This is a genomic window from Escherichia sp. WS3227_2 (assembly GCF_046486495.1).
GTDB lineage: Bacteria > Pseudomonadota > Gammaproteobacteria > Enterobacterales > Enterobacteriaceae > Escherichia > Escherichia coli.
The window spans coordinates 172,719-230,389 of record NZ_JBJQLG010000002.1; the positions used below are offsets into that span (position 1 = coordinate 172,719).

48 protein-coding genes and 2 pseudogenes (2 of these 50 cut by a window edge) are annotated in these 57,671 nt (G+C 50.6%); 27 read left to right on the forward strand and 23 right to left on the reverse strand.

Translation table 11 applies throughout. From position 1 onward, the window contains the following. Positions 1–1,838, forward strand: partial view of a molecular chaperone DnaK gene (gene dnaK, locus ACJHXB_RS04285; protein ID WP_000516135.1) — the 3' portion only. It extends 79 nt beyond the left edge of the window; 1,838 of the gene's 1,917 nt are visible here — the last part of the coding sequence; the start codon falls outside the window, past its left edge; the stop codon is at positions 1,836–1,838. Between the two features lie 88 nt (positions 1,839–1,926). Next, positions 1,927–3,057: a molecular chaperone DnaJ gene (dnaJ, locus tag ACJHXB_RS04290; protein ID WP_001118464.1), complete on the forward strand. Its 1,131-nt coding sequence runs from the start codon at positions 1,927–1,929 to the stop codon at positions 3,055–3,057. A 103-nt stretch (positions 3,058–3,160) separates the two neighbouring features. Here the strand turns inward: dnaJ and mokC are convergent, their stop codons facing one another. After that, positions 3,161–3,313 (reverse strand): type I toxin-antitoxin system toxin MokC, encoded by a 153-nt coding sequence (gene mokC / locus ACJHXB_RS04295; protein ID WP_000809168.1) that lies wholly within the window; start codon positions 3,311–3,313, stop codon positions 3,161–3,163. Between the two features lie 585 nt (positions 3,314–3,898). Between mokC and nhaA the strand changes: the two genes are divergently transcribed. Together nhaA and nhaR are read left to right on the forward strand one after the other, a co-directional pair. Then, positions 3,899–5,065 (forward strand): Na+/H+ antiporter NhaA, encoded by a 1,167-nt coding sequence (nhaA, locus tag ACJHXB_RS04300; RefSeq protein WP_000681360.1) that lies wholly within the window; start codon positions 3,899–3,901, stop codon positions 5,063–5,065. A 65-nt stretch (positions 5,066–5,130) separates the two neighbouring features. After that, complete coding sequence (gene nhaR / locus ACJHXB_RS04305; RefSeq protein ID WP_001300855.1) at positions 5,131–6,030, forward strand: transcriptional activator NhaR; 900 nt, start codon at positions 5,131–5,133, stop codon at positions 6,028–6,030. Between the two features lie 37 nt (positions 6,031–6,067). Here nhaR and ACJHXB_RS04310 read toward each other — a convergent pair whose 3' ends face one another. The 6 genes from ACJHXB_RS04310 to rpsT all read right to left on the reverse strand — a co-directional run bounded on the left by ACJHXB_RS04310 (position 6,068) and on the right by rpsT (position 13,239). Continuing rightward, positions 6,068–7,027 (reverse strand): hypothetical protein, encoded by a 960-nt coding sequence (locus tag ACJHXB_RS04310; protein ID WP_000871682.1) that lies wholly within the window; start codon positions 7,025–7,027, stop codon positions 6,068–6,070. A gap of 12 nt (positions 7,028–7,039) precedes the next feature. Further along, positions 7,040–9,490 (reverse strand): fimbrial biogenesis outer membrane usher protein, encoded by a 2,451-nt coding sequence (locus ACJHXB_RS04315; RefSeq protein ID WP_000946607.1) that lies wholly within the window; start codon positions 9,488–9,490, stop codon positions 7,040–7,042. 12 nt (positions 9,491–9,502) lie between these two features. Then, positions 9,503–10,186 carry a fimbria/pilus periplasmic chaperone gene (locus ACJHXB_RS04320; protein WP_001220310.1) on the reverse strand — a complete coding sequence of 228 codons (684 nt, stop codon included), beginning with the start codon at positions 10,184–10,186 and terminating at the stop codon, positions 9,503–9,505. A 49-nt stretch (positions 10,187–10,235) separates the two neighbouring features. Then, positions 10,236–10,769 (reverse strand): fimbrial protein, encoded by a 534-nt coding sequence (locus ACJHXB_RS04325; protein WP_000759930.1) that lies wholly within the window; start codon positions 10,767–10,769, stop codon positions 10,236–10,238. Between the two features lie 301 nt (positions 10,770–11,070). Continuing rightward, positions 11,071–12,492 carry a type III secretion system effector EspX1 gene (gene espX1 / locus ACJHXB_RS04330; protein WP_000129327.1) on the reverse strand — a complete coding sequence of 474 codons (1,422 nt, stop codon included), beginning with the start codon at positions 12,490–12,492 and terminating at the stop codon, positions 11,071–11,073. A 483-nt stretch (positions 12,493–12,975) separates the two neighbouring features. Continuing rightward, positions 12,976–13,239: a 30S ribosomal protein S20 gene (gene rpsT, locus ACJHXB_RS04335; protein WP_001274021.1), complete on the reverse strand. Its 264-nt coding sequence runs from the start codon at positions 13,237–13,239 to the stop codon at positions 12,976–12,978. Between the two features lie 102 nt (positions 13,240–13,341). Here rpsT and ACJHXB_RS04340 point away from each other — a divergent pair, with 102 nt between their 5' ends. The 11 genes from ACJHXB_RS04340 to caiF all read left to right on the forward strand — a co-directional run bounded on the left by ACJHXB_RS04340 (position 13,342) and on the right by caiF (position 26,815). Beyond that, the gene (locus ACJHXB_RS04340; protein WP_001300728.1) at positions 13,342–13,560 is read left to right on the forward strand and encodes a DUF2575 family protein; all 219 of its coding nucleotides are present in this window, start codon (positions 13,342–13,344) and stop codon (positions 13,558–13,560) included. A 7-nt stretch (positions 13,561–13,567) separates the two neighbouring features. Next, positions 13,568–14,509, forward strand: a complete 942-nt coding sequence (gene ribF / locus ACJHXB_RS04345) for a bifunctional riboflavin kinase/FAD synthetase (protein ID WP_000767329.1) — start codon at positions 13,568–13,570, stop codon at positions 14,507–14,509. A 42-nt stretch (positions 14,510–14,551) separates the two neighbouring features. Then, on the forward strand, positions 14,552–17,368 hold the full coding sequence (gene ileS / locus ACJHXB_RS04350) for an isoleucine--tRNA ligase (protein WP_001286856.1): 2,817 nt from the start codon (positions 14,552–14,554) through the stop codon (positions 17,366–17,368). Continuing rightward, on the forward strand, positions 17,368–17,862 hold the full coding sequence (gene lspA / locus ACJHXB_RS04355; RefSeq protein WP_000083369.1) for a signal peptidase II: 495 nt from the start codon (positions 17,368–17,370) through the stop codon (positions 17,860–17,862). The genes ileS and lspA overlap by 1 nt, the downstream gene beginning before the upstream one ends. Before the next feature lie 87 nt (positions 17,863–17,949). After that, positions 17,950–18,399, forward strand: coding sequence for an FKBP-type peptidyl-prolyl cis-trans isomerase (fkpB, locus tag ACJHXB_RS04360; protein ID WP_000004655.1), 450 nt, complete (start codon positions 17,950–17,952; stop codon positions 18,397–18,399). Between the two features lies 1 nt (position 18,400). Further along, positions 18,401–19,351 carry a 4-hydroxy-3-methylbut-2-enyl diphosphate reductase gene (ispH, locus tag ACJHXB_RS04365; RefSeq protein WP_001166395.1) on the forward strand — a complete coding sequence of 317 codons (951 nt, stop codon included), beginning with the start codon at positions 18,401–18,403 and terminating at the stop codon, positions 19,349–19,351. Between the two features lie 65 nt (positions 19,352–19,416). Next, positions 19,417–20,331, forward strand: coding sequence for a ribonucleoside hydrolase RihC (gene rihC, locus ACJHXB_RS04370; protein WP_410233465.1), 915 nt, complete (start codon positions 19,417–19,419; stop codon positions 20,329–20,331). 166 nt (positions 20,332–20,497) lie between these two features. Further along, complete coding sequence (dapB, locus tag ACJHXB_RS04375; RefSeq protein ID WP_000543579.1) at positions 20,498–21,319, forward strand: 4-hydroxy-tetrahydrodipicolinate reductase; 822 nt, start codon at positions 20,498–20,500, stop codon at positions 21,317–21,319. Between the two features lie 455 nt (positions 21,320–21,774). Next, positions 21,775–22,923: a glutamine-hydrolyzing carbamoyl-phosphate synthase small subunit gene (gene carA / locus ACJHXB_RS04380; RefSeq protein WP_000597260.1), complete on the forward strand. Its 1,149-nt coding sequence runs from the start codon at positions 21,775–21,777 to the stop codon at positions 22,921–22,923. A 17-nt stretch (positions 22,924–22,940) separates the two neighbouring features. Further along, positions 22,941–26,159 carry a carbamoyl-phosphate synthase large subunit gene (gene carB, locus ACJHXB_RS04385; RefSeq protein WP_001126360.1) on the forward strand — a complete coding sequence of 1,073 codons (3,219 nt, stop codon included), beginning with the start codon at positions 22,941–22,943 and terminating at the stop codon, positions 26,157–26,159. A gap of 260 nt (positions 26,160–26,419) precedes the next feature. Next, entirely contained in the window at positions 26,420–26,815 is a 396-nt protein-coding gene (caiF, locus tag ACJHXB_RS04390) for a carnitine metabolism transcriptional regulator CaiF (RefSeq protein WP_000333125.1), read from the forward strand. Between the two features lie 118 nt (positions 26,816–26,933). Here the strand turns inward: caiF and caiE are convergent, their stop codons facing one another. The 6 genes from caiE to caiT form a co-directional block, all read right to left on the reverse strand. Next, positions 26,934–27,524, reverse strand: a complete 591-nt coding sequence (gene caiE, locus ACJHXB_RS04395) for a carnitine operon protein CaiE (protein WP_001407186.1) — start codon at positions 27,522–27,524, stop codon at positions 26,934–26,936. Between the two features lie 5 nt (positions 27,525–27,529). Then, the gene (caiD, locus tag ACJHXB_RS04400; protein ID WP_000004399.1) at positions 27,530–28,315 is read right to left on the reverse strand and encodes a crotonobetainyl-CoA hydratase; all 786 of its coding nucleotides are present in this window, start codon (positions 28,313–28,315) and stop codon (positions 27,530–27,532) included. 108 nt (positions 28,316–28,423) lie between these two features. Next, positions 28,424–29,977: a crotonobetaine/carnitine-CoA ligase gene (gene caiC / locus ACJHXB_RS04405; protein WP_001309938.1), complete on the reverse strand. Its 1,554-nt coding sequence runs from the start codon at positions 29,975–29,977 to the stop codon at positions 28,424–28,426. Positions 29,978–30,050: 73 nt separating this feature from the next. Then, positions 30,051–31,268 (reverse strand): L-carnitine CoA-transferase, encoded by a 1,218-nt coding sequence (gene caiB, locus ACJHXB_RS04410; protein ID WP_000349954.1) that lies wholly within the window; start codon positions 31,266–31,268, stop codon positions 30,051–30,053. Between the two features lie 118 nt (positions 31,269–31,386). Beyond that, the gene (gene caiA / locus ACJHXB_RS04415) at positions 31,387–32,529 is read right to left on the reverse strand and encodes a crotonobetainyl-CoA dehydrogenase (protein WP_000347117.1); all 1,143 of its coding nucleotides are present in this window, start codon (positions 32,527–32,529) and stop codon (positions 31,387–31,389) included. Between the two features lie 30 nt (positions 32,530–32,559). Beyond that, a complete protein-coding gene (caiT, locus tag ACJHXB_RS04420) occupies positions 32,560–34,074 on the reverse strand; it encodes an L-carnitine/gamma-butyrobetaine antiporter (protein ID WP_000787111.1) in 1,515 nt (504 codons plus the stop codon). Between the two features lie 472 nt (positions 34,075–34,546). Here caiT and ACJHXB_RS04425 point away from each other — a divergent pair, with 472 nt between their 5' ends. From ACJHXB_RS04425 to ACJHXB_RS04470, 10 genes and pseudogenes are all read left to right on the forward strand, one after another. Further along, positions 34,547–35,317, forward strand: a complete 771-nt coding sequence (locus tag ACJHXB_RS04425) for an electron transfer flavoprotein FixA (protein WP_000692217.1) — start codon at positions 34,547–34,549, stop codon at positions 35,315–35,317. Between the two features lie 14 nt (positions 35,318–35,331). Next, positions 35,332–36,273 carry an electron transfer flavoprotein subunit alpha/FixB family protein gene (locus ACJHXB_RS04430; RefSeq protein ID WP_001091521.1) on the forward strand — a complete coding sequence of 314 codons (942 nt, stop codon included), beginning with the start codon at positions 35,332–35,334 and terminating at the stop codon, positions 36,271–36,273. A gap of 50 nt (positions 36,274–36,323) precedes the next feature. Next, positions 36,324–37,610 carry an FAD-dependent oxidoreductase gene (locus ACJHXB_RS04435; protein WP_001287745.1) on the forward strand — a complete coding sequence of 429 codons (1,287 nt, stop codon included), beginning with the start codon at positions 36,324–36,326 and terminating at the stop codon, positions 37,608–37,610. Next, positions 37,607–37,894 (forward strand): ferredoxin-like protein FixX, encoded by a 288-nt coding sequence (gene fixX, locus ACJHXB_RS04440; protein ID WP_000203741.1) that lies wholly within the window; start codon positions 37,607–37,609, stop codon positions 37,892–37,894. The genes ACJHXB_RS04435 and fixX overlap by 4 nt, the downstream gene beginning before the upstream one ends. A 58-nt stretch (positions 37,895–37,952) precedes the next feature. Further along, positions 37,953–39,284, forward strand: a complete 1,332-nt coding sequence (locus ACJHXB_RS04445) for an MFS transporter (RefSeq protein ID WP_001183198.1) — start codon at positions 37,953–37,955, stop codon at positions 39,282–39,284. Positions 39,285–39,391: 107 nt separating this feature from the next. Beyond that, on the forward strand, positions 39,392–39,922 hold the full coding sequence (gene kefF, locus ACJHXB_RS04450; protein ID WP_000600725.1) for a glutathione-regulated potassium-efflux system oxidoreductase KefF: 531 nt from the start codon (positions 39,392–39,394) through the stop codon (positions 39,920–39,922). Next, a complete protein-coding gene (kefC, locus tag ACJHXB_RS04455; protein ID WP_000377114.1) occupies positions 39,915–41,777 on the forward strand; it encodes a glutathione-regulated potassium-efflux system protein KefC in 1,863 nt (620 codons plus the stop codon). Before kefF ends, kefC begins: the two co-directional genes overlap by 8 nt. Positions 41,778–41,968: 191 nt before the next feature. Next, positions 41,969–42,448 (forward strand): type 3 dihydrofolate reductase, encoded by a 480-nt coding sequence (folA, locus tag ACJHXB_RS04460; RefSeq protein WP_000624375.1) that lies wholly within the window; start codon positions 41,969–41,971, stop codon positions 42,446–42,448. 85 nt (positions 42,449–42,533) lie between these two features. Continuing rightward, positions 42,534–42,767 carry a type II toxin-antitoxin system CcdA family antitoxin gene (locus ACJHXB_RS04465; RefSeq protein WP_000125566.1) on the forward strand — a complete coding sequence of 78 codons (234 nt, stop codon included), beginning with the start codon at positions 42,534–42,536 and terminating at the stop codon, positions 42,765–42,767. 2 nt (positions 42,768–42,769) lie between these two features. Next, positions 42,770–43,084 (forward strand): annotated as a pseudogene (locus ACJHXB_RS04470) (CcdB family protein). Here ACJHXB_RS04470 and apaH read toward each other — a convergent pair. Genes apaH through lptD form a run of 6 tightly spaced genes read right to left on the reverse strand, consistent with a single transcriptional unit; the run spans position 43,081 to position 49,831 of the window. After that, positions 43,081–43,929, reverse strand: a complete 849-nt coding sequence (gene apaH / locus ACJHXB_RS04475) for a bis(5'-nucleosyl)-tetraphosphatase (symmetrical) ApaH (protein ID WP_000257196.1) — start codon at positions 43,927–43,929, stop codon at positions 43,081–43,083. The pseudogene ACJHXB_RS04470 and the gene apaH overlap by 4 nt on opposite strands. Before the next feature lie 6 nt (positions 43,930–43,935). Then, positions 43,936–44,313 (reverse strand): Co2+/Mg2+ efflux protein ApaG, encoded by a 378-nt coding sequence (gene apaG, locus ACJHXB_RS04480; RefSeq protein ID WP_000610901.1) that lies wholly within the window; start codon positions 44,311–44,313, stop codon positions 43,936–43,938. A 2-nt stretch (positions 44,314–44,315) separates the two neighbouring features. Further along, complete coding sequence (gene rsmA / locus ACJHXB_RS04485) at positions 44,316–45,137, reverse strand: 16S rRNA (adenine(1518)-N(6)/adenine(1519)-N(6))-dimethyltransferase RsmA (RefSeq protein ID WP_001065381.1); 822 nt, start codon at positions 45,135–45,137, stop codon at positions 44,316–44,318. Then, positions 45,134–46,123 carry a 4-hydroxythreonine-4-phosphate dehydrogenase PdxA gene (pdxA, locus tag ACJHXB_RS04490; protein ID WP_000241249.1) on the reverse strand — a complete coding sequence of 330 codons (990 nt, stop codon included), beginning with the start codon at positions 46,121–46,123 and terminating at the stop codon, positions 45,134–45,136. The genes rsmA and pdxA overlap by 4 nt, the downstream gene beginning before the upstream one ends. Beyond that, positions 46,123–47,409 carry a peptidylprolyl isomerase SurA gene (surA, locus tag ACJHXB_RS04495; RefSeq protein ID WP_000800457.1) on the reverse strand — a complete coding sequence of 429 codons (1,287 nt, stop codon included), beginning with the start codon at positions 47,407–47,409 and terminating at the stop codon, positions 46,123–46,125. The genes pdxA and surA overlap by 1 nt, the downstream gene beginning before the upstream one ends. A 52-nt stretch (positions 47,410–47,461) precedes the next feature. Then, positions 47,462–49,831 carry an LPS assembly protein LptD gene (lptD, locus tag ACJHXB_RS04500; protein ID WP_000746146.1) on the reverse strand — a complete coding sequence of 790 codons (2,370 nt, stop codon included), beginning with the start codon at positions 49,829–49,831 and terminating at the stop codon, positions 47,462–47,464. 254 nt (positions 49,832–50,085) lie between these two features. On the opposite strand from lptD, the gene djlA reads away from it, so the two are divergent. Together djlA and ACJHXB_RS04510 are read left to right on the forward strand one after the other, a co-directional pair. Beyond that, positions 50,086–50,901, forward strand: a complete 816-nt coding sequence (gene djlA / locus ACJHXB_RS04505; protein WP_001200573.1) for a co-chaperone DjlA — start codon at positions 50,086–50,088, stop codon at positions 50,899–50,901. 295 nt (positions 50,902–51,196) lie between these two features. Next, positions 51,197–51,916, forward strand: coding sequence for a pentapeptide repeat-containing protein (locus tag ACJHXB_RS04510; protein ID WP_001605051.1), 720 nt, complete (start codon positions 51,197–51,199; stop codon positions 51,914–51,916). Between the two features lie 26 nt (positions 51,917–51,942). Here ACJHXB_RS04510 and ACJHXB_RS04515 read toward each other — a convergent pair. The 4 genes and pseudogenes from ACJHXB_RS04515 to polB form a co-directional block, all read right to left on the reverse strand. Further along, positions 51,943–52,121 (reverse strand): annotated as a pseudogene (locus tag ACJHXB_RS04515) (transposase DNA-binding-containing protein); the annotation flags it as partial. A 212-nt stretch (positions 52,122–52,333) separates the two neighbouring features. After that, a complete protein-coding gene (gene rluA, locus ACJHXB_RS04520; RefSeq protein ID WP_000525176.1) occupies positions 52,334–52,993 on the reverse strand; it encodes a bifunctional tRNA pseudouridine(32) synthase/23S rRNA pseudouridine(746) synthase RluA in 660 nt (219 codons plus the stop codon). A gap of 11 nt (positions 52,994–53,004) precedes the next feature. Next, positions 53,005–55,911 (reverse strand): RNA polymerase-associated protein RapA, encoded by a 2,907-nt coding sequence (gene rapA, locus ACJHXB_RS04525; RefSeq protein WP_001117001.1) that lies wholly within the window; start codon positions 55,909–55,911, stop codon positions 53,005–53,007. 163 nt (positions 55,912–56,074) lie between these two features. Beyond that, positions 56,075–57,671, reverse strand: the 3' portion of a protein-coding gene (gene polB, locus ACJHXB_RS04530) for a DNA polymerase II (protein WP_000035626.1). Its footprint extends 755 nt past the window's final position; only the last 1,597 of its 2,352 coding nucleotides appear in the window; the start codon falls outside the window, past its right edge; it ends in the stop codon at positions 56,075–56,077.

Below are 57,671 nucleotides of genomic sequence, written 5' to 3' on the forward strand. Positions count from 1 at the left end.
TGGAGAACGCCGAAGGCGATCGCACCACGCCTTCTATCATTGCCTATACCCAGGATGGTGAAACTCTGGTTGGTCAGCCGGCTAAACGTCAGGCAGTGACGAACCCGCAAAACACCCTGTTTGCGATTAAACGCCTGATTGGCCGCCGCTTCCAGGACGAAGAAGTACAGCGTGATGTTTCCATCATGCCGTTCAAAATTATTGCTGCTGATAACGGCGACGCATGGGTCGAAGTTAAAGGCCAGAAAATGGCACCGCCGCAGATCTCTGCTGAAGTGCTGAAAAAAATGAAGAAAACCGCTGAAGATTACCTGGGTGAACCGGTAACTGAAGCTGTTATTACCGTACCGGCATACTTTAACGATGCTCAGCGTCAGGCAACCAAAGACGCAGGCCGTATCGCTGGTCTGGAAGTAAAACGTATCATCAACGAACCGACCGCAGCTGCGCTGGCTTACGGTCTGGACAAAGGTACTGGCAACCGTACTATCGCGGTTTATGACCTGGGTGGTGGTACTTTCGATATTTCTATTATCGAAATCGACGAAGTTGACGGCGAAAAAACCTTCGAAGTTCTGGCTACCAACGGTGATACCCACCTGGGTGGTGAAGACTTCGACAGCCGTCTGATCAACTACCTGGTTGAAGAATTCAAGAAAGATCAGGGCATTGACCTGCGCAACGATCCGCTGGCAATGCAGCGCCTGAAAGAAGCGGCAGAAAAAGCGAAAATCGAACTGTCTTCCGCTCAGCAGACCGACGTTAACCTGCCGTACATCACTGCAGACGCGACCGGTCCGAAACACATGAACATCAAAGTGACTCGTGCGAAACTGGAAAGCCTGGTTGAAGATCTGGTAAACCGTTCCATTGAGCCGCTGAAAGTTGCACTGCAGGACGCTGGCCTGTCCGTATCTGATATCGACGACGTTATCCTCGTTGGTGGTCAGACTCGTATGCCAATGGTTCAGAAGAAAGTTGCTGAGTTCTTTGGTAAAGAGCCGCGTAAAGACGTTAACCCGGACGAAGCTGTAGCAATCGGTGCTGCTGTTCAGGGTGGTGTTCTGACTGGTGACGTAAAAGACGTACTGCTGCTGGACGTTACCCCGCTGTCTCTGGGTATCGAAACCATGGGCGGTGTGATGACGACGCTGATCGCGAAAAATACCACTATCCCGACCAAGCACAGCCAGGTGTTCTCTACCGCTGAAGACAACCAGTCTGCGGTAACCATCCATGTGCTGCAGGGTGAACGTAAACGTGCGGCTGATAACAAATCTCTGGGTCAGTTCAACCTGGATGGTATCAACCCGGCACCGCGCGGCATGCCGCAGATCGAAGTTACCTTCGATATCGATGCTGACGGTATCCTGCACGTTTCCGCGAAAGATAAAAACAGCGGTAAAGAGCAGAAGATCACCATCAAGGCTTCTTCTGGTCTGAACGAAGATGAAATCCAGAAAATGGTACGCGACGCAGAAGCTAACGCCGAAGCTGACCGTAAGTTTGAAGAGCTGGTTCAGACTCGCAACCAGGGCGATCATCTGCTGCACAGCACCCGTAAGCAGGTTGAAGAAGCAGGCGACAAACTGCCGGCTGACGACAAAACTGCTATCGAGTCTGCGCTGACTGCACTGGAAACTGCTCTGAAAGGTGAAGACAAAGCCGCTATCGAAGCGAAAATGCAGGAACTGGCACAGGTTTCCCAGAAACTGATGGAAATCGCCCAGCAGCAACATGCCCAGCAGCAGACTGCCGGTGCTGATGCTTCTGCAAACAACGCGAAAGATGACGATGTTGTCGACGCTGAATTTGAAGAAGTCAAAGACAAAAAATAATCGCCCTATAAACGGGTAATTATACTGACACGGGCGAAGGGGTATTTCCTCTCCGCCCGTGCATTCATCTAGGGGCAATTTAAAAAAGATGGCTAAGCAAGATTATTACGAGATTTTAGGCGTTTCCAAAACAGCGGAAGAGCGTGAAATCAAAAAGGCCTACAAACGCCTGGCCATGAAATACCACCCGGACCGTAACCAGGGTGACAAAGAGGCCGAGGCGAAATTTAAAGAGATCAAGGAAGCTTATGAAGTTCTGACCGACTCGCAAAAACGTGCGGCATACGATCAGTATGGTCATGCTGCGTTTGAGCAAGGTGGCATGGGCGGCGGCGGTTTTGGCGGCGGCGCAGACTTCAGCGATATTTTTGGTGACGTTTTCGGCGATATTTTTGGCGGCGGACGTGGTCGTCAACGTGCGGCGCGCGGTGCTGATTTACGCTATAACATGGAGCTCACCCTCGAAGAAGCTGTACGTGGCGTGACCAAAGAGATCCGCATTCCGACTCTGGAAGAGTGTGACGTTTGCCACGGTAGCGGTGCAAAACCAGGTACACAGCCGCAGACCTGTCCGACCTGTCATGGTTCTGGTCAGGTGCAGATGCGCCAGGGCTTCTTCGCTGTACAGCAGACCTGTCCACACTGTCAGGGCCGCGGTACGCTGATCAAAGATCCGTGCAACAAATGTCATGGTCATGGTCGTGTTGAGCGCAGCAAAACGCTGTCCGTTAAAATCCCGGCAGGAGTGGACACTGGAGACCGCATCCGTCTTGCGGGCGAAGGTGAAGCGGGCGAGCATGGCGCACCGGCAGGCGATCTGTACGTTCAGGTTCAGGTTAAACAGCACCCGATTTTCGAGCGTGAAGGTAACAACCTGTATTGCGAAGTCCCGATCAACTTCGCTATGGCAGCGCTGGGTGGCGAAATCGAAGTACCGACCCTTGATGGTCGCGTCAAACTGAAAGTGCCTGGCGAAACCCAGACCGGTAAGCTGTTCCGTATGCGCGGTAAAGGCGTCAAGTCTGTCCGCGGTGGCGCACAGGGTGATTTGCTGTGCCGCGTTGTCGTCGAAACACCGGTAGGTCTGAACGAGAAGCAGAAACAGCTGCTGCAAGAGCTGCAGGAAAGCTTCGGTGGCCCAACCGGCGAGCACAACAGCCCGCGTTCAAAGAGCTTCTTTGATGGTGTGAAGAAGTTTTTCGACGACCTGACTCGCTAACCTCCCCAAAAGCCTGCCCGTGGGCAGGCTTGGGTAAAAATAGGGTGCGTTGAAGATATGCGAGCACCTGTAAAGTGGCGGGGATCACTCCCCGCCGTTGCTCTTACTCGGATTCGTAAGCCGTGAAAACAGCAACCTCCGTCTGGCCAGTTCGGATGTGAACCTCACAGAGGTCTTTTCTCGTTACCAGCGCCGCCACTACGGCGGTGATACAGATGACGATCAGGGCGACAATCATCGCCTTATGCTGCTTCATTGCTCTCTTCTCCTTGACCTTACGGTCAGTAAGAGGCACTCTACATGTGTTCAGCATATAGGGGGCCTCGGGTTGATGGTAAAATATCACTCGGGGCTTTTCTCTATCTGCCGTTCAGCTAATGCCTGAGACAGACAGCCTCAAGCACCCGCCGCTATTATATCGCTCTCTTTAACCCATTCTGTTTTATCGATTCTAATCCTGAAGACGCCTCGCATTTTAATGGCGTAATTTTTTAATGATTTAATTATTTAACTTTAATTTATCTCTTTATCGCAATTATTGACGACAAGCTGGATTATTTTTGAAATATTGGCCTAACAAACATTGCCGACTGACAACAAATTAATTATTACTTTTCCTAATTAATCCCTCAGAAATCCTCACCTTAAGCTATGATTATCAGGGCTTAGGGTCACTCGTGAGCGCTTACAGCCGTCAAAAACTCATCTCATCGCTGATGGCACAAATCCTTCAATGGTTCGTAAAAAACGAATTATTCCTACACTATAATCTGATTTTAACGATGATTCGTGCGGGGTAAGATAGTAAAAACGATCTATTCACCTGAAAGAGAAATAAAAAGTGAAACATCTGCATCGATTCTTTAGCAGTGATGCCTCGGGAGGCATTATTCTTATCATTGCCGCTATCCTGGCGATGATTATGGCCAACAGCGGCGCAACCAGTGGATGGTATCACGACTTTCTGGAGACGCCGGTTCAGCTCCGGGTTGGTTCACTCGAAATCAACAAAAACATGCTGTTATGGATAAATGACGCGCTGATGGCGGTATTTTTCCTGTTAGTCGGTCTGGAAGTTAAACGTGAACTGATGCAAGGATCGCTAGCCAGCTTACGCCAGGCTGCATTTCCAGTTATCGCCGCTATTGGTGGGATGATTGTGCCGGCATTGCTCTATCTGGCCTTTAACTATGCCGATCCGATTACCCGCGAAGGGTGGGCGATCCCGGCGGCTACTGATATTGCCTTTGCACTTGGTGTGCTGGCGCTGTTGGGAAGTCGTGTTCCGTTAGCGCTGAAGATCTTTTTGATGGCTCTGGCTATTATCGACGATCTTGGGGCCATCATTATCATCGCATTGTTCTACACTAATGACTTATCGATGGCCTCTCTTGGTGTCGCGGCTGTAGCAATTGCGGTACTCGCGGTATTGAATCTGTGTGGTGTACGCCGCACGGGCGTCTATATTCTGGTTGGCGTGGTGTTGTGGACTGCGGTGTTGAAATCGGGGGTTCACGCAACCCTGGCGGGGGTAATTGTCGGCTTCTTTATTCCTTTGAAAGAGAAGCATGGGCGTTCTCCAGCGAAGCGACTGGAGCATGTGTTGCACCCGTGGGTGGCGTATCTGATTTTGCCGCTGTTTGCATTTGCTAATGCTGGCGTTTCACTGCAAGGTGTCACGCTGGATGGCTTGACCTCCATTCTGCCATTGGGGATCATCGCTGGTTTACTGATTGGCAAACCGCTGGGGATTAGTCTGTTCTGCTGGTTGGCGCTGCGTTTGAAACTGGCGCATCTGCCTGAGGGAACGACTTATCAGCAAATTATGGCGGTGGGGATCCTGTGCGGTATCGGTTTTACTATGTCTATCTTTATTGCCAGCCTGGCCTTTGGTAGCGTAGATCCAGAACTGATTAACTGGGCGAAACTCGGTATCCTGGTCGGTTCTATCTCTTCGGCGGTAATTGGATACAGCTGGTTACGCGTTCGTTTGCGTCCATCAGTTTGACAGGACGGTTTACCGGGGAGCCATAAACGGCTCCCTTTTCATTGTTATCAGGGAGAGAAATGAGCATGTCTCATATCAATTACAACCACTTGTATTACTTCTGGCATGTCTATAAAGAAGGTTCCGTGGTTGGCGCAGCGGAGGCGCTTTATTTGACACCACAAACCATTACCGGACAGATTCGGGCGCTGGAAGAGCGCCTGCAAGGCAAATTATTTAAGCGCAAGGGACGTGGTCTCGAACCCAGCGAGCTGGGAGAGCTGGTCTATCGCTATGCCGATAAAATGTTCACCTTAAGCCAGGAAATGCTGGATATCGTGAACTATCGCAAAGAATCCAATTTATTGTTTGACGTTGGCGTGGCTGATGCACTTTCCAAACGCCTGGTCAGTAGCGTACTTAACGCCGCAGTGGTAGAAGGCGAGCCCATTCATCTTCGCTGCTTCGAATCCACCCACGAAATGCTGCTGGAGCAATTAAGTCAGCATAAACTGGATATGATCATTTCTGACTGTCCGATAGATTCTACGCAGCAGGAAGGCCTGTTCTCCGTGAGAATTGGCGAATGTGGCGTGAGTTTCTGGTGTACAAATCCACCACCGGAAAAACCGTTCCCGGCTTGTCTGGAAGAACGGCGGCTTTTGATTCCTGGGCGACGTTCAATGTTAGGGCGCAAATTGCTTAACTGGTTTAACTCCCAGGGATTAAACGTAGAAATCCTCGGCGAGTTTGATGATGCCGCGTTGATGAAAGCTTTTGGTGCGATGCACAATGCAATCTTCGTTGCCCCAACGCTTTATGCATATGACTTTTATGCCGATAAAACTGTCGTAGAAATTGGTCGCGTCGAAAATGTGATGGAAGAGTACCATGCTATTTTTGCTGAGCGGATGATTCAGCACCCGGCGGTACAGCGAATCTGCAATACGGATTATTCTGCGCTTTTTAGCCCAGCGGCACGTTAATCGGCAGCTCCCCCAAAGTTAAGGTGGGGGAGATAGATTAGTTGTACATTACCACGATTTTGACTCGGCTCATTATTTGCCCGCTTGAGACATTATTTCCATATGTACGCGGGCGAATAAATAGAGGAATCTGATTACTTCCTTCATGGGGATGCTGAAAAGAGTAGTAATTGCTTTTACCATACTGGATTTCATGCGTACCATCATTGGAGAGTTGAAAGCCTATTTGACCCGCACCGTCCTCACTGTTTTCTAACTCATTTTTTAATATGCTGGTTCCTGAATCCTGTATCGTCACTGGCTCAAAGTAATATTCAACATCACTGGGTTCAAAAACTAATTCACCTTGCTCACCTTGGATACAGTCAAATCTTATATGATGAAACTGATAATTTTCATTATTGATACGAGACAGTACAAATCGTCCAGTGTCGATGGATTGATCTTCAAAACCACAGGTCATTAAATTTACCTGTAAAATAGTATTTAAATTAAAATTAAAGCGGACGCTATTACAATTAGTATTATTCCCTGTGCATGAACTCACTTCAATTTCGAACAACAAAGGAAAAGGAGTTCCTGGAAAAATGTCTGCGGTGTTAGAACTATCTGATACAGATGCGATAGAATATGGAATGGTGAAATTTATCGCAGATAGCATTTCTTCTAAATTATAAGATAACTTCCCTGGAAGCTCTATTTTTTTACCGTCAGATTCAAAGGGGAAATTAATAATGTAATGACGGCTTCCGACTTTAAACCTTAAAGCGTTCTGTGTTAAAAAATGAACTTTAATGGCGTTGGTCGTCTCTTGCAAGTCTGCACACTCAATGATATTCCCGGTGTTTTCAATTTTTTCGGTGGTTAGATTACCTTTCATACTCAGTGGCTTGAGTATATATGTTCCACGTTGTTCACCGACATTGGTCACTGCACAGGGAGCACTTTGCACAATAAAAGAATATAGACTCAAGGTGATTAATAAAAGCCACTTCATAGTAAACTCCTTTTACTGGCATATATATGTTTTGTTTTCATCGATAACGTGTTGAAAAGTAATAGTACAGAATAAGTTCTGTTCATCATTGAGAGCAACTTTTATGCCAGTGGGAATTTCATCTACGCGAATAAAAAGGCGACTACCCTGGCCAACGACTCCAATATTGTTTTCCTGGAGATCCAGTACGTCATAGCCAAAGGTTAATGGCGAACCATCGGGACGCAGTGCCTGTATATACCAGGGCTTACGTTGGTCAGTTGTAAACTGCACATAAGAAACTGCTCCACGGTAAGGCGCAATAATTTGACGATTGCCCTGCAATTCTGTTTCACTTTCACTGTTTGCTATATCAAGCACCAGATGGTTTTCACGATGAGGTATAATCAGGTCGTAAACAACCTGGCCTTTGCTGTTTGTTCGGTTGTATTTTTGTCCATTAATATGCGCGCCTTCTAACCCAGGCGCATCCAGAATTGCAAATGTATCGGATAACTGGTTAGTTATATTAAAACCACCGGGCCAGACAACTAATCCACTACTAATACTTCCACCACTTTGCCAGGCGTTTTTAGAATGGCTATAGCTGCCATCTATTGTGGCGATGGGAGTTCTCCAGCTTAAATTCGTACCAAGCGAGGTATCATTATTTTGTTGTTGCTGATTAACATATATACCATAATTTAACTGATCATGTTCACCGGCTATGCCAGTAATTCCAGTATTGTTGGAGGAATAGCCATCTTTGGAAAATGAGGTCGAATTCGATAAGTTAATTTGGTGACGTGTTTTGGCAATATCATCCCCCCAGTAGAAAGGAATGGAGATAAACAGATTAAAACGCTCCTCTTCTTTGTCGTTTTCATCATAGGATTGGCTGGCAGAGAAAGTATAACTAATGCGTTGCCAGCTATTGGAATAACTGAATTGGTAATCTTTAGCATTTCCACTTCGCCCCCAGTAATTCCGCCAAAGCGCACTTAATGATACATTTCCCAGATTATTGGATAAAGGTTGCATAATATTGGCAGAAAGGCTATTTTTTCTGCCAATATCATAAAAATCATCATATTCACTCTGATGATTGTGTTTATCATTTTCGTAAAGATGGTCGCTGAATGTCCTGTAATCCTGCGAAGCATAACGCCAGGCGGCCACGCTAAAGCGAGTAGCCGTTTGCACTAGATATTTATTATAGGCGACCTGATAGCTCGTACCTTCGTGTGTTATATCATTATTTAACTTACTACTCGATCGGGTAGCGTCAAAAGAGATGGCACCCAGCGGTGTATTCCAACCATTTCCCAGAGTTATAGCATTATAGTTATCGGATAAAATCGTACCGCCATAAAGTGTCAAAAGATTGTTGAGGCCATATATATAATTTGCCTCGAGAAAGTCCTCCTGATTCTTTACACCATATATCTTACTGCGTCCGGCGATAAAATCGAAATTTGAAACACCAGGTTGCAGCATATTGGGCACGGAAGAGTAGGGCACCAAAAAGGAACGAACACTACCATCTGCTTCCTTAATGCTGACATCGAGATCAGAGCCGCTGCCCGAAAGTTGCAAATCTGCGATAGTAAATGGTCCTGGGGGAACCTCTTTTTGGTAAATGGTATAGCCATTTTGCGAAACCGTTATCAAGGCAATACTTTGCGCAACACCTTGTACTAAAGGTGTAAAGCTCTGCATAGAATCAGGTAGCATTTGCATATCGCGAAATAAGCGTATTCCGCTAAATCGCAGAGAGTCGAATATGAGTGAGGATGTGTAATTTTCTCCTATCTGAACTGTGCTTAATATTTGCGACCAGCCACGTTCCAGGTAAAGAGTATTACTTTGCCATGTGCCTTTCATATCATCAGGCTTGCTATAGCTGGCATCAGAGTGTAATTGCCAACTAAATAAATTTAATCCGCTGTTAAAACGACCATAACTGGCTGTATTACTGTTATTATTGCTGTCATAAGAGCGATACTGACTTAAATTATAGGAGGTATAAAAAGCATCAATGCCGCGATCCCAACTTTCCGGGGGAACGTAACCTCTTTCAAGTTCATTGATATACGCCTGTGGGATCGTTAAATTTAGTCGGTGTTCACTGATATCCCACTGATATTGTCCACCATGAACCGCTTCATCCAGTAAAATACAATTATCTTCTGTATTGAGATTATCGGTCTTTACCCCCAGTGTGGTTAGTAGCACCTTAGGCAGACATGGTTTGGCTGGTGACTCTGGGATCGTGATATCTTGTTTCCCACGCCACTGGTGGTTTACATAAACATCAAGTTCGTAGTTTCCCGGAAGAGGTTGTTTATTATCGAAGCGATATTCGGAAACTTTTTCTCCTCTCATGCCGCCGATCATAAAGTGTGTATCAAAAGTTTCTTCAGCATAACCCGGAAAAGAATACAAAAAAATAATAGCAGCGACCCATCGTGTCGTCCTTAACATGACTTTTTCCTGTTATCGTGCGGCGATTTTACTATGGATGTTATTCCCGTAATCATCAACTACCGTTAGTTCATATTCTGAGGCGTTGTTATTTTTTAATGTAATGTCGTTATTCGAAAATGGAGGCAGTAGGATACTTTCATTATTAACTTTCACGTTTTGTGCTTTGATAGTTGTAACTGTTATCCAGTTGGCTGTTTCATTGTTTATTGAGATGGCGTTGTTTTTCTTTTTGATATTTAATTGAGAAAGGCTTTTTTTATCTACCGGAGCTATTCCGCTTGGACGCCAAAGTAACTTTATACGGTTTTGCAATGCAAGTTTAATTTTGTTCTTTCCTGCATTTTGTGGGTTGTTTGGAGGGATATCCAAAACATTTAGATAAAATAAACTTTCTTTATTGTGAGGCAAATTATTTGGCATTTTTCTTATTTTAAGTTGTTGGCCAGAACCGCCTGCTACACGACTTACTGGTGGTGTGAGAATAAATGGGACCTGAATTTTTTCTGGCGCGATAGTTGTGTTCCCATCATCGATCCATGCCTGAATTAAAGAGGCATTTTTACTTTGATTCATTAACTGTACGAGAACTTCTCTGTTTTTTTCCGGATAAATAATGCGCGTACCATAGATGACCACACCGGCATGAACAGGTAAAATAAAAAATGACATCAGTAATGCTGTTATTATTCTCACGTAACCACTCCGTAAATAATACCGGTAGCAGAGCTACCGGCAAAAAACGTTAATCTGCACTGATTTTAATCGTTACGGTTGACTCTACAGAGCCTTTTGTAACAGGATTGCCACTTGTGCGGGCATATTGTGCACTTAAATTAAGAACATATTGACCAGAGCCATTATCTTTCAGCGGTGTTTTTAACCCCGGTCTCATTCTGGTCAAAGTCCCATCATCGAGGAAAATGGCAAAGCCAATGTTCTCAGCAGTTCCTTTATTCAGCGTAAAGTTATTAGCATCAAACTCTGATGCTAGCACTTCGATACTTGGGGCTGTATTGCCGTCACACTGAATTTCTAAGTCATGAGAGGTTGAACCGGTTTTTAAAGTGTAGATTTCATTATTGATAAGTTGATTCATTGCACTGGTTACAACATCTTCGACAACGATATCTGTTGTCGAATCACCATTAACAAAGTAACACGTTGTATCAACAACTTCTCCTCTAATGGTTAGTGTTCCTTGATCGACATCCTTGGCGAAGGTTGTTGCGCTAAACATCAACGTTGTCGCAACGAAGGGAATAATATACTTTTTCATAAATCATCCTTAATTAACTGGTATGGAAGGTCACTCGTTGTCAAACCCGATTATGTGATCAGGTTGTTATTATTTAGATTAATGTTTAAGTTTTTTAATTTCTTGATGTGAAGTTGATGAAAGTTTGAAAATTTAATATTCTTAATTGTTCCCTTCTTTATAATAAGAGCAAGTTTCCATCATTAGAATGACAGAGTAGGATGTTTCAGAGCATGCTTCAGATTATTTTTTATTTCTCTGCAGTGAATTAATAATCATCACAGATAATTTCATTCTGAAATTACTTCTTTTTTGGGGTGTTTTAATTGTGATGAGCTATGTTTTTCATAAGGAACATACACTCGTTGATGCTTTTAAGGTATTTTCTCATTTCTGGGGATGTTTTGTCGTAATCGTGCATAAACTTTTTCAGTTCTTTATACACATCATTATTTAGCTTTACATTGTCGCGAACTAAAGTTTGTATCAATGGTATCAAAATTTCGAAACGGGACGGTTTGTCATCAATACTTGCCAGGGTTTTGAATACTCCTGTGTATCTGTAACCCAGGTGCTTATTGACAAGTTGAGTGGTCCATCGACCAGGCATAATATCTTCACAGAGCAAATTTTTTATTCTGGTATTAGTGAATGATGCTCCAAATATGTTGCTTTTTTTAATGAATAGATTATTAATTTCTCCATTTGAAAAGATGGTATTTGATAAGTCGCTTTCAAAACATGATATATTGGATAATATACAACCAAAATAATACCCATATGAAAGGTTGCTCTTTTCTATTGTTATATTTGATAGCGACATTTTATGTATATTGATATTAGGGGCAGTCAAATACTGGATCTTTTTATCGTTAAGTTCATACATCTCCAGTGATTTATTATAGGGTAATAAAAGTATAAATTCCTTTACGTTATCTCCGCAGTAAGAAAAGACAACATCAAATTTATTGGTCATCGTGTTTTCAGTTGAGCAGTAAGCTGATTTTTCTATTAATCGACTGGATGTGCTTTTAAATAAAGCTGATTTTTCACATAGTTGTGAATATGCCGCATTGCTAGTTTTAAAATTCCGCCATGTTATTTCCTGGTTATCATCTGTCGATGAGGCGGGGATTTTCAAGCATTGTTCATTGTATAGCTCAGGATAAATATTCTTTTTAATTAGATTTTTGATTTCCTTATTAAAATAACTTTTTTTCTTGTCTATTGCACTGTATTTAGCGTTTTGTGACTTCTCCTGATGATAAAAAAATGACTGGAGATTTTTGCAGGCGTCATAAAATATCTCAGGAATATATAGCTGCGGGTATGTTTCCTGGTTGAAATTTGCTTTTAAAAACTTAATGAATTTTTCATAGCATTCTTGATATGTTTTAATTTCTTCAGAAAGACATTCGCTTGTTCTGTCATCAAAAACATCCAATCTAAGTAATGTGATTTCTTTGTGTTTAAAAAAAGAAAATTGAACTGTATGTTCTATGAGTTTACATCTATAAAAATGCGCATCTCTTAGATGAGTGTATTGAAAAAAATGATGAAGGACTGGAGATGGTTTAGGCAAATCCTGGCTTCTAAAAAAGTCATCAAACAAAATTAAGAACTCTGTTTTATACTCGCAAAACACTTTTACTAACTCATTTTGTCTTGTTTTATTTATTATTACATCATCTGCTATATTTGATTTATAAAGACAATGTGGCGAAGTTGAGATACCATCTGTCATTATCAGTCCTTGAAGTTGATGAATTTTTATTAATTTAACTTATGAGTGAATGTGACTACTATCAAAAATCGCTCATTAATTTTAAGAAGTACTATATAAATAGGTAGATAACCTGTGTTGATTGCTGTTAATAATTTACAAGGTCTAATAAGGAGATATTTATGAATGGTTAAAGTGTATAGGAATTTAATTCAAAAATAGAGTGATCTTAAGTTTAATACCTCAATGTGTATCACAATCTCCACATTCTGTGTAGGGGGAGTCTGAAGATTGAGTAGATATTCTTATTCAGAATGTATCAACCGATGATTCTACGATTTTTAAGTCACGAAGAGTTCAGAGAGTGTAACTGCATGTCTGCAAGAACCAGCATCTTTTGACTATCTGGCAACCGGCAGTGTGTTTTCTCACACATCACAAAGCAGCAGGCATAAAAAAACCCGCTTGCGCGGGCTTTTTCACAAAGCTTCAGCAAATTGGCGATTAAGCCAGCTTGTTGATCTGTGCAGTCAGGTTAGCCTTATGACGTGCAGCTTTGTTTTTGTGGATCAGACCTTTAGCAGCCTGACGGTCCACGATCGGTTGCATTTCGTTAAATGCTTTCTGTGCAGCAGCTTTGTCGCCAGCTTCGATAGCTGCGTATACTTTCTTGATGAAAGTACGCATCATAGAGCGACGGCTTGCGTTGTGCTTACGAGCCTTTTCAGACTGAATGGCGCGCTTCTTAGCTGATTTGATATTAGCCAAGGTCCAACTCCCAAATGTGTTCTATATGGACAATTCAAAGGCCGAGGAATATGCCCTTTTAGCCTTCTTTTGTCAATGGATTTGTGCAAATAAGCGCCGTTAATGTGCCGGCACTCGTTACGTAGTGATGGCGCAGGATTCTACCAGCTTGCGGGGTGTGAATACAGCTTTTCCGCGATAAAAATTGCAGCAGGTGGTCAGTTTCTTCCCGTGATTTGCGCCATGGCAATGAAAAGCCACTTCTTTCTGATTTCGGTACTCAATCGCCGGTTAACCTTGACCGCTGTACAAGGTATACTCGGACGATTTTCACTGTTTTGAGCCAGACATGAAGCTGATACGCGGCATACATAATCTCAGCCAGGCCCCGCAAGAAGGGTGTGTGCTGACTATTGGTAATTTCGACGGCGTGCATCGCGGTCATCGCGCGCTGTTACAGGGCTTGCAGGAAGAAGGGCGCAAGCGCAACTTACCGGTGATGGTGATGCTTTTTGAACCTCAACCACTGGAACTGTTTGCAACCGATAAAGCCCCGGCACGACTGACCCGGCTGCGGGAAAAACTACGTTACCTTGCAGAGTGTGGCGTTGATTACGTGCTGTGCGTACGTTTCGACAGGCGTTTCGCGGCGTTAACCGCGCAAAATTTCATCAGCGATCTTCTGGTGAAGCATTTGCGCGTAAAATTTCTTGCTGTAGGGGATGATTTCCGCTTTGGCGCTGGTCGTGAAGGCGATTTCTTGTTATTACAGAAAGCTGGCATGGAATACGGCTTCGATATCACCAGTACGCAAACTTTTTGCGAAGGTGGCGTGCGTATCAGCAGCACCGCCGTGCGTCAGGCCCTTGCGGATGACAATCTGGCTCTGGCAGAAAGTTTACTGGGGCACCCGTTTGCCATCTCCGGGCGTGTAGTCCACGGTGATGAATTAGGGCGCACTATAGGTTTCCCGACGGCGAATGTACCGCTACGCCGTCAGGTTTCCCCGGTGAAAGGGGTTTATGCGGTAGAAGTGCTGGGCCTCGGTGAAAAGCCGTTACCCGGCGTGGCAAACATCGGAACACGCCCAACGGTTGCCGGTATTCGCCAGCAGCTGGAAGTGCATTTGTTAGATGTTGCAATGGACCTTTATGGTCGCCATATACAAGTAGTGCTGCGTAAAAAAATACGCAATGAGCAGCGATTTGCGTCGCTGGACGAACTGAAAGCGCAGATTGCGCGTGATGAATTAACCGCCCGCGAATTTTTTGGGCTAACAAAACCGGCTTAAGCCTGTTATGTAATCAAACCGAAATACGGAACCGAGAATCTGATGAGTGACTATAAATCAACCCTGAATTTGCCGGAAACAGGGTTCCCGATGCGTGGCGATCTCGCCAAGCGCGAACCGGGAATGCTGGCGCGTTGGACTGATGATGATCTGTACGGCATCATCCGTGCGGCTAAAAAAGGCAAAAAAACCTTCATTCTGCATGATGGCCCTCCTTATGCGAATGGCAGCATTCATATTGGTCACTCGGTTAACAAGATTCTGAAAGACATTATCGTGAAGTCCAAAGGGCTTTCCGGTTATGACTCGCCGTATGTGCCTGGCTGGGACTGTCATGGTCTGCCAATCGAACTGAAAGTAGAGCAAGAATACGGTAAGCCGGGGGAGAAATTCACCGCCGCTGAGTTCCGCGCCAAGTGCCGCGAATACGCGGCGACCCAGGTTGACGGTCAGCGTAAAGACTTTATCCGTCTGGGCGTGCTGGGCGACTGGTCGCACCCGTACCTGACCATGGACTTCAAAACTGAAGCTAATATCATCCGCGCGCTGGGCAAAATCATCGGCAACGGTCACCTGCACAAAGGCGCGAAGCCGGTACACTGGTGCGTTGACTGCCGTTCTGCGCTGGCGGAAGCGGAAGTTGAGTATTACGACAAAACTTCTCCGTCCATTGACGTTGCTTTCCAGGCGGTCGATCAGGATGCACTGAAAGCAAAATTTGCCGTAAGCAACGTTAACGGCCCAATCTCGCTGGTGATCTGGACCACCACGCCGTGGACTCTGCCTGCGAACCGCGCAATCTCTATTGCACCTGATTTCGACTATGCGCTGGTGCAGATCGACGGTCAGGCCGTGATTCTGGCGAAAGATCTGGTTGAAAGCGTAATGCAGCGTATCGGCGTGACCGATTACACCATTCTCGGCACGGTAAAAGGTGCGGAGCTTGAGCTGCTGCGCTTTACCCATCCGTTTATGGGCTTCGACGTTCCGGCAATCCTCGGCGATCACGTTACCCTGGATGCCGGTACCGGTGCCGTTCACACCGCGCCTGGCCACGGCCCGGACGACTATGTGATCGGTCAGAAATACGGCCTGGAAACCGCTAACCCGGTTGGCCCGGACGGTACTTATCTGCCGGGCACTTACCCGACGCTGGATGGCGTGAACGTCTTCAAAGCGAACGACATTGTCGTTGCGCTGCTGCAGGAAAAAGGCGCGCTGCTGCACGTTGAGAAAATGCAGCACAGCTATCCGTGCTGCTGGCGTCACAAAACGCCGATCATCTTCCGCGCGACGCCGCAGTGGTTCGTCAGCATGGATCAGAAAGGTCTGCGTGCGCAGTCACTGAAAGAGATCAAAGGCGTGCAGTGGATCCCGGACTGGGGCCAGGCGCGTATCGAGTCGATGGTTGCTAACCGTCCTGACTGGTGTATCTCCCGTCAGCGCACCTGGGGCGTACCGATGTCACTGTTCGTGCATAAAGACACGGAAGAGCTGCATCCGCGTACCCTCGAACTGATGGAAGAAGTGGCTAAACGCGTGGAAGTTGACGGCATCCAGGCGTGGTGGGATCTCGATGCGAAAGAGATCCTCGGCGATGAAGCTGATCAGTACGTGAAAGTGCCGGATACTCTCGACGTATGGTTTGACTCCGGATCTACCCACTCTTCCGTTGTTGACGTGCGTCCGGAATTTGCCGGTCACGCTGCGGACATGTATCTGGAAGGTTCAGACCAGCACCGTGGCTGGTTCATGTCCTCTCTGATGATCTCTACCGCGATGAAGGGCAAAGCACCGTATCGTCAGGTACTGACCCACGGCTTTACCGTGGATGGTCAGGGCCGCAAGATGTCTAAATCCATCGGCAACACCGTTTCGCCGCAGGATGTGATGAACAAACTGGGCGCGGATATTCTGCGTCTGTGGGTGGCATCAACCGACTACACCGGCGAAATGGCTGTTTCTGACGAGATCCTGAAGCGTGCTGCCGACAGCTATCGTCGTATCCGTAACACCGCGCGCTTCCTGCTGGCAAACCTGAACGGTTTTGATCCGGCAAAAGATATGGTGAAACCGGAAGAGATGGTGGTACTGGATCGCTGGGCCGTAGGTTGTGCGAAAGCGGCACAGGAAGACATCCTCAAGGCATACGAAGCATACGATTTCCACGAAGTGGTACAGCGTCTGATGCGCTTCTGCTCCGTTGAGATGGGTTCCTTCTACCTCGACATCATCAAAGACCGTCAGTACACCGCCAAAGCGGACAGCGTGGCGCGTCGTAGCTGCCAGACTGCGCTGTATCATATCGCAGAAGCGCTGGTGCGCTGGATGGCACCAATCCTCTCCTTCACCGCTGATGAAGTGTGGGGCTACCTGCCGGGCGAACGTGAAAAATACGTCTTCACCGGTGAGTGGTACGAAGGCCTGTTTGGTCTGGCAGACAGTGAAGCAATGAACGATGCGTTCTGGGACGAGCTGTTGAAAGTGCGTGGCGAAGTGAACAAAGTCATTGAGCAAGCGCGTGCCGACAAGAAAGTGGGCGGCTCGCTGGAAGCGGCAGTAACCTTGTATGCAGAACCGGAACTGGCGGCGAAATTGACCGCGCTGGGCGATGAATTACGATTTGTCCTGTTGACCTCCGGCGCTACCGTTGCAGACTATAACGATGCACCTGCTGATGCTCAGCAGAGCGAGGTACTCAAAGGGCTGAAAGTCGCGTTGAGTAAAGCCGAAGGTGAGAAGTGCCCACGCTGCTGGCACTACACCCAGGATGTCGGCAAGGTGGCGGAACACGCAGAAATCTGCGGCCGCTGTGTCAGCAACGTCGCCGGTGACGGTGAAAAACGTAAGTTTGCCTGATGAGCCAATCGATCTGTTCAACAGGGCTACGCTGGCTGTGGCTGGTGGTAGTCGTGCTGATTATCGATCTGGGCAGCAAGTACCTGATCCTCCAGAACTTTGCTCTGGGGGATACGGTCCCGCTGTTCCCGTCGCTTAATCTGCATTATGCGCGTAACTATGGCGCGGCGTTTAGTTTCCTTGCCGATAGCGGCGGCTGGCAGCGTTGGTTCTTTGCCGGTATTGCGATTGGTATTAGCGTGATCCTGGCAGTGATGATGTATCGCTCGAAGGCCACGCAGAAGCTAAACAATATCGCTTACGCGCTGATTATTGGCGGCGCGCTGGGCAACCTGTTCGACCGCCTGTGGCACGGCTTCGTTGTCGATATGATCGACTTCTACGTCGGCGACTGGCACTTCGCCACCTTCAACCTTGCCGATACTGCCATCTGTGTCGGTGCGGCACTGATTGTGCTGGAAGGTTTTTTACCTTCTAAAGCGAAAAAACAATAATAAACCCTGCCGGATGCAGCCTACAGATTGCTGCGAAATCGTAGGCCGCATCCGGCAAAAATCCTCAAAATATAAGAGCAAACCTGCATGTCTGAATCTGTACAGAGCAATAGCGCCGTCCTGGTGCACTTCACGCTAAAACTCGACGATGGCACCACCGCCGAGTCTACCCGCAACAACGGTAAACCGGCGCTGTTCCGCCTGGGTGATGCTTCTCTTTCTGAAGGGCTGGAGCAACACTTGCTGGGGCTGAAAGTGGGCGATAAAACCACCTTCTCGCTGGAGCCAGATGCGGCGTTTGGCGTGCCGTCACCGGATCTGATTCAGTACTTCTCCCGCCGTGAATTTATGGATGCAGGCGAGCCAGAAATTGGCGCAATCATGCTTTTTACCGCAATGGATGGCAGTGAGATGCCAGGTGTGATCCGCGAAATTAACGGCGACTCCATTACCGTTGATTTCAACCATCCGCTGGCCGGGCAGACCGTTCATTTTGATATTGAAGTGCTGGAAATCGATCCGGCACTGGAGGCGTAACATGCAGATCCTGTTGGCCAACCCGCGTGGTTTTTGTGCCGGGGTAGACCGCGCTATCAGCATTGTTGAAAACGCGCTGGCCATTTACGGCGCACCGATATATGTCCGTCACGAAGTGGTGCATAACCGCTACGTGGTCGATAGCCTGCGCGAGCGTGGGGCTATCTTTATTGAGCAGATTAGCGAAGTACCGGACGGCGCGATCCTGATTTTCTCCGCACACGGTGTTTCTCAGGCGGTACGTAACGAAGCGAAAAGCCGTGATTTAACGGTATTCGACGCCACCTGCCCGCTGGTGACCAAAGTGCATATGGAAGTCGCCCGCGCCAGTCGCCGTGGCGAAGAATCTATTCTCATCGGCCACGCCGGGCACCCGGAAGTGGAAGGTACGATGGGCCAGTACAGTAACCCGGAAGGGGGAATGTATCTGGTCGAATCGCCAGACGATGTGTGGAAACTGACGGTCAAAAACGAAGAGAAGCTCTCCTTTATGACCCAAACCACTCTGTCGGTGGATGACACGTCTGATGTGATCGACGCGCTGCGTAAACGCTTCCCGAAAATTGTCGGTCCGCGCAAAGATGACATCTGCTACGCCACGACTAACCGTCAGGAAGCGGTACGCGCCCTGGCAGAACAGGCGGAAGTTGTGCTGGTGGTCGGTTCGAAAAACTCCTCCAACTCCAACCGTCTGGCGGAGCTGGCCCAGCGGATGGGCAAACGCGCGTTTTTGATTGACGATGCGAAAGATATCCAGGAAGAGTGGGTGAAAGAGGTTAAATGCGTCGGCGTGACTGCGGGCGCATCGGCTCCGGATATTCTGGTGCAGAATGTGGTGGCACGTTTGCAGCAGCTGGGTGGTGGTGAAGCCATTCCGCTGGAAGGCCGTGAAGAAAACATTGTTTTCGAAGTGCCGAAAGAGCTGCGTGTCGATATTCGTGAAGTCGATTAAGTCATTAGCAGCCTAAGTTATGCGAAAATGCCGGTCTTGTTACCGGCATTTTTTATGGAGAAAACATGCATTTACCTATCTTCCTCGATACTGACCCCGGCATTGACGATGCCGTCGCCATTGCTGCCGCGATTTTTGCCCCCGAACTCGACCTGCAACTGATGACCACCGTCGCGGGTAATGTCTCGGTTGAGAAAACCACCCGCAACGCCCTGCAACTGCTGCATTTCTGGAATGCGGAGATTCCGCTCGCTCAGGGAGCCGCTGTGCCGCTGGTACGCGCACCGCGTGATGCGGCATCTGTGCACGGCGAATCGGGAATGGCTGGCTACGACTTTGTTGAGCACAACCGAAAGCCACTCGGGATACCAGCGTTTCTGGCGATTCGTGATGCCCTGATGCGTGCGCCTGAGCCTGTTACCCTGGTGGCCATCGGCCCGTTAACCAATATTGCGCTGTTACTTTCACAATGCCCGGAATGCAAACCGCATATTCGCCGTCTGGTGATCATGGGCGGTTCTGCTGGTCGCGGCAACTGCACACCAAACGCCGAGTTTAATATCGCTGCCGATCCAGAAGCGGCAGCCTGTGTCTTCCGTAGCGGCATCGAAATCGTCATGTGTGGTCTGGATGTCACCAATCAGGCAATATTAACCCCTGACTATCTCGCTACTTTGCCGGAGTTGAATCGTACCGGAAAAATGCTACACGCCCTGTTTAGCCACTACCGTAGCGGCAGTATGCAAAGTGGACTGCGAATGCACGATCTCTGCGCCATTGCCTGGCTGGTGCGCCCGGACTTATTCACCCTCAAGCCGTGTTTTGTCGCGGTAGAAACTCAGGGTGAATTTACCTCAGGCACGACGGTTGTTGATATCGACGGTTGCCTGGGCAAACCAGCCAATGTACAGGTAGCATTGAATCTGGATGTAAAAGGCTTCCAGCAGTGGGTGGCTGAGGTGCTGGCCCTGGTGCCGTAACCTGTCACATGTTATCGGCATGCAGTCATTCATCGACTCATGCCTTTCACTGATATCCCTCCCTGTTTATCATTAATTTCTAATTATCAGCGTTTTTGGCTGGCGGCGTAGCGATGCGCTGGTTACTCTGAAAACGGTCTATGCAAATTAACAAAAGAGAATAGCTATGCATGATGCAAACATCCGCGTTGCCATCGCGGGAGCCGGGGGGCGTATGGGCCGCCAGTTGATTCAGGCGGCGCTGGCATTAGAGGGCGTGCAGCTTGGCGCGGCGCTGGAGCGTGAAGGATCTTCTTTACTGGGCAGCGATGCGGGCGAACTGGCCGGAGCCGGGAAAACAGGCGTTACTGTGCAAAGTAGTCTTGATGCGATAAAAGATGATTTTGATGTGTTTATCGATTTTACCCGTCCGGAAGGTACGCTGAAGCATCTCGCTTTTTGTCGCCAGCATGGCAAAGGGATGGTGATCGGCACTACGGGGTTTGACGAAGCCGGTAAACAGGCGATTCGTGACGCCGCCGCCGATATTGCGATTGTCTTTGCCGCCAATTTTAGCGTTGGCGTTAACGTCATGCTTAAGCTGCTGGAGAAAGCAGCCAAAGTGATGGGGGACTACACCGATATCGAAATTATTGAAGCACATCATAGACATAAAGTTGATGCGCCGTCAGGTACCGCACTGGCAATGGGAGAGGCGATCGCCCACGCTCTGGATAAAGATCTGAAAGATTGCGCGGTCTACAGTCGTGAAGGCCATACCGGTGAACGTGTGCCTGGCACCATTGGATTTGCCACCGTGCGTGCAGGTGACATCGTTGGTGAACATACCGCGATGTTTGCCGATATTGGTGAGCGTCTGGAGATCACCCATAAGGCGTCCAGCCGCATGACATTTGCTAACGGTGCGGTAAGATCGGCTTTGTGGTTGAGTGGTAAGGAAAGTGGTCTTTTTGATATGCGAGATGTGCTTGATCTCAATAAATTGTAACCACAAAATGTTTATGATGATGCAAAAATAACACATTTAATTTATTGATTATAAAGGGCTTTAATTTTTAGCCCTTTTATTTTTGGTATTATGTTTTTAAATTTTATGTAAGTGCTAAAAATTACACGTTTTGTCTTCTGTTTTTGTTGTTTTAATGTAAATTTTGACCATCTGGTCCACTTTTTTCTGCTCATTTTTATTTCATGCAATCTTCTTGCTGCGCAAGCGTTTTCCAGAACATGTTATATGATCTTTTTGTCGCTTAATGCCTGTAAAACATGCATGAGCCACAAAATAATATAAAAAATCCCGCCATTAAGTTGACTTTTAGCGCCCATATCTCCAGAATGCCGCCGTTTGCCAGAAATTCGTCGGTAAGCAGATTTGCATTGATTTACGTCATCATTGTGAATTAATATGCAAATAAAGTGAGTGAATATTCTCTGGAGGGTGTTTTGATTAAGTCAGCGCTATTGGTTCTGGAAGACGGAACCCAGTTTCACGGTCGGGCCATAGGGGCAACAGGTTCGGCGGTTGGGGAAGTCGTTTTCAATACTTCAATGACCGGTTATCAAGAAATCCTCACTGATCCTTCCTATTCTCGTCAAATCGTTACTCTTACTTATCCCCATATTGGCAATGTCGGCACTAATGACGCCGATGAAGAATCTTCTCAGGTACATGCACAAGGTCTGGTGATTCGCGACCTGCCGCTGATTGCCAGCAACTTCCGTAATACCGAAGACCTCTCTTCTTATCTGAAGCGCCATAACATCGTGGCGATTGCCGATATCGATACCCGTAAGCTGACGCGTTTACTGCGCGAGAAAGGCGCACAGAATGGCTGCATTATCGCAGGCGATAACCCGGATGCGGCGCTGGCATTAGAAAAAGCCCGCGCGTTCCCAGGTCTGAACGGCATGGATCTGGCAAAAGAAGTGACCACCGCAGAAGCCTATAGCTGGACACAAGGGAGCTGGACGTTGACCGGCGGCCTGCCAGAAGCGAAAAAAGAAGACGAGCTGCCGTTCCACGTCGTGGCTTATGATTTTGGTGCCAAGCGCAACATCCTGCGGATGCTGGTGGATAGAGGCTGTCGCCTGACCATCGTTCCGGCGCAAACTTCTGCGGAAGACGTGCTGAAAATGAATCCAGACGGCATCTTCCTCTCCAACGGTCCTGGCGACCCGGCCCCATGCGATTACGCCATTACCGCCATCCAGAAATTCCTCGAAACCGATATTCCGGTATTCGGCATCTGCCTCGGTCATCAGCTGCTGGCGCTGGCGAGCGGTGCGAAGACTGTCAAAATGAAATTTGGTCACCACGGCGGCAACCATCCGGTTAAAGATGTTGAGAAAAACGTGGTGATGATCACCGCCCAGAACCACGGTTTTGCGGTGGATGAAGCAACATTACCTGCAAACCTGCGTGTCACGCATAAATCCCTGTTCGACGGTACGTTACAGGGCATTCATCGCACCGATAAACCGGCGTTCAGCTTCCAGGGGCACCCTGAAGCCAGCCCTGGTCCACACGACGCCGCGCCGTTGTTCGACCACTTTATCGAGTTAATTGAGCAGTACCGTAAAACCGCTAAGTAATCAGGAGTAAAAGAGCCATGCCAAAACGTACAGATATAAAAAGTATCCTGATTCTGGGTGCGGGCCCGATTGTTATCGGCCAGGCGTGTGAGTTTGACTACTCTGGCGCGCAAGCATGTAAAGCCCTGCGCGAAGAGGGTTATCGCGTCATTCTGGTGAACTCCAACCCGGCGACCATCATGACCGACCCGGAAATGGCTGATGCGACCTACATCGAGCCGATTCACTGGGAAGTGGTACGCAAGATTATTGAAAAAGAGCGCCCGGACGCGGTGCTGCCAACGATGGGCGGTCAGACGGCGCTGAACTGCGCGCTGGAGCTGGAACGTCAGGGCGTGCTGGAAGAGTTCGGCGTCACCATGATTGGTGCCACCGCCGACGCGATTGATAAAGCCGAAGACCGCCGCCGTTTCGACGTAGCGATGAAGAAAATCGGTCTGGAAACTGCGCGTTCCGGTATCGCACATACGATGGAAGAAGCGCTGGCGGTTGCCGCTGACGTGGGCTTCCCATGCATTATTCGTCCATCCTTTACCATGGGCGGTAGCGGCGGCGGTATCGCTTATAACCGCGAAGAGTTTGAAGAAATTTGCGCCCGCGGTCTGGATCTCTCTCCGACTAAAGAGCTGCTGATTGATGAGTCGCTGATCGGCTGGAAAGAGTACGAGATGGAAGTGGTGCGTGATAAAAACGACAACTGCATCATCGTCTGCTCTATCGAAAACTTTGATGCGATGGGCATCCACACCGGTGACTCCATCACTGTCGCGCCAGCCCAAACGCTGACCGACAAAGAATATCAAATCATGCGTAACGCCTCGATGGCGGTGCTGCGTGAAATCGGCGTTGAAACCGGTGGTTCTAACGTCCAGTTTGCGGTGAACCCGAAAAACGGTCGCTTGATTGTTATCGAAATGAACCCGCGCGTGTCGCGTTCTTCGGCGCTGGCGTCGAAAGCGACCGGCTTCCCGATTGCTAAAGTGGCGGCGAAACTGGCGGTGGGTTACACCCTCGACGAACTGATGAACGACATCACCGGCGGGCGTACTCCGGCCTCCTTCGAGCCGTCCATCGACTACGTGGTCACCAAAATTCCTCGCTTCAACTTCGAGAAATTCGCCGGGGCGAACGACCGTCTGACCACTCAGATGAAATCGGTTGGCGAAGTGATGGCGATTGGTCGCACGCAGCAGGAATCCCTGCAAAAAGCGCTGCGCGGCCTGGAAGTCGGTGCGACTGGCTTTGACCCGAAAGTCAGCCTCGATGACCCGGAAGCGCTGACCAAAATCCGCCGCGAACTGAAAGATGCAGGCGCAGAGCGTATCTGGTACATCGCCGATGCTTTCCGTGCGGGCCTGTCTGTAGATGGCGTCTTTAACCTGACCAACATTGACCGCTGGTTCCTGGTACAAATTGAAGAACTGGTGCGTCTGGAAGAGAAAGTAGCGGAAGTGGGCATCACTGGCCTGAACGCTGACTTCCTGCGCCAGCTGAAACGCAAAGGCTTTGCCGATGCGCGTCTGGCAAAACTCGCGGGCGTGCGTGAAGCAGAAATCCGTAAGCTGCGTGACCAGTATGACCTGCACCCGGTTTACAAGCGCGTGGATACCTGTGCGGCAGAGTTTGCTACCGACACCGCTTATATGTACTCCACTTATGAAGAAGAGTGCGAATCCAACCCATCTGACCGTGACAAAATCATGGTCCTCGGCGGCGGCCCGAACCGTATCGGTCAGGGTATCGAATTCGACTACTGTTGCGTACACGCCTCACTGGCGCTGCGCGAAGACGGTTACGAAACCATTATGGTTAACTGTAACCCGGAAACCGTCTCCACTGACTACGACACTTCCGATCGCCTCTACTTCGAGCCGGTAACTCTGGAAGATGTGCTGGAAATCGTGCGTATTGAGAAGCCGAAAGGTGTTATCGTTCAGTACGGCGGCCAGACCCCGCTGAAACTGGCGCGCGCACTGGAAGCCGCTGGCGTACCGGTTATCGGCACCAGCCCGGATGCTATCGACCGTGCGGAAGACCGTGAACGCTTCCAGCATGCAGTTGACCGTCTGAAACTGAAACAACCGGCGAACGCCACCGTTACCGCTATTGAAATGGCGGTAGAGAAGGCGAAAGAGATTGGCTACCCGCTGGTGGTACGTCCGTCTTACGTTCTCGGCGGTCGGGCGATGGAAATCGTCTATGACGAAGCTGACCTGCGTCGCTACTTCCAGACGGCGGTTAGCGTGTCTAACGATGCGCCAGTGTTGCTGGATCATTTCCTTGATGACGCAGTAGAAGTTGACGTGGATGCCATCTGCGACGGCGAAATGGTGCTGATTGGCGGCATCATGGAGCACATCGAGCAGGCGGGCGTGCACTCCGGTGACTCCGCATGTTCTCTGCCAGCCTACACCTTAAGTCAGGAAATTCAGGATGTGATGCGCCAGCAGGTGCAGAAACTGGCCTTCGAATTGCAGGTGCGCGGCCTGATGAACGTGCAGTTTGCGGTTAAAAACAACGAAGTCTACCTGATTGAAGTTAACCCGCGTGCGGCGCGTACCGTTCCGTTCGTCTCCAAAGCCACCGGCGTACCGCTGGCGAAAGTGGCGGCGCGCGTGATGGCAGGCAAAACGCTGGCCGAGCAGGGCGTAACCAAAGAAGTTATCCCTCCGTACTACTCGGTGAAAGAAGTGGTGCTGCCGTTCAATAAATTCCCCGGCGTTGACCCGCTGTTAGGGCCAGAAATGCGCTCTACCGGGGAAGTCATGGGCGTGGGCCGCACCTTCGCTGAAGCGTTCGCCAAAGCGCAGCTGGGCAGCAACTCCACCATGAAGAAACACGGTCGTGCGCTGCTTTCCGTGCGCGAAGGCGACAAAGAACGCGTGGTGGACCTGGCGGCAAAACTGCTGAAACAGGGCTTCGAGCTGGATGCGACCCACGGCACGGCGATTGTGCTGGGCGAAGCGGGTATCAATCCGCGTCTGGTAAACAAGGTGCATGAAGGCCGTCCGCACATTCAGGACCGCATCAAGAATGGCGAATATACCTACATCATCAACACCACCTCAGGTCGTCGCGCGATTGAAGACTCCCGCGTGATTCGTCGCAGTGCGCTGCAATATAAAGTGCATTATGACACCACTCTGAACGGTGGTTTCGCTACTGCGATGGCGCTGAATGCTGATGCGACCGAAAAAGTAATTTCGGTGCAGGAAATGCACGCGCAGATCAAATAATAGCGTGTCATGGCGGATATTTTTCATCCGCTAATTTGATCGAATAACTAATACGGTTCTCTGATGAGGACCGTTTTTTTTGCCCATTAAGTAAATCTTTTGGGGAATCGATATTTTTGATGACATAAGCAGGATTTAGCTCACACTTATCGACGGTGAAGTTGCATACTATCGATATATCCACAATTTTAATATGGCCTTGTTTAATTGCTTCAAAACGAGTCATAGCCAGACTTTTAATTTGTGAAACTGGAGTTCGTATGTGTGAAGGATATGTTGAAAAACCACTCTACTTGTTAATCGCCGAATGGATGATGGCTGAAAATCGGTGGGTGATAGCAAGAGAGATCTCTATTCATTTCGATATTGAACACAGCAAGGCGGTTAATACCCTGACTTATATTCTGTCGGAAGTCACAGAAATAAGCTGCGAAGTTAAGATGATCCCTAATAAGCTGGAAGGGCGGGGATGCCAGTGTCAGCGACTGGTTAAAGTGGTCGATATCGATGAGCAAATTTACGCGCGCCTGCGCAATAACAGTCGGGAAAAATTAGTCGGCGTAAGAAAGACGCCGCGTATTCCTGCCGTTCCGCTCACGGAACTTAACCGCGAGCAGAAGTGGCAGATGATGTTGTCAAAGAGTATGCGTCGTTAATGTCATTTCGTTGATACCGTGCGACCTGATCGCCGGATGCGATGCTGGCGCATCTTATCCGGCCTACGATTGCTTTCCAGCCAGGTCGGATAAGGCGTTTACGCCGCATCCGGAAAGATCACCGTTTCGGCATCACATCCGTCGTCCCCTGCAAACGGGGGCGATTTTCCTCCATTTGCCTCAGTGGCTGCGTTTCATGTAACGATGCATGACAGCGCCCGACAAGATCCTGATACTCTTTGGTATTCAACCGTTTCCAGTGTAACTCGTCGTCACTCACGCTGCGTACAGCGCGGGCTGGCGTACCCATCAACAACTGGCGTTTCTCGCCGCGAAAGCCCACTTTGACAAAGCTCATGGCGGCAACAATGCTCTCTTCGCCAATGACCGCGCCATCCATAATCACGCTGTTCATCCCGACCAATGCATCGCGACCAATCACACAACCATGCAGGATCGCTCCGTGCCCGATATGGCCGTTTTCCCCAACGATGGTGTCAGTGTCGCAGTAGCCATGCATAATGCAGCCATCCTGAATATTGGCTCCCGCTTGCACGATCAACCGCCCGTAGTCACCACGCAGTGAGGCGAGTGGGCCGATGTAGACACCGGCTCCCACAATCACATCGCCAATCAAGACTGCACTGGGATGGACAAACGCCGTCGGGTGAACAATCGGAATTAACCCCTCAAAGGCGTAATAGCTCACGGTTGTTAACGTCCTTTCCACACCGGATCGCGCTTCTCGGCAAACGCCAGCGGTCCTTCAATGGCATCTTCCGAATGCAGAACCGACGGATAGTGTTTCAACACGCCGCTGCGAATATAGCGATACGCTTCTTCTACCGGCATTTCGCTGGTGGTGCGGTAGATCTCTTTCAGCGCCGCAATCGCCAGCGGAGCGCTGTTAACCAGCTGCTGCGCCAGTTCGCGGGCGTTATCCATCAGTTCCGCCTGGCTAACTACGCGGTTGACTACCCCCCAACGCAGCGCCTCTTCTGCGCCCATTCTTCTGCCGGTCATCACCATTTCATTGACGATGGCAGGCGGCAGGATCTTCGGCAGACGCAGCACGCCGCCGCTGTCAGGAACGATGCCCAGTTTGGCTTCCGGCAGGGCGAAGCTGGCGTTATCGGCACAGACAATAAAATCTGCCGCCAGCGCCAGTTCAAAGCCGCCGCCAAAGGCATAGCCGTTCACAGCTGCGATAACCGGTTTGTCGAGATTGAAAATTTCGGTTAATCCCGCAAATCCACCCGGGCCAAAGTCAGCATCCGGTGCTTCGCCTTCTGCTGCCGCTTTTAAATCCCAGCCCGCGGAAAAGAACTTCTCTCCGGCACCGGTAATAATGGCGACACGTAATTGCGGATCGTCACGGAAATTTAGAAATACTTCGCCCATTTCAAAGCTGGTTTTTGCATCAATAGCATTCGCTTTTGGACGATCAAGGGTAATTTCCAGAATTGATCCATTGCGGGTCAGATGTAATGATTCACTCATTCCTTTTCTCCATTTTTGCTTTTTCAGGGACGACAACATCCCTGCAAAAAATGCATATTGTTTTAGAGCGTGATTATTAGCTGGCAGGGTAGTTCCCTGCCGTTTCATTTATTTCAGATTCTTTCTAATTATTTTCCCCGAGCAATTACGTGGCAGATCTTTTCTGATCTCCAGATAAGAGGGCACTTTAAATTTCGCCATATTTTGTTCGCAGAAGCGGAAAAATTCCTCTTCGCTCAATGTTTCACCTTCATTCAGCACCACAAATGCTTTGATGGCTTCATCGCGAATCGAATCTTTAATACCCACAACCACGATGTCCTGAATTTTCGGGTGCGCGGCGATAATATTTTCCAGCTCCACGCAGGAGACATTCTCGCCACCGCGTTTGATCATATTGCAGCGGCGATCGACGAAATAAAAAAAGCCCTCTTCGTCGCGGTATCCGGTATCGCCGGTATGTAGCCAGCCATCGGCTTCCAGTACTTTCGCAGTGGCTTTCGGGTTGAGAAAATACTCTTTGAAGATGGTTTTCCCTGGTACGCCTTTAATACAGATTTCACCGAGCTCACCAGCCGGGAGGGGACGATTGTGATCGTCGCGGATCTCCGCTTCGTAGCAAAAGCCCGCCCGACCAATCGACGGCCAGCGTCGTTTATCGCCAGGGCGATCGCCGATAATGCCCACAATGGTTTCCGTCATCCCATAAGACGTCAGCAAGCGAACGCTGAAGCGTTCACAAAACGCGTCTTTTTCCTGCTCCGACAGGTTGAGATAAAACATCACTTCCCGCAGGCAGTGTTGCCGATCGTTCGCTGAAGGCGGCTGCACCATCAACGTACGAATCATCATCGGAATACATTCGGTAATGGTGGCGCGGTACTTCTGCACCTGTCCCCAGAAGGCGCGGGCGCTGTATTTCTCGACCAGCACAAAGGTGGCCCCGGCAGAAAACGCCGCCATCGCCGCAGTACACTGGCAGTCAATATGAAACGCAGGCATTACCGTCAGGTAGACGTCATCGTCACGCAGTGCACATTGCCAGGCGGAGTAATATCCAGCGAAGCGCAGGTTGTAATGGGTAATCACCACACCTTTCGGTCGGGAGGTGGTGCCGGAGGTGAAGAGAATTTCCGCCGTATCGTCAGTCGATAGCGGCGGTGCATAGCACAAGGTGGCAGGTTGTTGATTTTTCAGTTGAGTAAACGAACTCACGCCATCATCAGCGGGAAGTGCCATATCTATCAGGCAAATGTGCCGCAACTGAGAGGCATCTTCCTGCTGAATCTGTTGATACATAGGATAAAATTGCGCACTGGTCACCAGCAGGCACGCCTGGCTATTTTGCAGGATCCACGCGCTTTCCTCGCGTAACAGGCGGGCGTTAATCGGCACCATAATCGCGCCAATTTTTGCCAGCCCGAACCAGCAAAAGATAAATTCCGGGCAGTTGTCGAGATGTAGAGCAACCTTGTCGCCTTTGCGAATCCCCAGCGTATAAAACAGGTTTGCCGTGCGGTTAATCTCCTGATTTAACTCAAGATAACTATACCGGTTAACGACTCCGCTGCTGGATTCACAAATCAGCGCCGTTTTATGACCGTAAACGTCCGCCAGATCGTCCCACATTTGACGTAGATGTTGTCCGCCAATGATATCCATTGCACCTCTATCCATTGTTGTTCGTTTGTTATTGGGCGGGCGCTAGTCAGGCAAGCCGACTGACGCCACGCGTTTAGTCCTCAACTTTGGCCAGACCTTTGCTGACCAACTCCTGAATGTCGTTTTCGCTGTAGCCGATATTTTTCAAAATGGCAGCCGTGTCCATGCCATGTGAGGGCATTCCGCGCCAGATTTTTCCGGGGTTATTTTTGAATTTCGGCATGATATTCGGCCCCTTGCAGGTGCGACCATCCATCGTTTGCCACTGAGTGATTGATTCGCGAGCCACATACTGTGGATTGCTTTCCAGTTCCGGTACGGTCAGTACTTTGGCACAGGCGATATTCAGTTCGGCAAAGCGTTCTTTAACTTCTGCGATGGTATGTGCCGCCAGCCAGGCATCGAGTTTCTCTTCTACCAGTGGGCCGTAAGGGCATTCGATACGGTGGATAAGCTGAGTGCCTTCCGGGATTTCCGACGTACCGAGCAGATGTGCGAGGCCAATATCTTTAAAGCACTCTTCAATTTGAGTAATGCCCACCAGTTCCATCACGATGTAGCCGTCGGCGCATTTGTACAGACCGCAACCGGCGTAGTAGGGATCTTTACCTTTGGTCATGCGCGGGCACATTTCGCCGCCGTTGAAGTAATCCATCATGAAGTACTGGCCCATACGCAGCATCACTTCATACATGGCGATGTCGATACTTTCGCCTTTACCGGTTTCACGCACTTTATGCAGTGCTGCCAGCGCCGCCGTGGTGGCGGTCAGGCCAGAAAAGTAATCGGCGGTATACGGGAAGGCAGGCATTGGCTGGTCAACATCACCGTTCTGAATCAGGTAACCACTGAAGGCCTGGGCGATGGTGTTATAGGCCGGAAGATTGGTGTACTCCTCGGTGCCGTACTGACCAAAACCGGACAGGTGAGCGATAACCAGTTTCGGGTTGTGCTGCCACAGGACTTCATCGGTAATGCCACGACGGGCAAAGGCCGGACCTTTACTGGCTTCGATGAAGATATCGGTGGTTTCCATTAATTTCAGAAACGCTTCGCGGCCTTCATCTTTGAAAATGTTTAACGACAGCGCGTGCAAATTGCGGCGGGAGAGCTGCGGGTAGTTAGGTTGAACGCGAATGGTGTCGGCCCAGGCGACGTTCTCGATCCAAATAACTTCCGCGCCCCATTCTGCGAACATTTGCCCGGCGAACGGCCCGGCGATTTCGATACCGGAGAAGACAACGCGCAATCCGGCCAGCGGCCCGAATTTCGGCATGGGTAGATGATCCATTATTAGCTCCTGAAAAATTTATGTAGCGCATGACTGCCGGATGTGGCGGTAAACGCCTTATCCGGCAGACCGTAGGCCTGATAAGACGCGTCAGCGTCGCATCAGGCAGCGCACGGACTTAGCGGTATTGCTTCAGCACCGCGCGACCCAGCGTCAGGATCTGCATTTCGTCAGATCCCCCGGAGACGCGGTCTACACGCAGATCACGCCAGAAGCGGCTGATGCGGTGGTTGCCCGCAATCCCGACACCGCCCAGCACCTGCATTGCGCTATCCACCACTTCAAATGCCGCATTGGCGCAGAAGTATTTGCACATCGCTGCATCGCCAGAGGTGATGGTGCCGTTGTCTGCTTTCCACGCTGCTTCATACAGCATGTTTTTCATGGAGTTTAATTTGATCGCCATGTGGGCGAATTTTTCCTGAATCAACTGGAAACGACCAATAGCCTCGCCAAACTGCACGCGCTGGTTGGCGTAGCGCGCCGCATCTTCAAAGGCGCACATCGCCGTACCGTAGTTGGTCAGGGCTACCAGGAAACGTTCATGGTCGAACTCTTCTTTGACGCGGTTAAAGCCGTTACCTTCCCGACCGAACATGTCTTTCTCGTCCAGTTCCACATCGTCAAAGGTGATTTCACAGCAGCTATCCATACGCAGACCGAGCTTTTCAAGTTTGGTCACTTTGATGCCCGGTTTGCTCATATCAACAAACCATTCGGTGTAGACAGGTTTGTCCGGAGAAGCCCCGTCGCGCGCCATCACCACGATGTACGGGGTGTAGGCGCTGCTGGTAATAAAACACTTACTACCATTAAGATAAATCTTACCATTTCTACGGGTATAAGTCGTTTTCAGGCTACCCACGTCGGAGCCCGCGCCCGGTTCGGTAATCGCTGAGTTCCACATCTGCTTACCGGTGCCGCGGAAAGCCATAATCTTGTCGATCTGCTCTTGTGTGCCTTCGCGCAGGAAGGTATTGAACCCGCCCGGCAACTGGTACAGCACATAGGTTGGTGCCCCCAGACGTCCCAGCTCCATCCACACGGCGGCGAGAGTAACAAACCCCGCGTCCAGACCACCGTGCTCTTCAGGGATCAGCAGACTGTCGATACCCATATCCGCCAGTGCTTTGACAAAACGTTCCGGGTAGACGCTGTCACGGTCGCACTCGGCAAAATAGGCCTCCCAGTTTTCGCTGGCCATCAGTTCGCGGATACCGGCGACAAACAGTTCCTGCTCATCATTTAAATTAAAATCCATCTTTCAACCTCTTGATATTTTGGGGGTTAATTAATCTTTCCAGTTCTGTTTCGCGTCTTTAATAAAGGAGAGCGTCACCATAATGTTGACGAAGAACAGCGGGCATCCTCCGGCGATAATGGCAGTTTGAATCGGTTTCAGGCCGCCGAGCGCCAGCAAAACAATACCGATAATGCCAACCAGAATTGACCAGCCGATACGCACCAGCAGCGGTGGTTCTTCACCATCGCGTACTTCGCGGCAAGTGGACATCGCCAGGGTATAAGAGCAGGCGTTAACCAGCGTAACGGTGGCAATAAAGCAGAGGATGAAGAAGCCCCACATGGTGGCGGTGCTGAGTGGCAGAGCGGCCCAGGTTTCGATGATGGCGCGCGCCACACCGTACTGTTCGATCAGATTTGGAATGTTGATGATGTTTTTATCCATCAACAGCAGAGTGTTACTACCGAGCACGGTCCACAGGATCCAGGTTGACGCTGTCAGCCCCATCACCATGCCGAAGCACAGTTCACGCACAGTACGACCACGGGAGATGCGGGCGAGGAAGATACTCATCTGGATAGCGTAAATCACCCACCATGCCCAGTAGAACACGGTCCAGCCCTGCGGGAAGCCGCCTTTAGCGATGGGATCGGTATAGAACAACATGCGCGGCAGATACATCAGCAACATCCCCACCGAATCGGTGAAGTAGTTCATGATGAAGCTGGCACCGCTGACAATGAACACCCAACCCAGCATCAGGAAGCTCAGGTAACTACGCACGTCACTGGCGATACGTACCCCTTTTTGCAGACCGCAAGCGACGCAAATGGCGTTGAGGATAATCCAGCAGGTAATGATGATAGCGTCCAGTTGCAGGGTATGCGGAATGCCAAACAACCATTGCATACACTCGGTCACCAGCGGCGTGGCAAGGCCCAGACTGGTGCCCATAGCGAAGATCAAGGCGACGAGATAGAAGTTGTCGACGATAGTGCCGAACAACCCTTTGGCGTGTTTTTCACCTACCAGCGGCACTAGTGTCGAGCTGGGGCGAATCACTTCCATTTTGCGGACAAAGAAGAAGTAAGCAAAGGCGACTGAAAGGAAGCTGTAAGTGGCCCACGGCAGAGGTCCCCAGTGGAACAAGCTGTAAGCCAGCCCCAACTCTTTCGCCCCTGTCGAGTTCGGTTCTAAGCCAAACGGCGGGGTGGAGATGTAGTAGTAGATCTCAATCGATCCCCAGAACAGTACGGCAGCAGACGTACAGGAGGCGAACATCATAAAGATCCAACTGGCGGTACTAAATTCAGGTGGTTCGTTACCTAAACGCTTTTTGGCATACGGGCCAAACACCAGCCAGAACCAACCGAAAAGCATCACTACCATATACCATTCAAATGCCCATCCCCATACATTGGTGACGTAACTGAATACAGCATTAATAACGACATTCGCTGCATCCAGATCTCTGACTGTAAGCCAACAAAGTATGCCGACGATTATTAACGGCGGAAAGAAAACCTTCGGTTCTATTCCCGTTTTTCTCTTTTCATTCTTCATGAGTTAATTCCACTGTGAAAACGAATATTTATTTTGCGTTCCCGTTTGTTTTATTTTTGTTAACATTTAATATAATTATTATTAACCTCGTGGACGCGTTAATGGCTAACTCATAATGGGTATTCAATTGGCTGCGTTCTGTGATGTTAGTCACAGTTTTTTATCGGATAAAAACAGGGCGTCTTTGTGTAAATATTCATTGTTTATCAATGTGATGAGTTTGATTGTGAGTAAAAAAATAGCATCTGACTTTCAATATTGGTGATCCATAAAGCAATATTGAAAATTTCTTTTTGCTACGCCATGTTTTCAATATTGGTGAGGGACTTAACAATATTGAAAGTTGGATTTATCTGCGTGTGACATTTTCAATATTGGTGATTAAAGTTTTATTTCCAAATTAAAGGGCGTGATATCTGTAATTAACACCACCGATATGAACGACGTTTCCTTCATGATTTCTGGAGATGCAATGAAGATTATTACTTGCTATAAGTGCGTGCCTGATGAACAGGATATTGCGGTCAATAATGCTGATGGTTCGTTAGACTTCAGTAAAGCCGATGCCAAAATAAGCCAATACGATCTCAACGCTATTGAAGCGGCTTGCCAGCTAAAGCAACAGGCAGCAGAGGCGCAGGTGACGGCCCTAAGTGTGGGCGGTAAAGCCCTGACCAACGCCAAAGGGCGTAAAGATGTGCTATCGCGCGGTCCGGATGAACTGATTGTGGTGATTGATGACCAGTTCGAGCAGGCACTGCCGCAACAAACGGCGAGCGTACTTGCTGCAGCCGCCCAGAAAGCAGGCTTTGATTTGATCCTCTGTGGCGATGGTTCTTCCGACCTTTATGCCCAGCAGGTTGGTTTGCTGGTAGGCGAAATCCTCAATATTCCGGCAGTTAACGGCGTCAGCAAAATTATCTCCCTGACGGCAGATACCCTCACCGTTGAGCGCGAACTGGAAGATGAAACAGAAACCTTAAGCATTCCGCTGCCTGCGGTTGTTGCTGTTTCCACTGATATCAACTCCCCACAAATTCCTTCGATGAAAGCCATTCTCGGCGCGGCGAAAAAGCCAGTCCAGGTATGGTCGGCGGCGGATATCGGTTTTAACGCAGAGGCAGCCTGGTCAGAACAACAGGTTGCCGCGCCGAAACAGCGCGAGCGTCAGCGCATCGTGATTGAAGGCGACGGCGAAGAACAGATCGCCGCATTTGCTGAAAATCTTCGCAAAGTCATTTAATTACAGGGGATGCTATGAACACGTTTTCTCAAGTCTGGGTATTCAGCGATACCCCTTCTCGTCTGCCGGAACTGATGAACGGTGCGCAGGCTTTAGCTAATCAAATCAACACATTTGTCCTCAATGATGCCGACGGCGCACGGGCAATCCAGCTCGGCGCTAATCATGTCTGGAAATTAAACGGCAAACCGGACGATCGGATGATCGAAGATTACGCCGGTGTCATGGCTGACACTATTCGCCAGCACGGCGCAGACGGTCTGGTGCTGCTGCCAAACACCCGTCGCGGCAAATTACTGGCGGCAAAATTGGGTTATCGCCTTAAAGCGGCGGTGTCTAACGATGCCAGCACCGTCAGCGTACAGGACGGTAAAGCGACAGTGAAACACATGGTTTACGGCGGTCTGGCGATTGGCGAAGAACGCATTGCCACGCCGTATGCGGTACTGACCATCAGCAGCGGCACGTTTGATGCGGCTCAGCCAGACGCGTCACGCACTGGCGAAACGCACACCGTGGAGTGGCAGGCTCCGGCTGTGGCGATTACCCGCACGGCAACCCAGGCGCGCCAGAGCAACAGCGTCGATCTCGACAAAGCCCGTCTGGTGGTCAGCGTCGGTCGCGGCATTGGCAGCAAAGATAACATTGCGCTGGCAGAACAGCTTTGTAAGGCGATAGGTGCGGAGTTGGCCTGTTCTCGTCCGGTGGCGGAAAACGAAAAATGGATGGAGCACGAACGCTATGTCGGTATCTCCAACCTGATGCTGAAACCTGAACTGTACCTGGCGGTGGGGATCTCCGGGCAGATCCAGCACATGGTTGGCGCTAACGCGTCGCAAACCATTTTCGCCATCAACAAAGATAAAAATGCGCCGATCTTCCAGTACGCGGATTACGGCATTGTTGGCGACGCCGTGAAGATCCTTCCGGCACTGACCGCAGCTTTAGCGCGTTGATCCACTCTGGCAGGGCTGCATTTTGGCCCTGCCGCTGACAGGGAGCTCTTATGTCCGAAGATATCTTTGACGCCATCATCGTCGGTGCTGGGCTTGCCGGTTCGGTTGCCGCACTGGTGCTCGCCCGCGAAGGGGCGCAAGTGTTAGTTATCGAGCGTGGCAATTCCGCAGGTGCCAAGAACGTTACTGGCGGGCGTCTCTATGCCCACAGTCTGGAACACATTATTCCAGGTTTCGCCGAATCCGCCCCCGTAGAACGCCTGATCACCCATGAAAAACTCGCGTTTATGACGGAAAAGTCAGCGATGACTATGGACTACTGCAACGGTGACGAAACCTCGCCATCCCAGCGTTCTTACTCCGTTTTGCGCAGTAAATTTGATGCCTGGTTGATGGAGCAGGCCGAAGAAGCGGGCGCGCAGTTAATTACCGGGATTCGTGTCGATAACCTCGTACAGCGCGATGGCAAAGTTGTCGGTGTAGAAGCCGATGGCGATGTGATTGAAGCGAAAACGGTGATCCTTGCTGATGGGGTGAACTCCATCCTTGCCGAAAAGTTGGGGATGGCAAAACGCGTCAAACCGACGGATGTGGCGGTTGGCGTGAAGGAACTGATCGAGTTACCGAAGTCGGTAATCGAAGACCGTTTTCAGTTGCAGGGTAATCAGGGCGCGGCTTGCCTGTTTGCGGGTTCCCCCACCGATGGCCTGATGGGCGGCGGCTTCCTTTATACCAATGAAAATACCCTGTCGCTGGGGCTGGTTTGTGGTTTGCATCATCTGCATGACGCGAAAAAATCGGTGCCGCAAATGCTGGAAGATTTCAAACAACATCCGGCCGTTGCACCGCTGATCGCGGGCGGCAAGCTGGTGGAATATTCCGCTCACGTAGTGCCGGAAGCAGGTATCAACATGCTGCCGGAGCTGGTCGGTGACGGCGTATTGATTGCCGGTGATGCCGCCGGAATGTGTATGAACCTCGGTATTACCATTCGCGGTATGGATCTGGCGATTGCCGCCGGGGAAGCCGCAGCAAAAACCGTGCTTTCAGCGATGAAAAGCGACGATTTCAGTAAGCAAAAACTGGCGGAATATCGTCAGCATCTTGAGAGTGGCCCGCTGCGCGATATGCGTATGTACCAGAAACTACCGGCGTTCCTTGATAACCCACGCATGTTTAGCGGCTACCCGGAACTGGCGGTGGGCGTGGCGCGTGACCTGTTCACCATTGACGGCAGTGCGCCGGAACTGATGCGCAAGAAAATCCTCCGCCACGGCAAGAAAGTGGGCTTCATCAATCTGATCAAGGATGGCATGAAAGGAGTGACCGTTTTATGACTTCTCCCGTCAATGTGGACGTCAAACTGGGCGTCAATAAATTCAATGTCGATGAAGAGCATCCGCACATTGTTGTGAAGGCCGATGCCGATAAACAGGCGCTGGAGCTGCTGGTGAAAGCGTGCCCCGCAGGTCTGTACAAGAAGCAGGATGACGGCAGTGTGCGCTTCGATTACGCCGGATGTCTGGAGTGCGGCACCTGTCGCATTCTGGGGCTGGGGTCGGCGCTGGAACAGTGGGAATACCCGCGCGGCACCTTTGGTGTGGAGTTCCGTTACGGCTGATGTTGGTTTGATACGTAACGCCGTACTGACTCTCATTGCAAAAAAACAGGAATAACCCATGCAACCGTCCAGAAACTTTGACGATCTTAAATTCTCTTCTATTCACCGCCGCATTTTGCTGTGGGGAAGCGGTGGTCCGTTTCTGGATGGTTATGTACTGGTAATGATTGGCGTGGCGCTGGAGCAACTGACTCCGGCGCTGAAACTGGACGCTGACTGGATTGGCTTGCTGGGCGCGGGAACGCTCGCCGGGCTGTTCGTTGGCACATCGCTGTTTGGCTATATCTCCGATAAAGTCGGACGGCGCAAAATGTTCCTCATCGATATCATCGCCATCGGCGTGATATCCGTGGCGACGATGTTTGTCTCATCCCCCGTCGAACTGTTAGTGATGCGGGTACTCATCGGCATTGTCATCGGTGCAGATTATCCCATCGCCACTTCGATGATCACTGAGTTCTCCAGTACCCGTCAGCGGGCGTTTTCCATCAGCTTTATTGCCGCGATGTGGTATGTCGGCGCGACCTGCGCCGATCTGGTCGGTTACTGGCTTTATGATGTGGAAGGTGGTTGGCGCTGGATGCTGGGTAGCGCAGCGATCCCCTGTTTGTTGATTTTGATTGGTCGATTCGAACTGCCTGAATCTCCCCGCTGGTTGTTACGCAAAGGGCGAGTAAAAGAGTGCGAAGAGATGATGATCAAACTGTTTGGCGAACCGGTGGCTTTCGATGAAGAGCAGCCGCAGCAAACCCGTTTTCGCGATCTGTTTAATCGCCGCCATTTTCCTTTTGTTCTGTTTGTTGCCGCCATCTGGACCTGCCAGGTGATCCCGATGTTCGCCATCTACACCTTTGGCCCGCAAATCGTTGGTTTGTTGGGATTGGGTGTTGGCAAAAACGCGGCACTGGGGAACGTGGTGATTAGCCTGTTCTTTATGCTCGGCTGTATTCCACCGATGCTGTGGTTAAACACTGCCGGACGGCGTCCATTGTTGATTGGCAGCTTTGCCATGATGACGCTGGCGCTGGCGGTTTTGGGGCTGATCCCGGATATGGGGATCTGGCTGGTAGTGATGGCATTTGCGGTGTATGCCTTTTTCTCTGGCGGGCCGGGTAATTTGCAGTGGCTCTATCCTAATGAACTCTTCCCGACGGATATCCGCGCCTCTGCCGTGGGCGTGATTATGTCCTTAAGCCGTATTGGCACTATTGTTTCGACCTGGGCACTGCCGATCTTTATCAATAATTACGGTATCAGTAACACGATGCTAATGGGGGCGGGTATCTCGCTGTTTGGCTTGTTGATTTCCGTAGCGTTTGCCCCGGAGACTCGAGGGATGTCACTGGCGCAGACCAGCAATATGACGATCCGCGGGCAGAGAATGGGGTAATTTGTTCAGATTTCTCTCTTTTCTGAATCAATATTATTGACTATAAGCCGCGTGAATATATGGCTACACTTTGTGGGAAAACAAAGGCGTAATCACGCGGGCTACCTATGATTCTTATAATTTATGCGCATCCGTATCCGCATCATTCCCATGCGAATAAACGGATGCTTGAACAGGCAAGGACGCTGGAAGGCGTCGAAATTCGCTCTCTTTATCAACTCTATCCTGACTTCAATATCGATATTGCCGCCGAGCAGGAGGCGCTGTCTCGCGCCGATCTGATCGTCTGGCAGCACCCGATGCAGTGGTACAGCATTCCTCCGCTTCTTAAACTTTGGATCGATAAAGTCTTCTCGCACGGCTGGGCTTACGGTCACGGCGGCACGGCGCTGCATGGCAAACATTTACTGTGGGCGGTGACGACCGGCGGTGGGGAAAGCCATTTTGAGATTGGTGCGCATCCGGGCTTTGATGTGCTGTCACAGCCGCTACAGGCGACGGCAATCTACTGCGGGCTGAACTGGCTGCCACCGTTTGCCATGCACTGCACCTTTATTTGTGACGACGAAACCCTCGAAGGGCAGGCGCGGCACTATAAGCAACGGCTGCTGGAATGGCAGGAGGCACATCATGGATAGCCATACGCTGATTCAGGCGCTGATTTATCTCGGTTCGGCAGCGCTGATTGTACCCATTGCGGTACGTCTTGGTCTGGGATCGGTACTTGGCTACCTGATCGCTGGCTGCATTATTGGCCCGTGGGGGCTGCGACTGGTGACCGATGCCGAATCTATTCTGCACTTTGCCGAGATTGGCGTGGTGCTGATGCTGTTTATTATCGGCCTCGAACTCGATCCACAAAGGCTGTGGAAGCTGCGTGCGGCGGTGTTCGGTGGTGGCGCATTGCAGATGGTGATTTGCGGCGGCCTGCTGGGGCTGTTCTGTATGTTGCTTGGGCTGCGCTGGCAGGTCGCGGAATTGATCGGCATGACGCTGGCGCTCTCCTCTACGGCGATTGCCATGCAGGCGATGAATGAACGCAATCTGATGGTGACGCAAATGGGTCGCAGTGCCTTTGCGGTGCTGCTGTTCCAGGATATCGCGGCGATCCCGCTGGTGGCGATGATCCCGCTACTGGCGGCGAGCAGTGCCTCGACGACGATGGGCGCATTTGCTCTCTCGGCGTTAAAAGTGGCGGGCGCGCTGGTGCTGGTGGTATTGCTGGGGCGCTATGTCACGCGTCCGGCGCTGCGTTTTGTTGCCCGCTCTGGCTTGCGGGAAGTGTTTAGTGCCGTGGCTTTATTCCTCGTGTTTGGCTTTGGTTTGCTGCTGGAAGAGGTTGGCTTGTCGATGGCGATGGGCGCGTTTCTGGCGGGCGTACTGCTGGCAAGCTCGGAATACCGTCATGCGCTGGAGAGCGATATCGAGCCATTTAAAGGTTTGCTGTTGGGGTTGTTTTTCATCGGTGTTGGCATGTCGATAGACTTTGGCACGCTGATTGAAAACCCATTGCGCATTGTCATTTTGCTGCTCGGTTTCCTCATCATCAAAATCGCCATGCTGTGGCTGATTGCCCGGCCGTTGCAGGTGCCAAATAAACAGCGTCGCTGGTTTGCGGTGCTGTTAGGGCAGGGCAGTGAGTTTGCCTTTGTGGTATTTGGTGCGGCGCAAATGGCGAATGTGCTGGAGCCGGAGTGGGCGAAATCGCTGACCCTGGCGGTGGCGCTGTCGATGGCGGCAACGCCGATTCTGCTGGTGATCCTCAATCGCCTTGAGCAATCTTCTACTGAAGAGGCGCGTGAAGCCGATGAGATCGACGAAGAACAGCCGCGGGTAATCATTGCCGGATTCGGTCGTTTTGGGCAGATCACCGGACGTTTACTGCTCTCCAGCGGGGTGAAAATGGTGGTGCTCGATCACGACCCGGACCATATCGAAACGCTGCGTAAATTCGGTATGAAAGTGTTTTATGGCGATGCCACGCGGATGGATTTACTGGAATCTGCGGGAGCGGCGAAAGCGGAAGTGCTGATTAACGCCATCGACGATCCGCAAACCAACCTGCAACTGACGGAGATGGTGAAAGAACATTTCCCGCATTTGCAGATTATTGCCCGCGCCCGCGATGTCGACCACTACATTCGTTTGCGTCAGGCAGGCGTTGAAAAGCCAGAGCGAGAAACCTTTGAAGGTGCGCTGAAAACCGGGCGTCTGGCACTGGAAAGTTTAGGTCTGGGGCCGTATGAAGCGCGAGAACGCGCCGATGTGTTCCGCCGCTTTAATATTCAGATGGTGGAAGAGATGGCAATGGTTGAGAACGACACCAAAGCCCGCGCGGCGGTCTATAAACGCACCAGCGCGATGTTAAGTGAGATCATTACCGAGGACCGCGAACATCTGTCATTAATTCAACGACATGGCTGGCAGGGAACCGAAGAAGGTAAACATACCGGCAACATGGCGGATGAACCGGAAACGAAACCCTCATCCTAATAAAGAGTGACGTAAATCACACTTTACAGCTAACTGTTTGTTTTTGTTTCATTGTAATGCGGCGAGTCCAGGGAGAGAGCGTGGACTCGCCAGCAGAATATAAAATTTTCCTCAACATCATCCTCGCACCAGTCGACGACGGTTTACGCTTTACGTATAGTGGCGACAATTTTTTTTATCGGGAAATCTCAATGATCAGTCTGATTGCGGCGTTAGCGGTAGATCGCGTTATCGGCATGGAAAACGCCATGCCGTGGAACCTGCCTGCCGATCTCGCCTGGTTTAAACGCAACACTTTAAATAAACCCGTAATTATGGGCCGCCATACCTGGGAATCCATCGGTCGTCCGCTGCCAGGACGCAAAAATATTATCCTCAGCAGTCAACCGGGTACTGACGATCGCGTTACGTGGGTGAAATCGGTTGATGAAGCCATCGCGGCGTGTGGTGACGTACCAGAAATCATGGTGATTGGCGGTGGTCGCGTTTATGAGCAGTTCCTGCCCAAAGCGCAAAAACTGTATCTGACGCATATCGACGCAGAAGTGGAAGGCGACACCCATTTCCCGGATTACGAGCCGGATGACTGGGAATCGGTATTCAGCGAATTCCACGACGCTGATGCGCAGAACTCTCATAGCTATTGCTTTGAGATTCTGGAGCGGCGGTAAGTTTGTATATTAGAATTCCGGCATCACTGATACGTGCAGATATCCGTGTTTACTAGACGTATAAATTGTACAGGAGCACGATATCATGACTGCAAAACGTACCACACAAAGTGTGACCGTCACCGTCGACCGTGAGTTAGTCAATCGCGCTCGTGATGCAGGCTTAAATATGAGCGCCACCCTTACGGTTGCGCTCAATGCTGAACTTAAAAAACATGCAGCAACACGTTGGCGTGAAGAGAACGCAGAAGCTATCGCTGCGTTAAATCAATTGGCTGATGAAACCGGATGTTTCTCTGATGAGTACCGGAGCTTCTAGCGATGCAATTTACGGTATACCGCAGTCGCGGCAGGAACGCCGCGTTTCCCTTTGTTATCGATGTTACCAGCGACATTATTGGTGAGATTAATCGCCGTATTGTTATTCCATTAACACCTATTGAACGATTTATCCGTATTCGCCCTCCAGAACGGCTTAACACAATCCTTTTACTGGTAGACGGCAAAGAATATGTGCTCATGACGCATGAGACTGCAACTGTTCCAGTTAACGCGCTGGGAACGAAATTTTGAGATGCCAGCGCGCACCGAACGTTGATTAAAGGGGCATTAGATTTTATGCTCGACGGGATTTAAGACGCGACCGCCTCTCCTTCGCCCATATCCTTATGCCGGTTCGACGGCTGGACAAAATACTGTTTATCTTCCCAGCGCAGGCAGGTTAATGTACCACCCCAGCAGCAGCCAGTATCCAGCGCGTAAATACCTTCCGGCGTACCTTTGCCTTCCAGCGATGCCCAGTGACCAAAGGCGATGCTGTATTCTTCAGCGACAGGGCCAGGAATCGCAAACCACGGTTTCAGTGGGGCAGGGGCTTCTTCTGGCGATTCTTTGCTGTACATATCCAGTTGACCGTTCGGGAAGCAAAAACGCATCCGGGTAAAGGCGTTGGTGATAAACCGCAGTCTTCCTAGCCCCCGCAATTCCGGTGACCAGTTATTTGGCATATCGCCGTACATGGCGTCAAGAAAGAAGGGATAGGAGTCACTCGACAGCACCGCTTCTACATCGCGCGCGCACTCTTTGGCGGTCTGCAGATCCCACTGTGGCGTGATCCCGGCGTGGGCCATCACCAGCTTTTTCTCTTCGTCGATTTGCAGCAGAGGCTGGCGACGCAGCCAGTTAAGCAGCTCGTCGGCATCCGGCGCTTCCAGCAGCGGTGTCAGGCGATCTTTCGGTTTATTGCGGCTTATCCCGGCAAATACCGCCAGCAGATGCAGATCGTGATTGCCCAGCACCAGACGTACGCTGTCGCCTAAGGATTTCACATAGCGCAGAACATCCAGCGAACCGGGGCCGCGCGCGACCAGATCGCCCGTCAGCCAGAGGGTATCTTTCCCAGGGGTAAATTCTACTTTATGCAGCAATGCGATCAGTTCATCGTAACAACCATGAACGTCGCCAATAAGGTATGTCGCCATATTCTTTTAATGAATGAGTGTGGGAACGGCGAGTCGGAATACGGGAATGTCGATGCTGAAAGGGACGCCATTTTCATCGATCATTTCGTAGTGACCCTGCATGGTGCCCAGCGGGGTTTCAATGATTGCACCGCTGGTGTACTGGTACTCTTCGCCAGGTGCGATAAGTGGCTGGACGCCAACCACTCCTTCGCCCTGGACTTCGGTTTCACGGCCATTGCCATTGGTGATCAGCCAGTAACGCCCCAACAACTGCACTGGCGCTCGCCCCAGATTGCGTATGGTTACGGTATAAGCAAAAACGTAACGTTCATTATCAGGTGAAGATTGTGCCTCAATGTAGACGCTTTGAACCTGAATACACACTCGGGGCGAATTGATCATCGTTAACTCTCCTGCAAAGGCGCGTTCTCCGCCAGATAGTTCGCCATCTGGCAATATTGCGCGACAGAGATATTTTCCGCTCGCATCGCCGGGTCGATCCCCATTCCGGTTAACACCTCGACGCTAAACAGGTTGCCGAGGCTGTTACGAATGGTTTTACGACGCTGGTTAAAGGCTTCGGTGGTGATGCGGCTCAACACGCGAACATCTTTAACCGGGTGAGGCATCGTTGCATGAGGAACCAGGCGCACGACGGCGGAATCCACTTTGGGTGGTGGTGTAAAGGCTGACGGCGGAACTTCCAGCACCGGGATCACGTTGCAATAGTATTGCGCCATGACGCTTAATCGACCATACGCTTTGCTGTTCGGTCCTGCAACCAGACGATTCACCACCTCTTTTTGCAACATAAAGTGCATGTCGGCAATGGCATCAGTATAGCTAAACAGATGGAACATCAACGGCGTGGAGATGTTATAAGGCAGGTTGCCGAAAACACGCAGCGGCTGACCCATTTTCTCGGCCAGTTCGCCAAAGTTAAAGGTCATCGCATCCTGCTGATAAATCGTCAGTTTCGGGCCTAAGAATGGATGCGTTTGCAGACGTGCCGCCAGATCGCGGTCAAGTTCGATGACCGTCAGCTGGTCCAGACGTTCGCCGACCGGTTCGGTCAATGCCGCCAGACCGGGACCGATTTCGACCATCGCCTGGCCCTTCTGCGGGTTAATGGCAGAAACAATGCTGTCGATCACGAACTGATCGTTGAGAAAGTTTTGCCCGAAGCGTTTACGGGCTAAGTGGCCCTGGTGGACTCGATTATTCATTGGGTGTTAACAATCATTTTGATGGCGAGATTAAGCGCCGTAATAAAACTGCCGACATCGGCTTTACCACGTCCCGCCAGTTCAAGCGCGGTACCGTGATCTACTGATGTGCGAATAAAGGGCAGGCCCAGCGTAATGTTCACACCGCGCCCGAAGCCCTGGTATTTTAGCACGGGAAGACCCTGATCGTGGTACATCGCCAGCACGGCGTCGGCGTTATCAAGATATTTCGGCTGAAACAGGGTATCGGCAGGCAGCGGCCCGTTGAGTTTCATCCCCTGCGCCCGCAGCTTGTCGAGCACCGGAATAATGGTGTCTATCTCTTCCGTACCCATATGACCGCCTTCGCCCGCGTGCGGATTAAGGCCGCAGACCAGAATGCGCGGTTCGGCAATACCAAATTTGGTGCGCAAATCGTGATGCAAAATAGCAATCACTTCGTGCAAAAGCGCAGGGGTGATAGCGTCTGCGATATCGCGCAGCGGTAAATGCGTCGTTGCCAGCGCCACGCGAAGTTCTTCGGTCGCCAGCATCATCACCACTTTTTTCGCCTGCGAACGCTCTTCGAAAAACTCGGTATGACCGGTAAACGGAATGCCTGCGTCGTTAATGACGCCTTTATGCACGGGGCCTGTGATCAGCGCAGCAAATTCACCGTTCAGACAGCCATCACACGCTCGCGCCAGCGTTTCCACCACATAATGCCCATTTTCAACCGCTAACTGCCCCGCAGTGACAGATTCACGTAGCGCGACAGGAAGTAGCGTTAATGTGCCCGCAGTTTGCGGTTGTGCAGGGGAGTTGGGGGAATAAGGACGGAGGGTGAGCGGCAAACCGAGCATCGCTGCCCGGTCGGTAAGGAGAGTGGCATCGGCACAAACAACCAGTTCGACCGGCCACTCACGCTGTGCAAGCTGGACAACTAAGTCCGGGCCAATCCCGGCGGGCTCGCCGGGAGTGATCACAACACGTTGGGTTTTAACCATTAGTTGCTCAGGATTTTAACGTAGGCGCTGGCACGTTGTTCCTGCATCCAGCTTGCTGCTTCTTCCGAGAACTTACGGTTCATCAGCATGCGGTACGCACGATCTTTCTGCGCCGCGTCGGTTTTATCGACATTACGGGTATCCAGCAGTTCGATTAAATGCCAGCCGAATGAAGAGTGAACCGGTGCACTCATTTGACCTTTGTTCAGGCGGGTCAGGGCGTCACGGAAGGCCGGATCGAAAATATCTGGTGTAGCCCAACCGAGATCACCGCCCTGGTTAGCAGAGCCTGGATCCTGAGAGAACTCTTTCGCTGCGGCAGCAAAAGTCGTTTTACCACTCTTGATATCGGCAGCAATCTGTTCCAGTTTCACGCGGGCCTGTTCGTCAGTCATGATCGGTGACGGTTTCAGCAGAATATGGCGAGCATGAACTTCGGTCACCGAGATATTTTTGCTTTCGCCGCGCAGGTCGTTAACTTTCAGAATATGGAAGCCAACGCCGGAGCGAATCGGGCCAACAATGTCGCCTTTCTTCGCGGTGCTTAATGCCTGGGCGAAGATCCCCGGCAACTCCTGAATACGGCCCCAGCCCATCTGGCCGCCGTTCAGCGCCTGCTGGTCGGCAGAATGAGCAATCGCCAGCTTACCGAAATCAGCGCCGTTACGCGCCTGATCGACAATGGCACGCGCCTGGCTTTCCGCTTCGTTCACTTGATCAGAGGTCGGGTTTTCCGGCAGCGGGATCAGGATGTGGCTCAGGTTCAGCTCAGTGCTGGCGTCGTTTTGGTTACCCACCTGCTGCGCCAGGGATTCGACTTCCTGCGGCAGGATGGTGATGCGACGACGCACCTCGTTGTTACGCACTTCAGAGATAATCATCTCTTTGCGGATCTGGTTACGATAGGTGTTGTAGTTCAGACCATCGTAAGCCAGACGGCTGCGCATCTGATCCAGCGTCATGTTGTTCTGTTTCGCGATGTTAGCAATCGCCTGATCCAGCTGCTCATCGGAGATTTTCACTCCCATTTTCTGCCCCATCTGCAGGATGATTTGATCCATGATCAAACGTTCCATGATTTGGTGGCGCAGCGTCGCGTCATCAGGAAGTTGCTGTCTTGCCTGAGCAGCGTTCAGTTTTACCGACTGCATTAATCCATCAACGTCGCTTTCCAGCACGACGCCGTTATTGACGACGGCTGCGACTTTATCGACTACCTGGGGGGCAGCGAAACTGGTATTCGCGATCATGGCGATACCGAGAAGCAGCGTTTTCCAGTTCTTCATACTTTTTCCATTTCAATTAACCGCACTGCGGATTACGTGGTAAATCAACAAATCACAAAGTGTTTTGATACGGCAGAATGTTCGAACGCAGCATCTCTTGCGTACCCAGACCGTAGTTGGAGCTCAGGCCGCGAAGTTCGATGTTAAAGCCGATTGCGTTGTCATATACCGCATGTTGTTTATCGTTATCCCAACCGTTCAGCTTCCGCTCGTAACCGACGCGAATTGCATAGCAGCAGGAGCTGTATTGCACACCTAACATAGAGTCGGCTTGCTTGTTCGCATTGGTGTCGTAGTAGTAGGCCCCAACAATGGACCAACGATCGGCAATTGGCCAGCTGGCGACAGCACCTACCTGCGAAATACCATCTTTGTACTGAGGGGCATTCCAACGTTTATCTCTACTGTCTCTTGGGAGTGTAGCCTGAATATATTCCGGGCTGGCGTAACGGTAGTTCAGCTGCACCAGACGGTCTTCATCTCGGCGATACTCAATACTAGAACTACTGGTCGCCACGTTATCCAGGCGAGTGTCGTACTGAATCCCGCCACGCAATCCCCAACGCTCGGAGATACGCCAGTAGGTGTCGCCTGCCCACACCAGTGATCCCGTTTTGTCGTCATTCTCCCATGTTATGTTGTCATCGCCAGTGCGAGACTCCGTGAAATAGTAGATTTGACCAACGGAAATATTAAAACGTTCAACGGCAGCATCATCATATACGCGAGATGTGACACCGGTCGTCACCTGGTTAGCGGAGGCAATACGGTCAAGACCGCCGTAAGTCCGGTCCCGGAACAAGCCCGAATAATCGGATTGCAATAAGGCAGAGTCGTAGTTGTAGATATCGCTCTGATCGCGATACGGCACGTACAAATACTGCGCGCGCGGTTCCAGCGTTTGGGTAAAGCCCGGTGCCAGCAGATTCATATCACGTTCGAAGACCATTTTACCGTCAACTTTAAATTGCGGCATTACACGGTTAACAGAATCTGCCAACTTATTGTTTTGTGGATTGCTGTTATACCAGTCAAGATTAGTTTGCTGATAATGAGTTGCCAGCAACTTCGCTTCGGTATTGATGCTGCCCCAGTTATTAGAGAGCGGCAAATTGATGGTCGGTTCCAGGTGAACACGGGTTGCTTCAGGCATGTCGTCTCTGGTGTTTACAAAGTGCACTGCCTGGCCGTAAATGCGTGTATCAAACGGACCAACATCATTCTGGTAGTAGTTAACGTCTAACTGCGGCTCTGCCGAGTAGCTACTGGTGTTCTGTTCGCTGAAGACCTGGAACTGCTTGGTTGAAACGGTGGCATTGAAGTTTTGCACCGCATAGCCAACGCTGAATTTTTGCGTTGCGTAGCCGTCAGTACTGGAACCGTACTTGTTATCGAAATCATTGAAGTAGCTAGGATCGCTGACCTTGGTGTAGTCGACGTTGAAACGCCACACCTGATCCATGACCCCGGAGTGGTTCCAGTAGAATAACCAACGACGTGAACTGTCATCGTTCGGGTGTTCATCTTCATAGACTTTATCTGAAGGCAGATAGTCCAGTTCCATCAAGCCAGCGCCCGCCTGGGAGAGGTAGCGGAATTCGTTCTCCCACATGATATTGCCACGACGATGCATATAATGCGGCGTGATGGTGGCATCCATATTTGGCGCGATGTTCCAGTAATATGGCAGGTAGAACTCAAAGTAGTTGGTGGTGGTGTACTTGGCGTTCGGGATCAAGAAACCAGAGCGACGTTTGTCACCCACCGGCAACTGCAAATAGGGGCTATAAAAGATCGGTACCGGACCCACCTTAAAGCGGGCGTTCCAGATCTCCGCAACTTGTTCTTCGCGGTCATGAATAATTTCGCTACCTACCACGCTCCAGGTGTCAGAACCCGGCAGACAGGAGGTAAAGCTACCGTTATCCAGAATGGTATAGCGGTTTTCGCCACGTTGTTTCATCAGGTCCGCTTTACCGCGGCCCTGACGACCCACCATCTGGTAATCACCTTCCCAGACATTGGTATCTTTGGTGTTCAGATTCGCCCAGCCTTTCGGCCCTTTGAGGATCACTTGGTTATCGTCGTAATGGACATTACCGAGCGCATCAACGGTACGTACCGGCTCCGGTTGTCCTGGTGCCTCTTTTTGATGGAGCTGCACTTCGTCGGCCTGCAGACGGCTGTTACCCTGCATGATATCCACGCTGCCAGTAAACACGGCGTCATCCGGGTAGTCCCCTTTCGCGTGGTCAGCATTGATAGTCACGGGTAAGTCATTGGTATCGCCCTGTACCAGAGGACGATCATAGCTTGGCACGCCCAACATGCACTGTGAGGCGAGGTCGGCTGCCAGTCCCTGTTGACTATAAAGGGCGGTGGCAATCATGGTGGCCAGGAGAGTGGGGATACGTTTTTTCATACGTTGATTTTATTGTTCCATCATCGGTAACGTTGCGCGTGACAAACGGTCAGAGACTAACGTACTCGTCATCTCTACGCTAGTGTTAATCCTGTCCGAATAGCGTCAGTGGTGTTAGGCACGGCATTGAATGACAGGTATGATAATGCAAATTATAGGCGATGTCCCACAATTGACCGCAGCCGGAAAACGGTAAAAGCACCTTTATATTGTGGGAGATAGCCCTGATATCCGTGTGTCGATTTGGGGAATATATGCAGTATTGGGGAAAAATCATTGGCGTGGCCGTGGCCTTACTGATGGGCGGCGGCTTTTGGGGCGTAGTGTTAGGCCTGTTAATTGGCCATATGTTTGATAAAGCCCGTAGCCGTAAAATGGCGTGGTTCGCCAACCAGCGTGAGCGTCAGGCGCTGTTTTTTGCCACCACTTTTGAAGTGATGGGGCATTTAACCAAATCCAAAGGTCGCGTCACGGAGGCTGATATTCATATCGCCAGCCAGTTGATGGACCGAATGAACCTTCATGGCGCTTCCCGTACTGCGGCGCAAAACGCGTTCCGGGTGGGAAAATCAGACAATTACCCGCTGCGCGAAAAAATGCGCCAGTTTCGCAGTGTCTGCTTTGGTCGTTTTGACTTAATTCGTATGTTTCTGGAGATCCAGATTCAGGCAGCGTTTGCTGATGGTTCACTGCACCCGAATGAACGGGCGGTGCTGTATGTCATTGCCGAAGAGTTAGGCATCTCCCGCGCCCAGTTTGACCAGTTTTTGCGCATGATGCAGGGCGGTGCACAGTTTGGCGGCGGTTATCAGCAGCAATCTGGCGGTGGTAACTGGCAGCAAGCGCAGCGTGGCCCGACGCTGGAAGATGCCTGTAATGTGCTGGGCGTGAAGCCGACGGATGATGCGACCACCATCAAACGTGCCTACCGTAAGCTGATGAGTGAACACCATCCCGATAAGCTGGTGGCGAAAGGTTTGCCGCCTGAGATGATGGAGATGGCGAAGCAAAAAGCGCAGGAAATACAGCAGGCCTATGAATTGATTAAGCAGCAGAAAGGGTTTAAATGACCCTGTAAATGATGCTGAGTAACTGCCCACGATTAAAGGTGGCCGCCTTGGCGGTCACTTCTTTGAGAAAAGGCGTTTACTCAGAATGGTGGACAGGCTCAATGCACGGTTTACGGGAGGGGTTCTGTTGGTTTTATCGCGTTGACCCTGCTTAAGGTTGAGAGCTTTACGACGAGCGGAATTATATTTTTACGTCTTAAAAATAAAAAAACACATATCTGAATGAGCGATTTTTGAAAGTATATTTATTCAGAGTGCGCATGATGAGTTTTTAACTCAATGCGAGGCTATTACCATGAAAGTATCAGTTCCAGGCATGCCGGCTACACTTTTAAATATGAGCAATAACGATATTTATAAGATGGTGAGCGGGGACAAGATGGACGTGAAGATGAATATCTTTCAACGCTTGTGGGAGACGTTACGTCATCTGTTCTGGTCAGATAAACAGCCTGAGGCTTATAAACTTCTGTTCAATTTCGTGAATAACAAGGCTGGCAACATCAACGCCTCAGAATACTTTACTGGGGCTATCGACGAGAATGAGAGAGAAAAGTTTATCAATAGCCTGGAATTATTCAATAAACTCAAAACATGCGCAAAAAATCCGGATGAGATGGTCGCAAAGGCTAATATGTGCTGGGACACTCAGATCTACGGTGATATTGAGTTAAGTGTCACTTTTTTAATTGAAAATAATGAGATATGTACTCAGACGTTGAAGCTGTGCAAGGGCCTCGGTAGCTTGGGCGTTGATCTTAGAAACGCTTACCTTCCCGGCGTTGACATGAGGAATTGTTACCTTGGTAAAAAAACAATAATAGATAACAACGTCCTTTACTTGGAACCTGGGTGGAATGCTAACCTGGAAGGTGCTATCCTGGAAGGTGCTATCCTGGACGGTACTGACGCAATTATTATTAATAAAATCACCACCAAAAAAATTGCTACTGAAGAAATTACCACTAAACAAAGTACTGCTGAAGAAATTACTGACAACGCAATTATTGAATGAGCCAGAATAAGCTAAGGTTGAAGGGGCTGGAACGCCCCTTCAACCTTAGCAGTAGCGTGGGATGATTTCACAATTAGAAAGACCTGCATGATGAGCGAGAGAAGAGGCTGGTGATGCAAGGCGTCGTGCACGACGCGGATCACCGAGATGGGCATCGCCAACCAGACTGCTAATTAGCCCATGAATAACAATCAGAAAGGACCATAACAGACCCGATAAAATGAAATATTAGAGACGATCAACGGGTGAAAAAAAAGTTCAAAAATTCGCTGTGGAGCAGGAAGGGAATTACCGAATGGAAAGCGTAGCCACACGCAACGACTGAAAGCAGTTTGGCAGAAACAAAAAATCCCCGGACTCGGGGATTTATGTACAAGAGGCAGCCCTTAGGATGAGGGTATAAACGTACAGGAAAGGTTAAAAATCCGCTGGCGCTTTAAACGTCATACTATTGCCATACGCCGGATGGGTAATCGTCAGCATCTCTGCATGTAGCAACAAACGCGGTGCCATTGCTCTCGCTTCTGGTGATGCATAAAAACGATCGCCGAGAATCGGATGACCCAGCGCCAGCATATGCACACGCAGCTGATGCGAACGCCCGGTAATCGGTTTTAACACCACTCTTGCCGTGTTATCCGCCGCATACTCCACCACTTCATATTCCGTCTGCGCAGGTTTACCTGTTTCGTAACAGACTTTCTGTTTCGGGCGGTTTGGCCAGTCGCAAATCAGCGGCAGATCTACCAGACCTTCCGCAGGGGATGGATGCCCCCAGACGCGGGCCACATACTGCTTTTTCGGCTCGCGCTCGCGGAACTGGCGTTTTAACTCCCGCTCCGCGGCTTTGGTCAGCGCCACTACAATCACGCCGCTGGTAGCCATATCCAGACGATGCACCGATTCTGCCTGCGGATAATCACGCTGAATGCGCGTCATCACGCTGTCTTTGTGCTCTTCCAGACGACCCGGCACAGACAACAAACCGCTCGGCTTGTTGACCACCATAATGTGGTCATCCTGATACAGGATAACCAACCAGGGTTCCTGCGGTGGATTGTAGTTTTCCATCCCCATTTTCGGCTCCGTTACTGATGCGTTACAACGATCAAACGCAGGGCATCCAGACGCCAGCCTGCCTGATCCAGGCTTTCCATTACCTGCTGACGGTTGCTCTCAATGGCGGTCAGTTCGTCGTCACGAATGTTCGGGTTCACTGCACGCAGAGCTTCCAGACGAGACAGCTCGGCAGACAGTTTTTCGTCGGCTTCGTTACGTGCGGCATCAATCAGTGCACGGGCAGATTTCTCGATCTGCGCTTCACCCAACTGAAGGATCGCGTGAACATCCTGCTGCACGGCGTTAACCAGTTTGCTGCCGGTGTGACGGTTAACCGCGTTAAGCTGACGGTTAAAGGTTTCAAACTCCACCTGCGCCGCCAGGTTGTTGCCGTTTTTATCCAGCAGCATACGTACCGGTGTCGGCGGCAGGAAGCGGTTGAGCTGCAACTGCTTCGGAGCCTGGGCTTCAACCACGTAAATCAGTTCCACCAACAGCGTACCTACCGGCAACGCTTTGTTTTTCAACAGTGAAATCGTGCTGCTACCGGTGTCGCCAGAAAGGATCAGATCCAGACCGTTGCGGATCAGCGGATGCTCCCAGGTAATAAACTGCGCATCTTCACGCGCCAGCGCCACTTCACGGTCGAAGGTGATGGTGATGCCATCTTCCGACAAGCCAGGGAAGTCCGGCACCAGCATATGATCGGACGGCGTCAGCACGATCATGTTGTCGCCGCGATCGTCCTGATTGATACCGATAATATCGAACAGGTTCATGGCGAAGGCGATCAGGTTGGTATCGTCATCCTGCTCTTCAATGCTTTCTGCCAGTGCCTGGGCTTTTTCGCCACCGTTGGAATGGATTTCCAGCAGGCGGTCACGACCTTGTTCCAGCTGTGCTTTCAGCGCTTCATGTTGCTCGCGGCAGTTTTTGATCAGATCGTCAAAGCCTTCGGTCTCATCCGGTGAAGCCAGATAGTTAATCAGATCGTTGTATACGCTATCGTAGATAGTGCGTCCGGTCGGGCAGGTGTGTTCGAATGCATCCAGACCTTCGTGATACCAGCGCACCAGCACCGACTGAGCGGTTTTCTCCAGATAAGGCACATGGATCTGAATATCGTGCGCCTGACCGATACGATCCAGACGACCAATACGCTGCTCCAGCAGATCCGGGTTGAATGGCAGGTCAAACATTACCATGTGGCTGGCGAACTGGAAGTTACGTCCTTCAGAACCGATTTCCGAGCACAGCAGTACCTGTGCGCCGGTGTCTTCTTCAGCAAACCAGGCGGCAGCGCGGTCACGTTCAATAATCGACATGCCTTCGTGGAACACCGCGGCGCGGATACCTTCACGTTCGCGCAGTACTTGCTCCAGTTGCAGCGCAGTGGCAGCTTTAGCGCAGATCACCAGCACTTTCTGAGAGCGATGGCTGGTCAGGTAGCCCATCAGCCACTCAACGCGCGGATCGAAGTTCCACCAGGTGGCGTTATCACCTTCAAATTCCTGATAAATACGCTCCGGGTAGAGCATATCGCGAGCGCGATCTTCCGCACTTTTGCGTGCGCCCATAATGCCGGAGACTTTAATAGCCGTCTGATACTGCGTCGGCAGCGGCAGCTTAATGGTGTGCAGCTCGCGTTTCGGGAAGCCTTTCACACCGTTACGCGTGTTACGGAACAGCACGCGGCTGGTGCCGTGGCGATCCATCAGCATGGAAACCAGTTCCTGACGGGCGCTCTGTGCATCTTCGCTGTCGCTGTTTGCTGCTTGCAACAGCGGCTCGATATCCTGCTCGCCGATCATCTCACCGAGCATGTTCAGTTCGTCATTGCTCAGTTTGTTACCTGCCAGCAGCATGGCAACGGCGTCCGCAACCGGACGATAATTTTTCTGTTCTTCAACGAATTGCGCAAAATCGTGGAAACGGTTCGGGTCCAGCAGACGCAGACGGGCGAAGTGGCTTTCCATCCCCAGTTGTTCCGGGGTTGCGGTCAGCAGCAGAACGCCGGGCACGTGCTCTGCCAGTTGTTCAATGGCCTGATATTCGCGGCTCGGCGCATCTTCGCTCCACACCAGGTGATGGGCTTCATCGACCACTAGCAGATCCCATTCGGCTTCACAGAGATGTTCCAGACGCTGTTTGCTACGACGGGCAAAATCCAGCGAGCAAATCACCAGCTGTTCGGTGTCGAACGGGTTGTAAGCATCGTGCTGAGCTTCGGCATAACGCTCATCATCAAACAGAGCAAAGCGCAGGTTGAAACGGCGCAGCATTTCTACCAGCCACTGATGCTGTAAGGTTTCCGGGACGATAATCAGCACACGTTCAGCAGCGCCAGAGAGCAGTTGCTGATGCAGGATCATCCCGGCTTCAATGGTTTTCCCTAAACCGACTTCGTCAGCGAGCAGGACGCGCGGCGCGTGGCGGCGACCAACATCATGAGCGATGTTGAGCTGGTGCGGGATCAGGCTGGTACGCTGACCGCGCAGGCCGCTGTACGGCATACGGAACTGTTCGCTGGAATACTTACGCGCGCGATAACGCAGCGCAAAGCGGTCCATACGGTCAATCTGCCCGGCAAACAGACGGTCCTGCGGTTTGCTGAACACCAGTTTGCTATCAAGGAAAACTTCACGCAGGGCTACGCCGGACTCTTCAGTATCCAGGCGAGTACCGATATAGGTCAGCAAGCCATTTTCTTCTTTTACTTCTTCGACTTGCATCTGCCAGCCGTCATGGCTGGTAATGGTATCACCAGGGTTGAACATCACGCGGGTCACGGGGGAATCACTGCGTGCGTACAGACGGTTTTCACCAGTAGATGGGAAAAGTAAAGTGACAGTTCGCGCATCCACCGCGACAACGGTTCCAAGTCCCAATTCGCTTTCTGTATCGCTGATCCAGCGTTGACCAAGTGTAAAAGGCATATGTGTTCGGCTCTATATCTTTAATTGCAGGCAATAACCACCCGCTACCGTGCTTATGAGGTAGTGGTGTTATTCAGGTCCAGGAATGGAAAGGGCGCTATGGTACTGGATGGCAAAGCATTCGTCACGCATCAAAATGGTATCTGGCGAACTCTTTTTTTGCTCAAAATAGCCCAAGTTGCCCGGTCATAAGTGTAGCAAAATTATCCTCAATAAAAGGGAGTATTCCCTCCGCCACGGGTTGTAGCTGGCGGGTCAGATAGTGTTCGTAATCCAGTGGTGAACGTTGGTAGTCCAGCGGCTCCGGGCCGTTGGTGGTCCATACGTACTTAATGGTGCCGCGGTTCTGATATTGCAAGGGGCGACCGCGCTTTTGGTTTTCTTCATCGGCAAGGCGAGCGGCGCGTACATGAGGCGGAACATTACGCTGATATTCGCTCAGCGGACGGCGAAGGCGTTTACGGTAAACCAGCCGCGCATCCAGTTCACCCGCCATCAGTTTGTCGATGGTTTCGCGGACGTACTCCTGATATGGCTCGTTGCGGAAGATACGCAGGTACAGCTCCTGCTGAAACTGCTGGGCCAGCGGCGTCCAGTCGGTGCGCACGGTTTCCAGCCCTTTAAACACCATCCGCTGCTTATCGCCCTCCTGAATCAGCCCGGCATAACGCTTTTTACTACCGGTATCGGCTCCGCGAATGGTTGGCATCAGAAAACGGCAGAAATGGGTTTCATACTCCAGTTCTAATGCGCTGGTCAGCCGTTGTTTTTGCAGCGTTTCTGCCCACCAGGCGTTAACGTGCTGCACCAGTGCACGACCAATTTTCGCCGCTTCTTCTTCCGAATGTGCGCCTTTTAACCAGACAAACGTTGAGTCGGTATCGCCGTAGATCACGTCGTAGCCCTGCGCTTCAATCAATGCTTTGGTTTGCCGCATGATCTGATGACCACGCATGGTGATCGACGACGCCAGGCGCGGATCGAAGAAGCGGCAGGCGGTGGTGCCAAGCACGCCATAAAAGGCATTCATAATGATCTTCAGCGCCTGCGAAAGCGGCTTATTACCCTGACGTTTGGCTTCATCGCGCCCGTGCCAGATGTTAGTCACAATCTCCGGCAGGCAATGTTTCTCCCGCGAGAACCAGGCATCGAGAAAACCTTCGGTGCTGTGCTCTGGATCAGGCTGCGCCATGCCTTCCACCAGCCCGACGGGATCAATCAGAAAGGTGCGGATGATCGACGGGTACAGGCTTTTGTAGTCCAGCACCAGTACCGAATCATAAAGCCCTGGCCGCGAATCCATCACATAGCCGCCAGGGCTGGCGTGTGGCGGCACTTCGCCGAGATTAGGCGCGACATAACCAGCGCGATGCATTCGCGGAAAATAGAGATGACCAAACGCTGCCACCGACCCCCCGTGCCGATCTACCGGCAGGCCGTTCACCGTCGCTCGTTCGAGTAAAAACGGCATGATTTCAGTTTTGTGGAAGATCTGCGTCACCAGCTCGCAATCTTTCAGGTTATAAGTTGCCAGCGCAGGTTTATCTTCGGCGAAACGGCGGTCAATTTCGTCCATCCGATCCCACGGGTTATCGATAGATTTTCCTTCGCCTAATAACTCCTGAGCGACGGTTTCCAGCGAGAATGAAGAGAAATTCCAGAACGCGGATTTCAGCGCCTCGATACCGTCGATAATCAGCCGCCCTTTGGCCTGGGCAAAAAAGACGCCGTTTTTAAAGCCGTGCTCGCGCCACTCCAGC

What these genes read in the sequence shown, in the direction of transcription:
- kefF (WP_000600725.1), top strand. Translation starts at nt 39,392, where the DNA reads ATGATTCTTATAATTTATGCGCATCCGTATCCGCATCATTCCCATGCG.
- ispH (WP_001166395.1), top strand. Translation starts at nt 18,401, where the DNA reads ATGCAGATCCTGTTGGCCAACCCGCGTGGTTTTTGTGCCGGGGTAGAC.
- ACJHXB_RS04340 (WP_001300728.1), top strand. Translation starts at nt 13,342, where the DNA reads ATGTGCCGGCACTCGTTACGTAGTGATGGCGCAGGATTCTACCAGCTT.
- apaG (WP_000610901.1), bottom strand. Translation starts at nt 44,313, where the DNA reads ATGATCAATTCGCCCCGAGTGTGTATTCAGGTTCAAAGCGTCTACATT.
- nhaR (WP_001300855.1), top strand. Translation starts at nt 5,131, where the DNA reads ATGTCTCATATCAATTACAACCACTTGTATTACTTCTGGCATGTCTAT.
- ACJHXB_RS04465 (WP_000125566.1), top strand. Translation starts at nt 42,534, where the DNA reads ATGACTGCAAAACGTACCACACAAAGTGTGACCGTCACCGTCGACCGT.
- ACJHXB_RS04425 (WP_000692217.1), top strand. Translation starts at nt 34,547, where the DNA reads ATGAAGATTATTACTTGCTATAAGTGCGTGCCTGATGAACAGGATATT.
- folA (WP_000624375.1), top strand. Translation starts at nt 41,969, where the DNA reads ATGATCAGTCTGATTGCGGCGTTAGCGGTAGATCGCGTTATCGGCATG.
- ACJHXB_RS04445 (WP_001183198.1), top strand. Translation starts at nt 37,953, where the DNA reads ATGCAACCGTCCAGAAACTTTGACGATCTTAAATTCTCTTCTATTCAC.
- kefC (WP_000377114.1), top strand. Translation starts at nt 39,915, where the DNA reads ATGGATAGCCATACGCTGATTCAGGCGCTGATTTATCTCGGTTCGGCA.
- rluA (WP_000525176.1), bottom strand. Translation starts at nt 52,993, where the DNA reads ATGGGGATGGAAAACTACAATCCACCGCAGGAACCCTGGTTGGTTATC.
- caiF (WP_000333125.1), top strand. Translation starts at nt 26,420, where the DNA reads ATGTGTGAAGGATATGTTGAAAAACCACTCTACTTGTTAATCGCCGAA.
- ACJHXB_RS04430 (WP_001091521.1), top strand. Translation starts at nt 35,332, where the DNA reads ATGAACACGTTTTCTCAAGTCTGGGTATTCAGCGATACCCCTTCTCGT.
- caiB (WP_000349954.1), bottom strand. Translation starts at nt 31,268, where the DNA reads ATGGATCATCTACCCATGCCGAAATTCGGGCCGCTGGCCGGATTGCGC.
- lspA (WP_000083369.1), top strand. Translation starts at nt 17,368, where the DNA reads ATGAGCCAATCGATCTGTTCAACAGGGCTACGCTGGCTGTGGCTGGTG.
- djlA (WP_001200573.1), top strand. Translation starts at nt 50,086, where the DNA reads ATGCAGTATTGGGGAAAAATCATTGGCGTGGCCGTGGCCTTACTGATG.
- fixX (WP_000203741.1), top strand. Translation starts at nt 37,607, where the DNA reads ATGACTTCTCCCGTCAATGTGGACGTCAAACTGGGCGTCAATAAATTC.
- fkpB (WP_000004655.1), top strand. Translation starts at nt 17,950, where the DNA reads ATGTCTGAATCTGTACAGAGCAATAGCGCCGTCCTGGTGCACTTCACG.
- ACJHXB_RS04315 (WP_000946607.1), bottom strand. Translation starts at nt 9,490, where the DNA reads ATGTTAAGGACGACACGATGGGTCGCTGCTATTATTTTTTTGTATTCT.
- ACJHXB_RS04435 (WP_001287745.1), top strand. Translation starts at nt 36,324, where the DNA reads ATGTCCGAAGATATCTTTGACGCCATCATCGTCGGTGCTGGGCTTGCC.
- espX1 (WP_000129327.1), bottom strand. Translation starts at nt 12,492, where the DNA reads ATGACAGATGGTATCTCAACTTCGCCACATTGTCTTTATAAATCAAAT.
- ACJHXB_RS04510 (WP_001605051.1), top strand. Translation starts at nt 51,197, where the DNA reads ATGAAAGTATCAGTTCCAGGCATGCCGGCTACACTTTTAAATATGAGC.
- rapA (WP_001117001.1), bottom strand. Translation starts at nt 55,911, where the DNA reads ATGCCTTTTACACTTGGTCAACGCTGGATCAGCGATACAGAAAGCGAA.
- caiC (WP_001309938.1), bottom strand. Translation starts at nt 29,977, where the DNA reads ATGGATATCATTGGCGGACAACATCTACGTCAAATGTGGGACGATCTG.
- carB (WP_001126360.1), top strand. Translation starts at nt 22,941, where the DNA reads ATGCCAAAACGTACAGATATAAAAAGTATCCTGATTCTGGGTGCGGGC.
- ACJHXB_RS04310 (WP_000871682.1), bottom strand. Translation starts at nt 7,027, where the DNA reads ATGAAGTGGCTTTTATTAATCACCTTGAGTCTATATTCTTTTATTGTG.
- ileS (WP_001286856.1), top strand. Translation starts at nt 14,552, where the DNA reads ATGAGTGACTATAAATCAACCCTGAATTTGCCGGAAACAGGGTTCCCG.
- surA (WP_000800457.1), bottom strand. Translation starts at nt 47,409, where the DNA reads ATGAAGAACTGGAAAACGCTGCTTCTCGGTATCGCCATGATCGCGAAT.
- pdxA (WP_000241249.1), bottom strand. Translation starts at nt 46,123, where the DNA reads ATGGTTAAAACCCAACGTGTTGTGATCACTCCCGGCGAGCCCGCCGGG.
- lptD (WP_000746146.1), bottom strand. Translation starts at nt 49,831, where the DNA reads ATGAAAAAACGTATCCCCACTCTCCTGGCCACCATGATTGCCACCGCC.
- caiD (WP_000004399.1), bottom strand. Translation starts at nt 28,315, where the DNA reads ATGAGTGAATCATTACATCTGACCCGCAATGGATCAATTCTGGAAATT.
- ACJHXB_RS04325 (WP_000759930.1), bottom strand. Translation starts at nt 10,769, where the DNA reads ATGAAAAAGTATATTATTCCCTTCGTTGCGACAACGTTGATGTTTAGC.
- ribF (WP_000767329.1), top strand. Translation starts at nt 13,568, where the DNA reads ATGAAGCTGATACGCGGCATACATAATCTCAGCCAGGCCCCGCAAGAA.
- apaH (WP_000257196.1), bottom strand. Translation starts at nt 43,929, where the DNA reads ATGGCGACATACCTTATTGGCGACGTTCATGGTTGTTACGATGAACTG.
- rsmA (WP_001065381.1), bottom strand. Translation starts at nt 45,137, where the DNA reads ATGAATAATCGAGTCCACCAGGGCCACTTAGCCCGTAAACGCTTCGGG.
- mokC (WP_000809168.1), bottom strand. Translation starts at nt 3,313, where the DNA reads ATGAAGCAGCATAAGGCGATGATTGTCGCCCTGATCGTCATCTGTATC.
- dapB (WP_000543579.1), top strand. Translation starts at nt 20,498, where the DNA reads ATGCATGATGCAAACATCCGCGTTGCCATCGCGGGAGCCGGGGGGCGT.
- caiA (WP_000347117.1), bottom strand. Translation starts at nt 32,529, where the DNA reads ATGGATTTTAATTTAAATGATGAGCAGGAACTGTTTGTCGCCGGTATC.
- rihC (WP_410233465.1), top strand. Translation starts at nt 19,417, where the DNA reads ATGCATTTACCTATCTTCCTCGATACTGACCCCGGCATTGACGATGCC.
- dnaJ (WP_001118464.1), top strand. Translation starts at nt 1,927, where the DNA reads ATGGCTAAGCAAGATTATTACGAGATTTTAGGCGTTTCCAAAACAGCG.
- caiT (WP_000787111.1), bottom strand. Translation starts at nt 34,074, where the DNA reads ATGAAGAATGAAAAGAGAAAAACGGGAATAGAACCGAAGGTTTTCTTT.